Genomic DNA, 57,671 nt, shown 5'->3' on the forward strand with positions numbered 1-57,671 from the left:
CTTTTTCCGAAATGGTATAATTCACCTTCAATTGGCTCAAAGTAATCAGAACAAAAAACGTCATTCTAAAAGAGTCTAAGCGATATTCAGAACCTCCAACCGACTACAGAGGAAGTTCATAATTTGCCCCAAATTGGCTCATAATTCCAAAACAAAAAACGTCATTCCCTAGCTTGTAAAATTAGTTTGTAGCCAAGGTTTCTGTAATTTGATACAAATATAAATATTGTTAAAAAGAGGAAAGTTTCCTCTGATTAAACTGTTAGCAAGTCAAAGGAAGGGCTAGGATCCTTGTTTAAACAAGGAATGTGTTCTGCTCAAATCAAAGCAATATTTCGACACTTCCTAGTTTGCACCAAATCCCGATAACGTTCGTAAAGTATTTAAGTAGTGTGGTAGTTTGGCTACTCACATTTTATGTTTTGAAAAAGTGTGGTTTATCTGAGAAAGTTGAACCATGAATTATTAATTAAAAATTGTCTCACAGCGGAATTCTGTTTTGGCTTGGATTAGTCGGTAACTTAAGGTGGCAGCAGTAAATTGCACACTCTGAAGGTTGCCAGCTAACAAGTCACTAAAGAAAGACAAAACAGAGTTGTACCGGTTTTTGCAAACGACGCAACAACCGGCCCAGCAAACTGTTTTGCTTCTTAGTGAGGCGTTATGCGTATAGGCAAGTTAGGCATTCAATCATGAAAATGACTAAATTTGATAGGTTAATGAAAGTCTACCGTGAATTAAGTGAGGAGTTTCAAGTACTGGAAGATGAATTGGCTAAAACTATATTAAATAGTTGGGCGTCTTCCTTTAAACAAATGGATACCTTTCTTGAAGCTAAAGAGGTGCGTAGATCTCAAATGAATTCAGGTCTAGAGCAAGGATTGCGTGAATTACCTGAGTTGTTATCGGATTTACCAAAAGAAGAACGAGAGTTAGCTTTATCAATTCTGTACAGGGTAATGGATAATAACATTCCTGAGTTTTATTAAATATACGCATAACAACACGCCCTGAGGTGGACAGCAAGTATTAATACTCACTTTCCACCGCATATTTCAGAAGGGCTGAGCCCTTACGTTTTAGGTGTTCAAGGTACGTTGTTTCAACGTATGCCGTCTTTGTTTTCCAACATCTACACAGTATCCTTATCCACTTATATTCCCGCTACAGAAGCAATGCATGCGAAAACGACCAAAGGATAAAGGAAGACGAGTTCAATTCAAACGTAATGAGTCACGGAAAAGCTAAGTTATGGCGACAAAATGAAAGTTAAGATAAACAGCTCAATCGGGCGGCGACGATAGAGCAAACGGTTAGGGGCAATAGAACCGGTATTTGGCAACATATGTGTTAATAAAGGCATGGATAAATTCACCCTACGAGGGCAGGAAAAGGTAAATGCCCAATGGCAAATGTATTGTCTGGTTCATAATATAGAGAAGCTAAAGGACAGACTGCATTAATCCAAAGCCTATGGGCTTATAGACCCCGTCAATCACTCATCCCATCCCCAAAAAAGGCTTTAAAGTCGATAATCCCCGAAATCGCACAGTAAATTAGAATTTAAAATTGAAAGCTCAATAAAACTCAGATAACGTTTATGCTAAAAAAATTAATAGAAAAACGAGTTAATCTACAGGCTCGTTAGGTAACTAGGAAAGTTCGTGGAATATTTTAAGAGATTGGTAAATGGAGTTCTTTTAGGGTTGGGGTTTATGCTAGTCGTCATTCCAGGCACTGAAATCCATTCCAGTTGGGAATCGCATAACCGTAATGAGTCGTATCTAGTTTACGATGAATCTAAGGTGAACGACTTTAAATTAGAGAATACTAGGTTCAATAAATATGGACCTTACCTTGGAATATCAGGAGAAATACAGGGTAACGACTTTACTAACGTAGTTGGCTTTAGATTTAAAGCTTTAGTGTTTGATGGTGAACAACTCATAGAAGATTGCTACATGGAAGATCATAAATCTGACAAGAATAATAAGTGGTACTTTGAAGGAACTTGCTCAAATATATTGTACGAAGCTTTCGAAGTAAATTTCAGGCATGAAGTGGTTTTAAGGGCTGTTTCAATTAAAGATCCTGTGTAGTCGTTACCTAACAAGTCTTTGAAGATCACTTGTCACCGCTTTCCCGAGTTCCATCGTCACCAACGTTTAGCAAGCCTAAACTTGTTTCTTAATGAGGCCGTAGAATAACTCTTTTTTAAGAAAAACGGCCCATTTTGTGAGTTCCAAATGCATTATCTAGTGCGATAAAAACGCTTTTAATTTGTGGCAGGAACTTTATTTTTCATCAATTTGGGCTGTTGGAGTAATTCTACAGCCTCGTTAGGTTTCTAATTTTCCAAGTTGTAAACTGAGTAATAAAGGTATACTTTTAACTCAAGTATGATTTCGAATTTAATATACAAAAAAGTACGCTGAATTTTGAGAAGCATGGAATCGACTTTGTTGATGCTCAAGAGTTATGGTCTGATCCTAATTTAATCGAAATCCCAGCAAATACTTCTGACGAACCGAGGTTTCTTGTTATTGGTACTATTGAAAACAAACATTGGTCTGCGGTAATTACTTATCGGAAAAAGAACATCCGCATAATATCGGTTCGAAGATCTAGAAAGAATGAGGTGAACTTTTATGAAAGCTAACAAATTTGATGAAGCTTTTGACGAGAATCAAGATGACATCCTAGAGCACTTGGACCTATCTAAAGCTAAACGTCCATTACAAACTCAGCGAAGAGTTAATGTTGATTTTCCTTCATGGATGATCGATTCACTTGACAGAGAAGCAAGTCGAATAGGCGTAACAAGGCAATCTATTATTAAAGTTTGGCTAGCTGAACGATTGGAAAGCCAGGAAAAGAATCATCACCACGAAAGCTAACAAGACTAAAGAAAGACAAAACAGAGTTGTACCGGCCCTTGCAAACGACGAAAAAACCGGCCCAACAAATTGTTTTGCTTCTTATTGAGGCACTAGGCATACAAGGAGATCGTGTGGAAAATTTGAAAAGTGGATTCTTATGGGGATTGGGTTTTGGCCTATCAATTACTATCATCGTCCTAATTTCTCAATATTTAAACCCCAATGAATTTGAGAAAATGAAAGACTATACCCCTACAAAAATTGGAAGCTTCGAAGTCATAAGTAAAGTTGGTCGTGTCGAAGGTTCTAACTTTATTATCGCTGGTGAGTACAAAGTAACTGGTAGCCAAGAATTTGAAAGGTATAGAGTTGATGCTGTCATTCGCAACGTAAAAGGTATTTTCCTACAACAATGTAGTTCTGATATTGATACTCATAGTGTCGAAGTAGAAAAAAACTTTACAAAAGTAATTGTGTGTCGTGACTTTTCAGATGTTGAATCAGCTTCATCAGTAGAAATAAATTTGGTTGGTTTTAAGTAATGCCTTACAAGTCATTAAACAGGGACAAAAAGCTGTTGGTTGTAGCCCTATACCTATAATTTTAAACAACTATTTTTATCCCGTTAATTGGGCGTTAGGTGAACTTAATGAATGCCTCTGCAGTAAATAAAAAACTATTAGCAGAAGGGTGTGTTCCAAATAGCTTTGCAGTACTTAGCCGAGAAAGTGACGCTCTTTGTTTGCTGAAAAATGGAGTCGAATGGATAGTTGTTTATAGTGAACGAGGCAACGACTCAAAGCCATACTTTAGAAGCTTTTCAGAGGAAGATGCTTGCGAATTCTTTTATGATTTGGTTATGAAAGAACCTCACCTCCATATGGTTTTCTTTTCACGATCCATTGATGAAGCAGAACAATTCCAAACTAAAGTCAAAAATGTGGGTATCGAGACTATTCGCAACGATATCCCTCACTATATGAATGAAAATGACACTAGAGCTAGAGTCTTTGTAAAAGGTAAAGATATCTTCCGATTCGAACAAGAATTTGGGAAGCCTGAGTTTCCGTTCACCTAACAAATCTATGAAGAAAGGGACATAAAATTTTTGACTTGTCGCTCGTGCCTCGCTAATTTTAACCAGCTATTTTATTGCCTCTTATCGAGGCGTAAGGTGTAATTGTGATCAAAGTTATCATTTTATTATTGGTTAGTTTTTTAAGTTCATCATGTGTTCATTTGTTTATGTCGTTTTAATACTTTGCGACAAAATCATCAAAATGTTGTTTGAATACCTGTTTTAAATTTTTATTAACGAACATAATGTGGGCGTCGTAGTACTTTTTATTTTTGTATAGTTGCACTAAAGAGGCATTTACTGCGTTAATAAAAATCTTATTTTCTTCGGTCTTTTTACATGCGATATGGCCTGTAACAAAGTCATCAGCACCAATAACAGAGAAACTTAGGATCTGATTATCCCCTAAATACTGTTCTTTGTAGACTTCCATGACAGTTTGATATTCGAGCCAGACGTCAATTCTATTGGAAAACAACATTTGAGCCATGCGTTCTTCACTTTCACGTCCCCCCTTTACATATCTATTTTGTTTAGGGATTCTAAATATTTGAGCATTGATTTTTGAATTATATGAACGTTCTTTATCAACTCCGAGAATGAAATTATTTTGGGTAATAAACTCATAAATATCGGTGGGTTCATTAATGCTTCCTGTGAATAATGATGAAGCCCTCGGGCTTAGATAAGCTTTTAATCCAAGGAAGATGGTTTGAGGATGGGAAAAAAGTAACAAGGACTCTCGTCGATGGTTTTTTCTTAAATTTCGAATGCAGGAATTTTCATTTTTTTGCTCAATGAACTTAAGGCTACGATGTAGGCTTGCATTTAACTTTTTAAACTTATACTCAGGCAACTCATTTATTAATAAGTCTAAGGTCATTTCTTCGGTTGTGATAGCTTCTTCTGCAGATGATGAATATAACGTAATTAAGTTCTCAGTTGCAGAAGCATTGCTATAGACAATTAATGAAAAAATAAAGATTAAAAATTTCATATAAACTTAAAAAATTCCAAATTATTGTGACAACTATTTCATATATAGCATTAAAACTATAGGAGTAATTCCTTAATAAATAAATGGGATCTTTTTATTAAGTAGATAGCATACGTTTATAAAGCAAATAGGGACAAAGTAATAAACTTGATGAACGCGCTAGATTTTTTATTAACTTTGGCTTTTGTTAACCTGCGACGTTATAGAACATCCGATTTGTATTTTCCAAATTTGAGTTACAACAAATTTGTATAAATGGATTACACACTAAAACAAGCATAATATCAGTTTGCTCGGTTCAGCTTCGCTACAGACTTTAGCCAAGCAGTATTCACTTATTATGCGGGAGTAGGGCATACAATCAAAATTGTACACCCAAAACATTAAGCAAGAGAATATGAGTAAAAAAGACCAATTAGCGCCTACAAAATCCGACCTAAGTATGTATGTAACTTGGGGGATCATTATCGGGTCTATTGTCGGTTTGTTTGCGGGAATATTTTGGTTCGAAATGGGCTTGTCTATCTTATTTGGAACAGTGGCGGGCTTGATCATTGGTACCGCTCTTGGTTCTATTTTTGGAAATAAAACCAAATAAGGTAGTTTAACAAATTGCTTAAATGGGCAGATGCTAGAGGGCGTTAAAAATTCTGCGTCACTTATTTTAAACAGCTATACTTTGCCTATTATTAGGGCATTTGCACGACAGAAATGGAGTTGTTATGAATTTAGTAATTAACGAACGGAAAGTTGAAAATCCGTTGGTAGCGTTGGCATTGGTTCTGTTTGCATTATCAATTGTTGGTGGTGTAATTGCTTTTGTGTTGTTTGTAATACTTCCTTTAATTGGAATTTTCATTTCAGGTTTGTTTGCTTTAATTTTTGCATTTATTTCGTCAATTATTCTTTGGCTTGTCCTGCCCGTTTTATTCCTCTCAATAATTGGTTGGTTTTTTGGGAAGTTATTAAAGTAAATCACATTTTTGGTTAGGTAGTTAAACGTCGTGGGCAATTTAGCTGGTTTGTATTTTATAATTTTTGAATCAGTGTTTCTGACCCTTTGCTGGCAGTGACGTTAGCGTTACATATGCGTTTTTTTTACATGGAGTTGGTATTTTGTTTTTAATTTTTACACTTCCTTTATTCCTGCTCGTCGTTGGTTTTTCACTTTATAAAATAGCGAAGGGCTTTATTACAAAAGATATTTCCCATCTAAAGCCCGTCTTTTGGATCTGGGTTCTGCCTGTTTTTTCAATTTGTTTTACTATGTTAAACGGTCTTAAATCTATAGATAAAAGTGATATTGTTGGGACATATGAGGTCGATAAAGAATTTTATCCAGGGACTAATGCGGACTGGCAAAACAACCATTTTAGCTTTGTTATAAATGAGAACAACGAGTTTTTCTTTTATGAAAAACTCGCAGATGGCAGTTTTAAAGTTGTTGAGTCTAAGGTTGAGTATTATCGCGATCACAATCCAGCTTTGTTTCGATTAATTGTTCCTGAACCCCATAAGCTCATTGACAGTAATCCCACGTTATATCGACAAAAATTTGATTTCTACTATGTATTTGACTCAGCGTTCGGCAGTATGTTTTATCGTAAAGTTTCTGACAGTACAGCGAACAAACAAACGAACAAGGGCACGTAATTCGCCCCTCGGATTTGTTATTTAAAGATTGTTGACATGTGTGACTCTAACTCGCGCAATAGGGCGTTTTAATTTGGGTGATGAAATACTCAAATAATTTCAAAAGAAACAGGTAGTTCCTAGAGGCAGATTAAAACGTGTTCAACTTTGTTAGGGGATTTAAAGCTGGATGACGTTGGGTAAATATTCGAGTATTGTCGCCGTTAGTCATGGTTTAACAAATGGAAAGCGATCCGTCATTGAAGTCTTAGACGATTATCAATGATCTACGTCTTCCTTTGATTCTGAGTGCACCCGTCGACACTTGAAGTATTTGAAAAGTGCCATACCGCTATCATACTTAGGGGGATATGTGGACATAGCACCTTAAACCATTTCGTAAATACTGTTATATAAACTGAATTTATTAGTAAAAATTTATAGTAGATTTAATATGTTCATGCGTCTATTCATTGAGGGTATATAAAACTTGATGACTGTTTGCAGTATCATATAGCAAGTTATTGTTTTCTATACTGTTTTAAGTATGGGTTTTTATGTTTAGAATTTTTATAGAAATACAATGGATAATAATGTGATATCAAAAAACAACCCACAAGAAAACACAAAAACAGACAGTTCATCTGAAAGTATTTTGGATGTTTTCACCCGCTATAAGTCTTCACTTAAATATTTTATTTCTAGCTATGTAATAAACTCTCAAGATGTTGACGATGTTTGCCAGGAGACTTTTCTACGGACATACAAAACATCTCTAGAAAATGAAGTAAAAACACCAAAATCCTTTATGTTTAAAGTCGCTAAAAATTTGATACTTTCTGACTTTAGAAGGGCATCAACACAGTTAAATGAGTATGTTGAAGATATCGATTTAGTAGAAAATCAATTAGAAATAAATGACCTTGAAAGTAATAGTTTAGCTCAAGAGAAGCTCGGCGTTATGTGTGAGGCTATTGCGAGCTTGCCTAATAAATGCCGTCAAGTGGTTGTTATGAGAAAAGTGTATGGCATGAAAACCAGAGATATCGCAAAACGTATGAATATATCTACTATTACCGTGAGTAATTATATTACTAAAGGAATGTGCGCCTACAATGACGCAAGAGCAAAATATACCGATGAACACAATGAAGAACCAAGCGCAAAGCCAGTTAATACCTCCATTAAAACGGGGAGAGTATCATGAAAAATAATGTCGAAGGCTTTACCAATAGAAGCAAAATTAATGAAGAAGCTGCGCAATGGGTATTATTATTAGAGGATACATCAAAGCTTTCCAACAAGCAGATTGAAGAGCTTAATAATTGGGTAGCAACCAGTGATATTCATCGAGAATGCATTGAATCTATGGCGAGTTCATGGGGAGAAATGGACTTACTTGCACAAGTGATGGTGCCACAAGAAATACATAAGCCATCAGTTTTTTTGACGATGTTAACAAAATTACTGTTACCGGTTATAGCGATGCTTTCACTATTAACGGTTGCTATGAATCAAAGTAAAAATTTACTTCGGCCAATTGTACTTGCACCGGTTTTACTGTGTGCAATCGTGTTTTTTAGCGTAATTAATATTCAACAGGCAAACAATCCTGTAAACACAGTGATTAGTACTAAGGTAGGCGAGAGTATTCATCATCAATTACCTGATGGATCAAGTTTATGGCTAAATAGCTCTAGTAAAGTACAAATTAATTACAGTGAAAATTTTCGAAGGATTAATTTATTCGCTGGAGAAGCGCATTTTGAAGTGGCTAAAGATCCGATGCGACCTTTTGAAGTATACGCGGACGATCGATTAGTTCGAGCCATTGGAACAGCTTTTACCGTTCATAAATTGGCGGAAAGAATCGAAGTACTCGTGAGTGAAGGGACCGTTGAATTAGCTATTATTGATAATACCTTAGTGGTGATTCCTGATGATTATAAGGCTATTAAAATCGCACGAAATTTTGAGGATAAAAACCTTAAAAGCAGTTCGGGTTTAGCTATAAAAGACGAAACTAATCAGCCTGTTACTTTGAAAAAAAAGTTAGGAAAGCTAACTGCCGGGCAACGTATTAGTATTCCAGTTAAGAATGATAATTTAAGTGCTATTGATGAACTAGATACCAGTGAAGTTGCTCGTTTTCTTTCTTGGAAAGAAGGTAAGTTAGTCTTTGCGGGTGAATCATTAGAAGAGGTTATTAAAGAAATTACTCGTCATACGGAAGTTAAAATAGACGTCCTTGACCCACAACTTAAATCAATGCGTATTGGTGGGCAATTTCAAGTAGGCGAAACCGACACTTTATTTTATGTGTTAGAGTCAGGTTTTGGTATTAGTGTAAACAAATTAGACGCAAATCATGTACAATTAAATATAAAAAAACAAATAAAATAAAAAATGTATAGTAGATTAAGTTTTCTCAAGCATCTTACTAGTAGGCAGGTTTATAGGGTGCTAATAGTTTTTGGCTTATTAAGTTTCTGTTGCTTAACATGTATAGTTAATGCAAAAGAACGTCCAAAGGTTAACGGAAAATATGAATTTAATATTCCCGCACAATCTTTAGATAAATCACTTAATACTCTATCGGATATCAGTAAGATATCGTTTCTATTCCCTTATGACCTTGTCGAAAACAAACAGGGTAACCCTGTTCAAGGTCATTATGACGTGCAACAAGCACTTAATTTGTTACTTAAAGGTAGCGGTCTTGAAGGGGAACTCTCAAACAAAAAAGCTTTTTTAATTAAACCTTTAAGGATTGAAGAAGCTAATAACAATAGTTTGAGGAAACAAAATATGAAATCACAAAAAACTATATTAGCATCCATTTTTGCAATGATGTTCTCTACGGCACCAAGTGCGCAAGAAGCAAATACAAAGATAGATACAGCAAAAGATAGCGATATTGAACAAATTACAGTCACAGGCATTAGAGGAAGTTTAGCCAAAGCTACCGAAGTTAAACGTTCGTTAGATGTTGTCGCTGATGTTATTTCTGCGGAAGATATTGGCAAGTTTCCTGATCAAAATTTAGCTGAATCTTTGCAGCGTATCAGTGGCGTACAGATTTCTAGAAATAGAGGTGAAGGTGACGATGTAAGTATTAGGGGGTTAAGCCCAGCATTTACACGTATTCAATTTAATGGCAGAACTTTACCTTCAGCTACAGGTGGCCGTAGTTTTGATTTTACTATATTGCCTTCAGATTTTGTAAGTGCATTAGAAGTTTATAAAACACCTTCTGCAGATATGGAAGAAGGTGCACTATCAGGAACAGTAAATATAAAAACGCCCCGCCCTCTTAATATAGGTAAAAATTCGCTTATAACGAGTGTTAAAGGTATTTATGAAGAAAATTCAGGCAAAACAACACCTGATTTATCTGTTCTATATACCAATGTTAATGATGATAATAGTTTTGGTATAACACTCGGCGCGCATTACGACAAACGTACTTTAGAATCCCATTTTTATGAAGCCTTTGGATTGGAACCTGCCACTGAATCAGCGAAAGGTTTAGATTATGATTTAAACGGCACAATTGATGGTTCACGTTATCAATTTGATCACGCTACAAACTTTGCTCAAGCAAAAGAAGATCGCGAACGAACTACATTTTTAGCCACGGCTCAGTGGCGTCCTTCTAATAAAGTTGATATTTGGTTAGAAGGCCTATATTCAGAATTTGATATTGTTGGCGCAAAAGCGTTAAATTCCTTCAGATGGACTAACGTTGTTGCTGGTGGTTCAGTATACGATAGCCAAATTTCAGGTGATTTGATTGAGAGTTTAGGCGTTGTTGGTGTTGATAACCGTAACAACGCCAGAACTTCTGATTCAAATGATACTTTAACCTCTGTGTCTTTAGGCTCTGACTATCAGTTTAGTGATGATTGGTTAATTTCGGGGGAAATTGCTTATGCTAAATCTGAAAGTGTGAGTTCGTCACTTTCACATGAAGTGATAGGACGTGCTAATGCAGCTTATGACTTTAGTAATGACTACGCAGGAATTCCAACATTAACCTATGCTCCAGGTTACGATCCTTTAGATGGTAATAGCTTTCGCTCACTTGGTTTTAATGGTGCTCTTGACCAACCAATAAGTGATGAGAATATTGATCTTAAAATTGACGTGAAACACAATATCGAATGGAAAATGGGGGATAGTATTTCCTTTTATAATTTAGAGTTCGGTACCAAATTTAGCTCCAGAGAGAAGTTTAATGGTTTTCGCAATATTGGTGTAAATTCAGAGGCACTTGCTGGCCTTTTAGGTGAAACATATGACCCAAGTATTGAAGGTGGTAGCTTTAATGCTGCTGATTATATGTCTGTGTATAGTCCAAGTAACTTCTTTGACGGTTATGATGGTTCTGCCACTTACCCTTCGCAATGGCTATCTGCTGATGTAGATATATTGTTATCACATGTTTCATTAGCTGAATTAATTGCAGTAGGCACGCTTACAGAAGGTGGCTCAAGCGTAATCGATGTTAAAGAAAATGTATTTTCTGGCTATGCAAAACTTAGCTTTACTAACGCTGATGATCGACTTAATGGTAATTTGGGTATTCGTATAGTTTCAACTGATCAAGAGTCAAGTGGCAATATTCCTGACTTTTCAACAGTTAAGTTTGACCAGGGGGGGGCTCAAACTTTTGTAGACACTTCTGAAAGTTCAGTTAGTCGTTCATATACTGAAGTACTGCCAAGCTTTAACTTAGCTTATGACGTTTCTGACGATGTAATCGTTCGATTTGGCGCGGCACGTGTTATGTCTAGACCTGACCTATCGGTATTGTCTCCCGCGACAACAATCAATGTAAACATTAAATCAATTAACTCAAGTAACCCAAATGTGGATGCCTACTTAGCCGATCAATTCGATTTGTCTTTTGAATGGTATTTTGAGGAAGCCGGTATGCTTTCTGTTTCACCATTTGTTAAGTTTATTGACTCATTCGTTGTATCTTCAACTAACCAAGAAGAGGTAACTTATACAGATTTAGATGGCAGTAATTCAAAAACAGAAACATTTACACGATTCTTACCAGATAACGGTAAAGGCTCAGACATGTATGGTTTTGAAGTGAACTGGCAACAACCCCTTGACATTATTGTTGAAGGGCTGGGTTTTATGGCCAACTTTACCGTAGTTCATGCTGATGAGATTCAAACAGCAGAAAATGGCCCATTGTTGACCTTAGATGGTTTATCTGAAACAAGTTATAACATGGTTGCGTTTTATGAGAATGAAGCGTTTGGCGCAAGACTCGCTTATAACTACCGCGACAAATTTGTGAATAACGGCACTAACTATTTTGGTGACGGCTCATTTACTAATGAATATAAACAGTTGGATTTCTCAGCGAGTTACAATGTCACGGAAAACGTTTCTATTGATTTTGAAGCATTAAATCTAACGAACGAAGTTCAAATCCAAACCAATGCCTTAGGCATAAACAGAGGTTTGGAAGATGTTGGAAGTCGTTTCACTCTTGGTGTTAGAGCCGCATTTTAAGGGATATCTTACCTTTAATTTTAGCTCGGGAGATAGTCTAGAACTATCTCCTCTTTTCCTAAACCTATTTAATAATATTTAAAATCATTACAGGTGTAACCGATGCATATTTTTATATTGCTCATCAGTATCTTTTTATTTTCGTGCGCTGATCATAATGACAATCTAGAATCAAACCTAACCACTGCTTCTAATAATACTGAATTACTCATTGTTTATCCTAAAGGGCAGTTAAAACAAAATGGCTTCAGTTTGGATGATGCTCTTTCATTCGCTAAGGAGCTTTTAGCGTTAGAAAAAAATGTTGAAATAATATTAACTTCAGGGACCTATTACTTAGAAAAACCTATTATTTTAGGGCCTGAATTCTCAGGGACAAAAGAGAGGCCTTTTACTATTCGCGCACAAGAAAATGCGAATGTTATTTTGAGCGGTGCGAAATTAGTAAGGTTAAACTGGGAAGGTAATAACCAGCTGATGAAAGCTCAACTCCCCGTGGATAACGTGGACCAATTATACATTAATGGTCGTAAACAAATTAATGCGCGCTTCCCTAATTTTAATTCATCGGTACAAGTTTTTAATGGTTATGCTGCAGATGCCATTTCACCTGAACGTGTTGCTACATGGAAAAATCCTAAAGGTGGTTTTGTTCATGCTCTACACGAAGGACGATGGGGTGGAATGCATTACTTAATCAAAGGGGTTACTAATCAAGGTGAGCTGACCCTTGAAGGTGGTTTCCAAAATAATCGTCAATCGCCAATGCATGAAAAATATCGATATGTTGAAAATATCTTTGAAGAGTTAGATGCCCCTAACGAATGGTATTTTGATCAAACGTTGTCTGTTCTATATTTTTATCCTCCAGCTGATTTAGATCTAAGCATTGCTAAAGTTGAAATATCGCAACTTGATAATTTGATAGAACTACGCGGTAGCTCAAAAGCGCCGGTCAAACATATTAATATTCATGGCCTAACGTTTACCCAAACTAATCAAACGTTTATGAAAACTAAAGAGCCGCTATTACGCAGTGATTGGGCAATTTATCGAGGTGGAGCCATCTTTTTAGACGGCACAGATAATATTCATATTGCCAATAATGAATTCTACAATTTAGGCGGAAATGCCATTTTCGTTAGCAACTATAATCGCAATGCAAATGTTTCAGGTAATGAAATATTTGATATCGGCGCAAGTGCCATTAGTTTTGTTGGCAATCCCTCTGCTGTAAGGTCTCCAAGCTTCGAATACCATGAGTTTGTTGATATTGCTAAAATGGATATGAAGCAAGGTCCTAAGAATGAAAATTATCCCTCAAAATCAATTGCTACTGATAATTTAATTTATGATATTGGTTTAGTTGAAAAGCAAGTTGCCGGTGTTCAGTTATCTATGTCATCAGATATTACTGTGAGCCATAACTCTATTTATCGAGTGCCTCGTTCTGGAATTAATGTCAGTGAAGGAACATGGGGTGGTCATATTATTGAATATAATGATGTGTTCGACACAGTGTTAGAAACTGGTGATCATGGTGCATTTAACTCTTGGGGTAGAGATCGTTTTTGGCACCCAGATCGTGCTGAAATGGTTAAATTAGCTAAAGAGCATCCTGGGATGTACAAAGTTGATGTACTAAGTCCAATTATAATAAGAAATAACCGCTTTCAGTGTGATCACGGTTGGGATATAGACTTAGATGACGGTTCTTCCAATTACAAAATTTATAATAATGTGGCGTTAAGTGGCGGATTAAAATTACGTGAAGGTTTTAATCGCACCGTTGAAAACAATATTATTTTAAATAATTCTTTTCATCCTCATGTATGGTTTGAAAACAGTGACGATACTTTCCGCTACAACATAGTTTTGGCAAGTCACAAGCCAATATTAAATAACCATTGGGGTAATGAAGTAGATAAAAACTTTTTTACCACCGAACAAGCCTTATTAAAAGCTCAAAAATTAGGATTAGACTCGCATTCAAAATTTGGGAACCCACAATTCGTCGCACCTGAAAAAGGTAATTATCAAGTCAGTAATAATTCTTTGGCACTGACGGTTGGTTTCACTAACTTTCCTATGGATGAGTTTGGTGTAATAAGTGAAGAGTTAAAAGCAAAAGCAGAAAGACCTGATTTCCCTAATTTATATCTCAATAATAATGACGCCTCTAATTCAACCGAATTGGAGTTATTCGATGCTACTTTTAAGTCAGTAACGACACTTGGTGAGCAGTCAGCTTTAGGTATTCCTGAAATTGCAGGAGCGCTTGTTTTAGATATTGTCCCTAGTGGTAAGGCTAATTTAGGCGGATTGAAAAAAGGTGATGTTATTTTAAGGGTCATTGATAGTGAGTTTGGTGGCGAAGATAAAATCATAACGACAAAAGATTTACTGACTTCATACCGTTCTCGAAAGTGGCGCGGTACTTTAGAGATGGTGATCATGAGAAATCAACAAGAACAACATTTGGTAATAAATTTACTCGATTGATATTTTTTGAAATTGTTGTTAACCGTTATTTAGAGGCAAATATGATAATAAATAAAATGATAGTGATAATTATTGGCGCGTTATTACTGACTATTTATAGTACTTCAAGTGTTTACGCTCAAAAAAGTAAGCCCAATATATTATTTATTTTAACAGACGATCAAAGCTTTGATGCTTTAGGAAGTGTAGGTAACTCATTAATAAAAACGCCGAATTTAGATAAGTTAGCCGCCAAAGGTATGACATTATCTCACGTTTATAACCAAGGATCTTGGTCGCCAGCGGTATGTGCTCCGAGTAGAGCCATGATTAATACGGGTCGAAATTTATTTGAAACAGGTATGCAAAATAAGCAAGTGCCATTGGATGCAAGACCTAATTACCCATTGTGGGGGGAAACTTTTAAAAACGCTGGTTACGAAACCTTTATGACGGGTAAGTGGCATGTATCACGACAAGCATTATTGCGAAGCTTCAATGTAGGTAAAGCAGTCCATGAAAGCGGTATGACATATGATCATTATAACGCTGTGATGTTAGATATTAACGACTCTGAAAATGGTGTGTCTGAGACCTATTCTTCTAAAAAGCATACGAGTGAATTAATTGCTGATGAGGCGGTAAATTTCTTGCAAAAAAATAACGCCATTCAGGATAAACCATTCCTAATGTATGTTGCTTTTTTAGCGCCACATGATACGCGTCAGTCACCAAACAATTTTGTAGAGATGTATCCTGAAGAGTCTATTTCTTTGCCAACCTCATTCAAACAACAGCACCATTTAGACCAAGGTGACTTTTGGATTCGTGATGAGAAGTTACTCAGTATTCCGAGAAAAGAAAATGAAACGAAAAAATTCATCGGCGAGTACTATGCAATGATCACTCATTTGGATGAGCAAATTGGTCGGATACTAGATTCGCTTGACTCATCACCTTATGCAGATAATACCCTTATTATTTTTACTTCTGACCATGGTTTAGCGGTAGGTCGTCATGGATTATTAGGTAAACAAAATCAGTATGACCATAGTGTTCGAGCGCCGTTTATTATTGCTGGAAAAGATATCCCTAAAGGAAAAACCGTTAAAGGCAATATTTATTTAAATAGTATTTTCCCAACAACTGCTGAATTAGCTGGTATTGAAATTCCTAACACGGTACAAGCACAAAGTTTTGCGCCTCTATTAACAGGTGAACGAGATTCAATGAATAAATATATTTATGGTGCGTACCGTCATTTTCAACGCATGGTGAGAACGGATGATTTTAAATATATTTACTATCCAATGATAAATGAAACTCAGCTTTTTGATTTACAAAATGATCCTGAAGAATTAGTCAATGTCGCCACGAATCCAAAGTATACTAAGCAGTTAGTAGAGATGCAGAGTAAGCTTAAGGAATTAATGACAAAATATAATGATCCTGTCGTTCTCGATAGCCCAAAGCGCTCATACAGTGAAGCTGGCTTTAATACCGATGCTTGGTCACCGAAATATACGGAATATCATTAAATTTTAACTTTTATATTCTGAATTACCTTTGTTTATTTTACGAGGAAGTTCTAATTTAAACGTCAATTATTTTTAGGGGGTATTACCGGAACAAAGGAGTAAACTTAATGAACGCGCTAGATTTTTTATTAGTTTCGGTTTTTGTTAACCTTGCGACGTTATAGAACATCCGATTTGTATTTTCCAAATTTGAGTTACAACAAATTTGTATAAATGGATTACACTCTTAAACATTCAAATGTTATGAAATAACGGAATTAAAAATGAAACAACTAGTTGTATTGGCATTATTATTAGGGGTGACGGCGTGTACCGAAGATGCGGGAAAAGTCAGTTTAGGGCTATTTACCACTAAAGATGTTGTGATTAAAGCGGAGCAAGACCCTAAGATCCCTGGTGTTACCTGTCATATCAGTCATGTTGAAGCGGATTTGGACTTTTCAGATCCTTCTGATATGTCGATTGCTTGCCGCCAAACAGGACCAATTTTGGAACAACATTTGACTCAAATTGATCTGTCAAAAAATGGTGAAGTGATTTTTCGCGAGTCTAAAAGTATTCTTCTGAAAAGCCTGAAAGTACGCAGAATATACGACAAAAAAAGCAATACATTGATGTACTTATCCTATTCAACAAAAGAAACGAATGGCAGTCATCACCATGCATTGTCGACGGTTCCATTGTATAAAACCCAAGCGTGGGATTGGGCGCAAAGGCAAAAGGCTAACTAAATAATTGGTTTAGAACCGATCTTGAACGTTGAATGCGCTCAAAGTTCAAGGTCGTGTTTGCGACATTAGATAACTTGCTTGAGTCTAGATTACCGCCCCTGAAATTCAACCTGTCGATTGATCTATTGATATTGGTATTATGTGGTCTTTTTATCTAAACATCGTTTAAATTAGAATATGGTCGCAACAGCAAACGTCTTAAAACGTCGCGATAACTTTTACATCAGAGGTAATTGATCCCGACGAGACATAGCCAATTAAACTTGGGTTGGCTTTGATTAATTCTAACATCTCCGTATCATTGCTGACTTCTCTTGGCGGCGAACCTTTCCCTGTAAAAACCAATTTTGACCAATAGGCTTTTATTTGGCTAGAAGATTTTTTCAATACGGTTTTGTCAAAAGCTTTTCTTGGTGCAGTGCCTTCTGCTAAGTTAATCGGCAATACAATCCCTCCGTTGGGGAATGATTTCATTTTCCCTAGGAACATTCGCGCGATGTCAGTCGACTCTATTTTAGCTTGATTTGAGGGATGAACAATCACTGATATTTCTGCCATTGAGGGCAGAGATAAAAGTAGCGCTGCAACCAAAAATAGATGCTTCATTTTTTCTCCTAAAAAAACAAACCAAGATGAGCGAAACGAACACGATTGTCACCGACGGGCGGTAATTTATTGTCAACTTTAAAATAATCTAAGTTGAAGATCGCTAATTGTGCAATTTTTAATTAAACAAAAAACACAGTGTTTTTAATTTTCTGATAACTACCAATGCTTTAAGCTACTTTCCAGTAATGACAATAACACCATTTTATCTGGCCCGTTTGTGTGTTGTAATGAATTGTATAGACCTAATTCAGCATTATTATAACTATTGTTTGGTGACTGAATCGCATTCAAACTGACTAAATTAAACAACAACTGATGGTAAATGAGCAAAGCATTTATCCCCAAGGATGATTTATATGACTTATCTTAGATTTATATTGTTAAGTTTGTGTTTAGCAATTTGCTATTACGCATTGGCAATATCGACAATCGGGATCGCTACGGGCAATCAAGCATGGTGGGAACAGTGGCAAGATGACGGGGCGTTTTATCATATTGCCCAAAATGTTATTGGCGTCGCAGTCGCTGCATTTGTTCCAGCATTTTTGGTAAATAGTTACGAAAAAAGTAAAAAATGGCTGAGTATTAGTATCATTATTGCGTTTTCTATGGTGTTGCATGGTAACGTCAATTACCCGCCTTGGGAATTAGAAGGACTAATTCGATTTTTTAATGAGTCCGTTTTAAATGGGGACGCGGTATCACAGGGGATTTTTGCTGCAATTCTACTTATGCCATTGGTTTGGTTGACGATTTTAAAGCGCTTTGAGCAAACCGAGCACAATATATTTAGCTAATACGGTATTCCTATTTAGCGGTGTTGGCCTTGGCCAGTTCCCACAATGCATCTAACTCTTCAAGGGTCATATTGGTCATGTTTTTGTTCGCAGCGGTCACTTGTCGTTCTACGTCGCGAAAACGACGGTCAAACTTATTGTTTGCTAAACGCACGACATCTTCTGGCTTAAATCCTAAATGCCTTGTAACGTTTGTAAGGGCAAAATAGAGATCACCCAATTCATCTGCAAGTTTGTCTTTATCTACCTTACCTTGTTTGATTTCGTGCTGAACTTCGTCTATTTCTTCAAATACTTTATCAATAGCCCCATTAACATCTGGCCAGTCAAAACCGACGCTTGATGCGCGTTTTTGAATTTTATAGGCGCGGGATAACGCAGGAAGTGCGATTGGAATGTCATCTAATGCACTGACGTTTTTGGGGTCTGTTGCTGTGCGTTCTTCTGACTTGGTTTTTTCCCAGTTGGCATTAATTTCATCGTCGCTGGCAAAAGAAGTATTAGCAAATACATGGGGATGACGACTGATTATTTTGTCACTCATCGAGTCGGCAATTTGGCTGATCCCAAACATTTCTTGTTCAGTGCCAAGTTGGCCATAAAAGACAACTTGAAATAGCAGGTCGCCGAGCTCTTTTTTAACTTCGTTAAAGTCTTGTTTTTCAATGGCATCAGCGACTTCGTAGGCTTCTTCAATGGTATAAGGCACAATTGATTTAAAGGTCTGTTTAAGGTCCCACGGACAACCGTTTTCAGGGTCCCGTAACATCGCCATTATTTCAACAAGTTTGTCTATGCCGTCAAGATTATCGATCGCATTTATTCGGTCTTGCCACTGCATATTTATACTCGTTTAACTTCTATTATTTCGTCTAGTTGGCCAATTTTAGAAACAACTCGGTTAAATGCACCAACATTATAAACCTCAAGTTTAATGTCCATCCAAACCAGTTGTTTGGCCACTTCAGATTGGGTGTTCATGCCTAAAACATTGACTTTTTCGTTGGCTAAAATACTGGTGACATCACGCAATAAACCACTGCGGTCATTCGCCAATATTTTTATCTGTGTTAGATACCCGCCAGAATATTGCTCAGCCCAAGTTGCGTCGATAAAGCGTTCTGGGTGGTCATCCATTACAACCTTAAACTGTTCACAGTCACTCCGATGGATAACTACGCCGCGACCTTGTGTGATATAACCAGATATTTCATCGCCTGGTATTGGATTGCAGCACCCGGCAAGTTGGTTCATCAAGTTACCAACGCCTTGTAGAATTACGCCATTTTGAAATGTTTTCGTTTTTCGCGGTTTTTGAATTAACCGAGGATCAACTTCCGGTGGCGATTCTTTTAGATTTTTCGATTGGATGTAATTTACAACTTGATTGAGTTTAACGTCGCCGCCGCCAATTGCAGCCAATAAGTCGTCTAATGTCACCATGTTGAAGCGTTCTTTCGCTAACTCGGCTTCATCCCAGTGGATGTTTAATCGAGACAATTCCTGTTCGAGTAGATGTTTACCTTCAATTACGTTTTTGTCTTTGTCTTGTTGTTTAAACCACGTTTGTACTTTAGCCCGCGCGCGCGAAGAGTGAACATAGTCCAGATTTGGATTTAACCAATCCCGTTTCGGGTTTAGCTCTTTACCCGTAATGATTTCAATTTGATCACCAGTTTTCAGTTGGTAGGTAAACGGTACAATACGATTAAATACTTTAGCGCCTATACACCGGTGACCCACATTTGTATGTACGTAATAGGCGAAATCGAGTGGCGTTGAACCATTTGGCAAGTCTACAACGTCACCTTGTGGGGTGAAAACGTAAACTCGGTCTTCAACCACTTGGTTACGCAATTCCTCAGCAAAATCATTACTGTCGGCCATTTCTTCCTGCCACTGCAACAGTTTGCGTAACCAGGCTATTTTGTCTTCGTAGCTCGACCCTTTACCGGTTTTAGTCGGTACGGCGCCTTCTTTGTATTGCCAGTGCGCAGCAACACCTAGCTCGGCGTCTTCGTGCATTTGTTGAGTACGGATCTGAATTTCGATTGGTTTACCTTCAGGGCCCAGCACAACGGTATGAATTGATTGGTAGCCATTAGGTTTTGGTGTGGCGACATAATCGTCGAACTCACTAGGAATGTGACGCCAATTGGTGTGAATAACACCTAGCGCACTATAACAGTCTTGTAACCGTTCAGTCACAACTCTAACCGCGCGGATGTCATAAAGCTGGCTGAACTCGTAACCTTTTTTCAGCATCTTTTTCCAGATACTGTAAATGTGCTTTGGCCGGCCATAAACCATGGCGTCGATTTGGTTACTGGTCATTTTTGATGTTAAAGACTCAACAAAGTCTTCAAGATATTGCTGTCGTTCGGTACGTTTTTCTTCCAAACTTGACGCGATGTCTTTATACATTTGAGGTTGAAGGTAGCGAAATGCGTAGTCTTCAAGTTCCCATTTTAATTGGCCAATTCCCAATCTATTGGCGAGCGGCGCATAGATGTTTTGAGTTTCTTTGGCGGCTAAAACGCGGGTTTCTTCGTCGCTATTTTTAATTTCTCTTAACAGAACAATTTGTTGGCTAAGTTTGAGGACTACGGCTCGAACATCTTCAATCATCGCTGTTAACATTCTACGGATGTTTTCAGCTTGTTCTGGCGAATGTTTCATTCTTGATGAGAGCAACCCCATGCTCGCCATTTTTTTCACGCCCATTAACAAATTGAGGACGCTAACTTTAAAGTTTTTCTTTATTTTTTCTTTAAGCTTATTGTCGGTCGATTGGTGTTCAAAAAATGGGTAAAGCAGGGCGGCAACAAGGCTGTCATCGTCCATGTTTAACTCAAGTAATATTTCAACTATGAGTAACCCTTGGCGAACAAAGTCACTGTCGATAGGTGATAATAGTTCGGATTGTTTTGGTTGCTCTGACAACCACTGGAACGCATTATCAAGCGCAGTAACAGTATGATCGGCAAGCCCTAACTCTTGCAACCACCCCTTAGCTTCTCGATTTGCTAATACTTCTTCTAGACTGTGAACTCGAGTTACTGAAACCAAACCTTATCCCTTTAAGCTTTTTTATGCTCAAGTAGAGCCATTGCCTCTACATGATGAGTATGTGGAAACATGTTAATTAATCCTATTTTCGTCAGATGATAATCTGCTGACTGCAAAATTTCCAGATCCCTTAACATAGTTGCTGGATTACATGAGACATATAAAATCTGATTTGGTTTCAAAAGAGGTATCTTTTTCACCACATCCATTGCACCGTCTCGAGCTGGGTCCAACAATAATTTATCAATCGGCTTTAACCATTTTGGCTTTTTACGGTCATTGATTTCCGACAAGTCAGCTTGGTAAGCGTGGATATTAGTGAGTTTGTTTAGTTCCGCATTGGTTTTTATCCGGCGAACCATGTCGCTCACACCTTCTACAGCAAACACTTCTTTGGCACGTTTTGCCAAAGGTAGCGTAAAGTTACCAACACCACTAAATAAATCCAGTATTGTATCGTGTTGCTCGACTTGCAACCAAGCAATCGCCTGCGCAACCATTTGTTGGTTCACTTCATCGTTAATTTGGATAAAGTCTTTTGGTTGAAATTGCAGCTGCATATCGTCGATGGCATAACTAAGCAAAAAGTCGGCCGACTTATCTGCACTGACTAAATCAATAAATTCTGTTTTATCGGTTTGCAATATCACTCTAACGTTATTGGCCGCTGCATAGTCTGACAAACGAGTCATATCAGCATCTGTCATTGCTTTTAGAGTGCGGATGACCAGCACATCCTGTGGCGCTAAACTAAACAGTTGCAAGTGCGTAACGTGTCTTCTTGCATTTAGTTTGTCCAATACTGGGCGAAACGCTTGCACTGTTTTGGTCAGGCTAGGTGCTAGTATTAAACAATGATCAACATCAATTATGCGCTTTGCATGTTGCTCCCGAAACCCGATAGATATTGCGCCATTGGTTTCATGCCAAACAGCTAACCTTGCTGTTCTTCGGTAACCTGCGCTGCTGCCGGTAATTGCAGGTTGCCATGGTAAGGTGTCGAGTTTTAATTTTTTCTTGATCAATCCGTCTAACGCATGTTGCTTTTCTACCAACTGCGTCGCAGGAGCAATATATTGCAATTGGCAACCGCCACACTTTGCAAAGTGTTCGCACGGCGGTTCGACACGGTCGGCACTCGCTGTTATGACTTCGATCGTGTCTGCGTGGATCAAGTTTTTAGTGTATTGAATAGGACGTACTTTAACTTCTTCGCCTTTCATCGCGCCGGTTATAAATGTGATCCGGCCATCATTTGCTTTTGTTATTGCTTTGAGTTCGTGGTCATATTTTTCAATATGCGCTGTGAAGTCGGGCAACTGTTTTGCATGCGATAAATGTTTTTTGTTTTTAGCTTTTGTTGTCGGTCTAAATATCTTTGCCATAAGTGTTTTTTCGTCTTGTCGCGGCTTTTTATTGTGTGGCCTGACTGATTGCGATAAGTTAGTCAGATCAATATTATTTGCCAAGTATATTCCAATTTAGATGAAAGAACTTCTGTCTTTACGACATTGGGCCGTAATGGTCATCGTTTTACCCTCGTTACTCGTCGGGCTTTGTTTAGGTGGATACCTTACCTACCAACGGTTTAACGAGTTAGATCAGAACTTAACCGAGCGCGGGATTTATTTATCAGAGCCGCTTTCTTTGTTGTGTGCTCACTCCATAAGATTAAATCAGCAAGAAAGCTTGGCAACGGCACTCGACATGGCTCATCGCCGTGCCAGTCCTATTGTGCGCTCGATTTCGGTGTTTTTACCAGACCACCAACTCTATATTTCATCTAACTACCATAACGACTTTGATAAAATAAAATTACAACCTGGCCGACTCATTCCAAATAACACCCAAGTTGAATATGGCGAAAGTCATATTTATGTTCGCACTCCAATTTATGGTCAACCGGCGTCAGAAGAATCGTTTTTGTTTGTGACAAAAAATGGCCGTACGTTATACGGGTACTTGGTCGTTGAGTTATCACGTGATAAAGCGTTGTTAGAGCAACAGTCGTCATTGTTTTTCCTCATTAGTTTACTTGTTATTTCGGTCCTGTTTACGCTGTTATTCGCATTTCGTTTTATCGAACGTATTGTTGACCCAATCCGCACATTAATCGACGCATTAGCGGATATTATTGCCGGTAAAACAAAGACTAAAGTTAAAGAGCCAATGTTGGGGGAGATCGATACCCTGCGAATGTCGGTCAATAACATAGGTAAAGAAATTTATTACGCCAATGAACGGGCCGAACACAACATCAGTGAATACACCCAAGAATTACAACAAACTGTTGAACAGCTTGAAGTGCAAAATATTCAGTTGAGTATGGCAAGGCGCGATGCGCAAAATGCCAACGATGTTAAATCTCAGTTTTTAGCTAACATGAGTCATGAGTTACGGACGCCCTTAAATGGCGTATTAGGCTTTACTCGACAGTTAAAAAAGACATCTTTAAATGTAAACCAACGAGACTTTTTAGAAACAATCGAAACGTCAGCGGTGAATCTGCTTCGAATTATTAACGATATCCTCGATTTCTCAAAACTCGATGCAAGTAAAATGGAACTCGAAGATATACCGTTTGCCCTGCGGGATACCGTTAATGATGTGATGACCTTGTTAGCGCCAAATGTGTTTGATAAAGGGTTGAATATCTATCTTAATATCGATGAAAAAGTGCCTGACGAACTGCGCGGGGACCCAGATAGATTAAAGCAGATAATCATTAATCTGCTTGGTAATGCCATCAAATTTACCTTATCTGGCTATGTGAGATTGGATATCCGATATTTGAGTGTTAACGAAACCGGCCATCAATTGCGGTTTACAGTGACAGACACTGGAGTTGGGATTGATAACGTAGGCAAAGAAAAGTTATTTGCGGCATTTGGCCAAGCTGACAGTTCAGTGACACGTAAGTTTGGTGGAACGGGGCTAGGCTTGATTATTTGTAAAAAATTAATTGAAGCGATGGATGGTGACATTCATTTTAAAAGCGAAACCGATAAAGGCAGTCAGTTCTTTTTTGATGTCTATATTAAAGATAATCATTTAAATGTTGCAGAACCATTGCCAATTAAAGTCCTCACCGATAAACACTTGTTATATATGGACTCGGACGAACAATCATTGAATGACGGGTTGTCGTTACTGAAACACTTTACCGAATTAAAGATCACCCATTGTTCCACTGAGAAAGAGTTTGTTGGCTTAATAAGTGACAAGAAATTTGATCTGGTGTTAATTAGTCATCATGTTTCGCCAAGCACGGTAGGCGAAATGAAGCACCTGATCTCAATTGCGCGTCAATATTGTGAACACGTATTCACAGTTATCAACAGTATTTCACCTAATCTTAAAGAAGCCTTTATTGGTTCCGGTGCGACGGCATGTTTGAGTTTGCCAATCAACCATCGCAAACTCATCGGGTCAATGGCTGCGCCTTATTTGGAAACGACAGAGCCTGATGAAAACCAAGGCATGTCGTTTAGAGGCATGAAAGTATTAGCGGTGGACGATCACGACCCTAACCTTAAGTTACTAAAAGCTCTATTATCAGAAATGTCCGTGCAAGTTGATACGGAACGTGATGGTCAAGCAGCTTGGAATTTAGCGCAAAAGTATAAATACGATGCCATCTTCCTCGATATTCAAATGCCGATAATGGATGGTATTACGGCGTGTCAAAAAATCAGAGAAAGTTCTCTTAATGAGACGACCCCAATAATTTCAGTTACGGCACATGCCGCACCAGAAGAGCAGGCGAAGATTTTAGCGTCAGGCTTTGACGCATTTTTATCGAAACCCATAGATGAGGAAATGTTAAAACAGATCTTGTTTGAACATTGTCCATTTAATGAAAGTGGCGGAACTAAAAACGGCGACCAAATTCAAAGTGCTAATGACACGAGTCAGGGTTTGTTACCATTTGAAGTTGGGGAGGCACCGGAGTTTGCGAAATACCCTCAAGTTGACTGGAGTCTTGCCATGCAACGTTCAGCCGGTAAGTATGACTTAGCAATTGAGATGTTTACTATGTTAATGAGAACGGTACCTGAAACGCTCACTGACGTTAAAACGCATATTGAAACAAATGACGTAGAACAATTATTGCCAGTAATCCATAAATTCCACGGTGCTTGTTGTTACACCGGTGTGCCAAATATAAAATTGCTAGCGGAAACTATTGAGTCGGGATTAAAGCGAAGCGCCGATATAGCGACAGTTGAGCCTGAATTGTATGAACTAATAGATGAGTTAGAGAAACTGTTGGCCCAAGCGGAAGGTTGGTCAATAGCCGTTTAAATTAACCCGTTCGATTTTGAGTGCGATTAATTAAGGTGTTTTGCGATGACTTGCGAGACGGGCAAATGTTTCTTTTAGCGACCCCGTGGCATTTTTGGCTAAGTCGTCAAACATATTTGCCGCATTGTCCGGAATGTGGGTTACTTTGGCCGGAGCCGGTTCATTTATATTGGATTGTGAAGTGAGTGATTTTGCATATTTTACTGACATTGATTTTGGACTAACTTTAACGTTAATTGTCACTGTTGCGGGATTAAAACGCTGACGGATCATAGACAAAGTTTCAGATTGACGCATTTTAATATGGGTTGCTACGGCAGCAGAGGTCGTTTCAATTTGTAAAATACAGTCATTAAAGTTGCTTACAATGATGTTTTGCGCGATATTGTCCCCTAAAAGTTCACTGAGCAATTGATGAATTTGTCTAAATTCGCGTGTTTTTTGCTGATAGACCGACAAATTGTTATTCTTTGTGTTCGAAACAAAAAGATCATTGAGAGACTTTGGTGACTTTGCCATAATTTAAAACGCGCAATTAGTTTAGGTAGCGATTAATGAGTTTAACACTTATTTATAAAGGAAAGAATGTAAGTTTCCGCATGCGGATGCAAAAAGCACAATGGTTGCCTATTGCTTCTGTAGTGTTACTTGGCGCCGTTTGGTTAATTTCTTCTGCTGTCTCAGATAGTGGCGAAACCGACCATGTAAGGCAACAATTGCTTGCATCAAAAGATGAATACAGCGCTGAAAAAGAGCGCTTAATGAGAATTAAACAAACCACAGAACATCAACTTTCTGCGTTAACGTTAAAGTTAGGTGAGATAAAAGGCCAAGTAAACCGTTTAGACGCATTTGCGTCAAGGGTTGCTGAGCAGGCCTCAATCCCAAATGACGAATTTAATTTCGACTTAGTTACCGGCACCGGTGGTCCGTCAACAGAAGATGTTGGCGACGTATATCAAAGGACTGACGAGCTATTTACCGAAATGGACGAGATGCTAGTAAAGCTTGATGGTCAAGAAAGAAAAATGGCAGTACTTGAATCCATTCTTCTAAATACCCATATAGAACAAGAGATATTTATTTCTGGACGTCCAATTCGTTCTGGTTGGTTGTCTTCTTACTACGGTGTGCGTAAAGACCCATTTACTAAAATGCCTGCAAAGCATAAAGGTTTGGATTTTGCCGGTGAAGAAGGCGCTGACGTGATAGCGACGGGAGCTGGTGTTGTTACATGGGCTGACAGTCGTTACGGTTATGGCAACTTGGTTGAGATAGACCATGGCGACGGTGTTATTACTCGTTATGGCCATAACAAAGAATTGTTAGTCAATGTTGGTGACTTAGTTGCCAAAGGACAGAATATCGGACGTATGGGCAGTACTGGTCGCTCAACCGGTCCCCATGTCCATTATGAGGTTTTAAAACGAGGGAAGCAGATAGACCCGCTCCCATACGTTTATCGAAAAGCCGAATAAACTGCACGATAATAAGAACAAAAACTATACAATCGGCAATTGCCGATTGTTTTTATTTTAAAGAACAGTCAGAAGTACAAGCTGAATAAATATGATTTCATCGATATTAACGAAAATTTTTGGTAGTCGTAACCAACGTACAATTAAGCAATTAAACAAATCTGTTGCCGCAATTAACGCCTTAGAACCTCAATTTGAAAGCCTTTCTGATGAAGAACTGCGTGCAAAAACAGCAGAGTTCAAAGCACGTCTTGAAGCCAACGAAACCTTAGACGATTTACTCCCAGAAGCCTTTGCAACGGTACGTGAAGCCAGTAAGCGTTTATACGGCATGCGTCACTTTGACATGCAGCTTGTGGGTGGCATGGTTCTTAATTCTGGCTCAATCGCCGAAATGAGAACGGGTGAAGGTAAAACGCTAACGGCAACGTTACCAGCATACCTTAATGCGCTTACCGACAACGGTGTGCACGTTATTACCGTAAATGACTACTTGGCTCAACGTGATGCTGAGACTAACCGTGAGTTATTTGAATTTTTAGGAATGACGGTTGGTTGTAATATTCCTGGTATGTCCCACGATGCAAAACAAAAAGCATATGTGGCCGACATTACATATGGAACTAATAACGAATTTGGCTTTGACTACTTGCGCGACAATATGGCATTTAATGCCAAAGAACGTGTTCAACGCTCATTACCATTTGCGATTGTCGATGAAGTTGACTCGATACTAATTGATGAAGCCCGTACACCGCTTATTATTTCTGGTCCTGCCGAAGACAATTCGGAAATTTATCTTCAAATTAATGGTGTTGTACCACTGTTAGAGCGTCAAGAAAAAGACGACGAAGAAGGGGTGGAAAGCACAGGCGATTACACTGCTGATGAAAAATCAAAACAAGTTTACCTAACCGAACGCGGCCAAATCAGAGTGGAAGAAATTCTGCGTGAACGTGGCGTGATTGGTAAAGAAGATTCGCTTTATAGTGCAACAAACATTCCGTTGTTACACAACGTATATGCTGCCCTTCGCGCTCATATCATGTATCAAAAAGACATTGATTATATTGTCCAAGATGACCAAATTGTCATCATTGATGAGCATACAGGTCGTACTATGGAAGGTCGCCGTTGGTCTGAAGGCTTACACCAAGCTGTTGAAGCGAAAGAAGGCGTGGCGATTCAAAACGAAAACCAAACGCTTGCATCAATTACCTTCCAGAACTATTTCCGTATGTACGACAAATTGTCGGGCATGACAGGTACGGCAGATACAGAAGCATTTGAATTCCAACAAATTTATGGTTTGGATACGGTTGTCGTTCCAACCAATAAACCTATGGTTCGTAAAGACAAAACTGATTTGGTTTATCTTACGCAACTTGAAAAATACAAAGCTATTGTTGAAGATATTAAAGATTGTGAAAAACGTGGTCAGCCAGCATTGGTGGGTACAGTTTCAATCGAATCGTCAGAGTTGTTGTCTAAATTCCTTAAAAAAGAAGGTATTAAACACAACGTACTGAATGCAAAACAACACGAAAAAGAAGCACAAATTGTTGAAGATGCAGGTTTACCGGGCGCAGTAACAATTGCGACTAATATGGCCGGTCGTGGTACCGATATCGTATTAGGTGGTAACTGGCAAGCTGAAGCGTCGCGTTTGAAAAATCCGACTGAACAGCAAGTCGCCCACATCAAAGCGGAATGGCAAAAACGTCACGATGCGGTACTGGCCTCTGGTGGTCTGCATATTATCGGTACTGAACGTCATGAGTCACGCCGTATCGATAATCAGTTACGTGGTCGTTCTGGTCGTCAAGGTGATGCGGGTTCTTCTCGTTTTTATCTGTCGATGGAAGACACATTAATGCGTTTGTTTGCGTCTGAAAAAGTCACAAACATGATGCGTCGTTTAGGTATGGAAGAAGGCGAAGCAATCGAACATCCTTGGGTGAATAAAGCGATTGAAAATGCACAACGTAAAGTTGAGGCTCGTAACTTTGATATCCGTAAGCAATTACTTGAATACGACGATGTAGCAAATGATCAACGTAAAGTAATCTACTCACAACGAAATGAATTATTGGAAGGCGGCGATATTGGCGAAGTAATTGACGGTATCCGTCAGGAAGTTGTCGCTAATATTCTAGATACTTATATACCACAGCAGTCACTTGACGAAATGTGGGATTTGGAAGGTCTAGAAGAACGTTTAAAATCAGATCTAGCTGTCGACTTGCCTATTCGTAGCTGGTTGGACGAAGATCAAAAACTGCATGAAGAAACATTAAAACAACGTGTTTCTGAAACAATTGACGAAATGTATCACGCGAAAGAAGAAATGGTTGGTAAAGAGGTTTTACGTCATTTCGAAAAAGCGGTTATGTTGCAAACGCTTGACCAATATTGGAAAGAGCATTTAGCGGCGATGGACCATTTGCGTCAAGGTATTCATTTACGTGGTTACGCCCAGAAAAATCCAAAACAAGAATACAAACGTGAGTCGTTTGAATTGTTTGGCGATATGTTAGAAATGTTAAAAGCGGAAGTAACTAAAATGTTATGCCGTGTTCAAGTTAAGGCGGAAGAAGACGTTGAGGCTGTTGAAGAGCAGCGTCGTAAACAAGCTGAAAACACGCCAAAAGAATACCAACATGAAACATCGAGCCAGCTTTCTAATGAAGAAAGACAAGCGCCTCAAATTAGAGACCAAGCAAAAGTTGGCCGTAATGAACCTTGCCCTTGTGGGTCTGGTAAAAAGTACAAACAATGTCACGGTAAATTGTCTTAATAGACAGCCTTTGATATGAAAAGAAAGCGGGCTTGCCCGCTTTTTTTAGTTTAGAGCATAGCGGTTTAAACGTTGGCTAAAGGAAATTAAATGAATAAACAAATTCATGTCGCAGCCGCGATAATTTATCGCAACGGTCAGTTTTTACTGAGCAAACGCCAGTCTCATCAGCACCAAGGTGGTAAGTGGGAATTTCCCGGTGGTAAAGTTGAGTCGGGGGAAACTGTTCAGCAAGCCCTTATAAGAGAGCTTAAAGAAGAAATTAATATCGAAGTGACAACAACGTCACCGTTCCATTCTTTGAAGTTCGACTATCCTGAAAAAACCGTTAAATTGGATTTTTTGCTGGTGAGTGAATTTGACGGAGAAGAAGCCGGGTTAGAAGGGCAAGAGGTCAGTTGGTTTGATAAATCAGAATTACTTGCACTGACTTTTCCTGATGCAAATGTACCGGTATTAGCCAAAATTCGTGTTGAACTAAAATAATCGTCATTTATTTGAATTTTTAACGCCGTTGCCTGCTGACTTTATTATTGCAAATTTGGTACACTCCGCCCTCGTTTATTTTGGATCAATTTAGGTTTTTTAATACATATGTTTGAAGTCAATCCAGTACAGAATCAACTTACCGACATCCGCACACGCACGGATGTATTACGGGGGTATCTTTGACTACGATGCTAAGAAAGAGCAATTAGAAGAAGTCGTTGGTCAATTAGAAGATTCCGCAGTTTGGAATGATCCAGAAAAAGCTCAAAATTTAGGTAAAGAACGTTCAAATTTGGAAGCCGTTGTAAATACTATCGACGAACTTGATCAAGGTTGTGATGACGTTGAAGGGTTAATCGAATTAGCGGTTGAAGCTGAAGACGAAGAAACGTTCGAAGAAGCACAAACAGAATTAAACGACCTTGAAGCAAAATTAGATGTCCTTGAATTTCGTCGTATGTTCGCCGGTCCTCAGGACGCAAACGATGCTTACATCGATTTGCAGTCAGGCTCTGGCGGTACAGAAGCGCAGGACTGGTGCAATATTTTGTTGCGTATGTATTTACGTTGGGGGGAAGCTAAGGGGTTTAAAACTGAACTTATCGAAGTAACTCCTGGTGATGTTGCTGGCATCAAAGGCGCGACAATTCGCGTGTCAGGTGAATATGCATTTGGTTGGTGTCGTACCGAAACCGGTGTGCATCGTTTGGTTCGTAAATCACCATTTGATTCAAACAGTCGTCGTCACACGTCATTTGCTTCGGCATTTGTCTATCCAGAAGTGGACGACAACATCGCAATTGATATTAATACCACTGATCTAAAAATTGATACTTACCGCGCCTCAGGGGCCGGTGGTCAGCACGTTAATACCACAGACTCTGCGGTACGTATCACTCACTTACCAACTAATACGGTTGTACAGTGTCAGAACGAACGTTCGCAACACAAAAATAAAGACCAAGCAATGAAGCAATTAAAAGCCAAATTGTTTGAGCTTGAAATGTTGAAACAGAATGAAGAAAAACAAGCCGCCGAAGATGCCAAATCAGACATTGGTTGGGGCAGTCAAATTCGTTCCTACGTGTTAGACGATTCTCGTATAAAAGATTTAAGAACGGGGATCGAAAGCCGAAATACTCAAGTGGTATTAGACGGTGATTTAGACAAATTTATTGAGGCAAGCTTAAAAGCGGGCCTTTAAGTATTCGTTGGCGATAACTATCGCAATACAGATTAATTAGATGAGAACAAACATGACTGAGCAAATTCAAGACGAAAACAAATTGATTGCCGAACGTCGCGCGAAATTAGAAACAATTCGCGAGAACTGTGATGCAAATGGTCACCCAAATACGTTCCGTCGTGAACATTACAGTGACGACTTACAACAAGAATTTGGCGAAAAGTCGAAAGAAGAATTAGTTGCGCTAAATCATAAGGTCAGTATTGCTGGACGTATTATGGCTAAACGCGGCCCGTTTTTGTTATTACAAGACATGAAAGGTCGCATTCAGTCTTATGCATCAAAAGATGTTCAAAAAGATTTAAAAGCCAAATATGGCGTATTGGACATTGGCGACATCATTGGTGTGTCTGGGCCGTTAAATAAGTCGGGTAAAGGTGACTTATACGTTGATATGCAAAGTTATGAATTATTAACGAAGTCACTGCGTCCATTACCAGAAAAGTTCCATGGTTTGACTGACCAAGAAGCTAAGTATCGTCAACGTTATGTTGATTTGATCACAAACGAAGAGACACGTAAAACGTTTGTAGTGCGCTCTAAAGTCGTTGAAGGCATTCGTCGTTTCTTAGCTGACCGTGACTTTATGGAAGTTGAAACACCTATGTTGCAGGTTATTCCGGGTGGCGCTTCAGCACGTCCATTCATCACACATCACAATGCCATGTCTCGTGACATGTATTTACGTATTGCTCCGGAGTTATACCTAAAACGTTTGGTTGTTGGTGGTTTTGAACGTGTATTCGAAATCAACCGTAACTTCCGTAACGAAGGTTTGTCGACCCGTCATAATCCAGAATTTACTATGATTGAGTTTTACCAAGCGTATGCAGATTACAACGACTTGATGGACTTAACTGAAGAAATGCTTCGCAGTGTTTCTCAAAGCGTCTTAGGTACTGCGGTTGTTAAAAACACAGTGAAAAATGCCGAAGGTGAAGTGCTCGAAACTAAAGAATATGACTTTGGTAAACCCTTTACGCGTTTGACTATGGCTGATGCAGTTTTAAAATATTATGACGACGCAGCAAATAACCCTCAATGGGCGGCTGCGATTGCTGATCCGGTTAATAACTTAGAAACATTAAAAGTAATCGCTAAGGCATTGCACATCAAAGAACCTGAAGTTGAAGGTATCTGGGGTGCAGGTAAATACCTTTGTGAAATATTTGAAGCGACAGCGGAAGAGCAACTAGACCAACCTACGTTTATCACAGGTTACCCGTGGGAAGTGTCACCATTAGCACGCCGTAACGATAACGATTCGTTTATTACTGACCGCTTTGAGTTTTTTGTTGGCGGTAGAGAATTAGCTAATGGTTTCTCTGAGTTGAATGATGCAGCTGACCAAGCCGCGCGTTTCCAAAAACAAGTTGAAGAAAAAGACGCTGGTGACATTGAAGCAATGCACTTTGATGAAGACTATATCCAAGCCTTAGAGTACGGTTTACCGCCGACGGCTGGTGAAGGTATCGGTATTGACCGCTTAGTGATGTTGTTGACTGATTCGCCAACGATCAAAGATGTAATTTTGTTCCCACACATGAAGCCAATCGCAACAGGCGAAGATGCAGAATAAGTTTAATGCATAAGTGAGCAATGAGAAAAAACCGACATTAGTCGGTTTTTTTATGTCTGAAATTTGCCCTATATTTAATGTTAATACCAAGCCGCACAGGTTTAGAGTTTTAGCAGCGTTGCTATATCCGTCGCCCAGTCGATTGTAGGGAATTCTAATATGCGGCCAACTTCCGCGCCATCTTGTAAAACGATTACGGTCGGGGTGCGTTTAATATCGTTTAATTTGGCTTTTCCTGCCGGGTCTGACTTGTCTGTATCTAAACCATAATAAACAACCGATAGATTTTGATTACCGAGTTGCTCAAATAACTTTATCAGTCTTGGCACTTCACGTTGGCTATCGTGACACCATTGTCCAAAAAAGACCCTGATCTCAGTAGGAGTTGTATACTGACTCAATGCGGATAGTTGTTCATCGGTGAAAGTGACGTCATTTTGATGTGGTGCAAATGTTTCAAAATTCAGCAGGATATCTTCGCTACTGATAACGCCTACGTGATAATCGTTGTGAGCTGTCGAGCTAAAACTCAACAACAGAAGACACAAACTCGCTAATTTTATACGCATATTAAGGTTCTGTTTTTCCAATTGATAAGATTGTTCAGTATGCGTTAATGCAATGAAATAATGAATGTTTTGACCGAAAAAAGTTTATCTGGCACTCTGCAATAAGTGTAAACATTTTGGAGGCCGAAACATGGAACATTCTCCAGGCTTTCTGCGCGTTGTTAACGATATAAAACCGTTAATTACGGAAATTAATATCGATCAATATTTGTTGATAAATTCTGAACAAACCCCTTTCATCCTTATTGATGTAAGAGAAGATAACGAATGGGTTAAAGGGCATTTGCCTAATGCTATTCATATTGGAAGGGGCGTTCTAGAACGCGATATAGAACGTCAGATCCCTAACTATCAAACCCATATTGTACTGTACTGCGGTGGCGGATTTAGATCAGCGCTCGCCGCGGATATGCTCCAAAAACTTGGCTATACTCAAGTGAAGTCTCTCGATGGCGGTTTTAGAGCCTGGTGTGAGCGTTTATTACCTATTGACCATGGCGACACTGATTAATGCGACTAATACTACTTTGTCTTTTACTGTGCTTAAGTTTGCCCTTGTTGGCCGCTAAAACATTTATCACTAAGGCTGAAATCGATGTTTTTGATTTGCCTAACGGGGTAATTATAGAAAGCTGGCCAGACCGCACTTTGTTTACGTCAAGTGAACAAGATGAAGAATGGATAGAAGTCACTGGGCATTTCCCCGAAGGCGAATGGCAACCCCTTGAACCTCATTTATACGTTTCAATAAAGGCTGCGTTAGAGGAGCGCACAGTGGTTTCCCATTCTGCGCCTCCTATGATAATTCATAAAGCACTAAAGTCTCGAAATACAAAGGCTAAGGCATATAAATTATTAGAGTCGACGTTATGGTACCCAGATCAACAAAGTGCATTGTCGGCGGCGCTTAAACAAAAAAATAAAACCGAACTTGAACCAGACAGTGCAACCGATGCTGATTTCGAGGATAGCGTGAATAATTACGAAAGCTCAACACAAACAGGTGGTGAGATTTTATTGGCGGATTCGGTTTTCACTACAAATGAAGAAGACCATCACACAATTCGGATCACCGGGCATTTCCCTGATGGGGATTGGCAACCAGTTTCAGAGCCGATGTGGTTAGCTAAACCAGTCAAAGTCCAAAATCGAACGCGTCCTAAAATGTATGAAAGGGATGCAAAAGCAAAACGTGTCGCGGTAATTGATAAAACCTCATTTAATGTATCTGTATTTGAAATCATCGACGGGCAAAGTACCAAGTTAGTAACAGCGCCGGTTGCACTTGGTTATGACCGATGTTTATCTGCCGCTAAAGGCGGTAAGTGTTATTACACCCCTGAAGGGCAGTTTGAAATTGAATTTAAGTTATTTGATCCCGACGGCATCAATTGGTGTGTGCCGAAAAAAATGGAAGGCGAGTTTAGGCAAAAACTGGCAAAAGGCGAACGTTGTTGGCGCGGCATCATGGGTAACCATGCCATGCACTTTGGCAACTCATTGTTTTTACACGGGACATCTAACCCTCGTTCGATAGGAAGCCGCACGACTCACGGTTGTGTCAGGTTGCGAAATTCAGACATTGAAGTGTTTTTTAGACTGTTACAAAACGGCGACAAGGTCATTGTTAGTGCAACACCTGAGGAACTTGATTTGGTTGCGTTAACCAAAACTCAGTCCGATATAGAAAACAAGCCCCTTGCTGATAATAAGGTAAGCGAGAGTGGCATTGAAAACCTAACTGAGCAAGATCGTAATACTGTGAGCAATGGTGAACTAACAGGGCAAGAAGATGATACTTATGGTGATGAAACGACATCTAGCGACAACACATCAATCACCGGCAGCAAAGTGACAGAGCAGCCAGAAATAAATCCATTTGATATTGATATACAAGAGGTAAAACAACCTTCTGTCGAAAGCTCCGAAGATGAAAAGCGCCAAATAGGCATTGCTGAAATAGAAGCTGATCCTGCTTTATAAAAAATATTTTTACGAGTTTCTGCAAACTTTATTGTTAATAAAGCGTTAAGTTTGTAACGAATGGGGCTCGATCAAACGAGGGAGTTTCCTCAGATTAAATTGTTTAACAAGGAGAGTTACATTTGAAGTTCGGTTACATACTCTTAATGATTGCTTCAGTTTTTTCAATTAAAAGCTATGCATTTACGCAGGACGAAATTAATCATTTATTAACTTTTGTTAGCACAACATCTTGTACGTATGAGCGCAATGGTACTCGCCATAATGGGCAAGCGGCGGTGGCGCATATTAAGAAAAAATATGAGTATTATGCTGATGATATTCATTCGACAGAGGATTTTATAAAGTACTCAGCCACTAAAAGTAAAATGTCAGGTAAGCATTATAAAATCCACTGTGAAGGTAAGCCTGAGATTAAAAGTAAACAATGGCTGTTAGCCGAATTAGCCGCTTTTAGAGCATCTAAGAAGTAATCTAGATTAAGTTGTCAGCAAGGCTGCTTGCTGTATGTTTCGGATTTCTATTGTTTTCTTGCTATGACTTAAGGCCTAGATGAATTTACTATTTGTATGCAGTCAAAATAAGTTACGAAGTCCTACCGCTGAATCGGTGTTTTCAGATATCGCGAATATTAGCGTCCGCTCTGCAGGGTTAAATAACCATGCAGAAATTCCATTAGGGGTTGAAGATGTGATTTGGGCTTTCCTGACAATTATGAGTACATGGAACCTGCGCTAGTTGACTTATTTAAACAAAAAGTTGCTCAGTATGTCGATGTTTAGCATCTCTGATTGACCAATCAACATGAGCGAAATTTCGCTTTGTTATCACTCATTTTTAAAAAACAGGAAGTTAGGTAATGGAAAAATCAGGAAAAGAAATAGTAAAGTATGGGATTACATTTGGCACGGCACTTTCAATTGTGATTTCTTGGAGTGTTAATCAGTCAGTATTATGGGCAATATTTCATGGTTTTTTGTCATGGATTTATGTTTTGTGGCACGTGTTTACACGCTAAAACGAATTTTCAGCTTGATGGGAGCTGACTTTGTTTGGGCCTCGTTATGTAAAACGAGTACGAAGTCCAGGTCCTATTTTTATTAAATTTTTAACCAACAATTTTAGGCCTCTAGCGAGGCGCCTTGTTTACTGAAAGGCCATTTATGAGAACCACATTTGTTCGTTTGTTACTGTTGAGCCTAGTTACTTTGTTTGCGCAAAATGCATATAGCCAAGAAAACCTAGCCAGTAGCAATGAATTGTATACTGGCAAAGAGTTTAAAAAAGCGTTCTCAAATCCGAAGGATAACCCTAATTTGCCAAATGTTTTGCTTATTGGAGACTCTATTTCCATTGGTTATACGGTGCATGTTAGAAAGTTGCTGAAAGGTAAGGCGGATGTTTTTCGGATCCCGACAAATGGTCGATATTCTTCTTATGGATTAGAGCATATCGATGACTGGCTTGGGACGCGTAATTGGGATGTGATCAGTTTTAACTGGGGCTTGTGGGATATTTGTTATCGTCATCCTGAATCAAAAAATACTGGCCATAGAGACAAAATAAACGGGTCGTTGACGACAACGCCGACTCAGTACAAACAAAATATGACTCAGTTGATACATAGGCTAAAGGCTACTAAAGCTAAGCTTATTTGGTCTGCTACCACGCCTGTGCCAGAGGGTGAGGTTGGCAGAAAAGTTGGCGATGAAATTATTTATAACGATATCGTGAAGCAACTCGCGATGAAGAACAACGTAGTGATCAATGATTTACATTCACATGCCTTGTTAAAAATACCAGCGATTCAAAAGAAACAAGGGGATGTTCATTTTACTTCCGCTGGTTATAAGTATTTAGCAAAACAGGTGTTTGAGGTAATAGCTCCACTACTTCCTAAACCATAGTCATTAAGCGGAGCATGAGCAGAGTCGGTTTGATTACTTTGAAACTTATTTATACCGAATAACGGTTACATCAAAAGTAAGCTTCGTAATGAAAAACACGTAATGAAAAACAATGAATGAGCTAGTCTTTAACAATCGGTTGTTTGTTGTCTTGCCAGCCGTCAAAGTCGCCATCTAGATGCACCATATTTGTTATCTTGTTAGAGGTAAGTACTGATTCTGCCTTACCTGCTCGATAACCACTTTTGCAGTGCACCACGATAGTTTTATCCTGCCAAGTTTTAATCGTTTCTATATGTTCGCTAATGTTTTTGTGCGGAATGTTTACTGCACCAGCAATGTGACCAGCTTTAAATTCCTCAGCGGTTCTAACATCTAATACAATGTATTTTTCCCGTTCTTTATTAAGTTGCTCAGCATCAATTAGCTCCAAAGAACCAAAGTAGGCTGCACCTGATGAAAAACTAAAAAAGGTTAGCAGTGACAAAAAAAGTGAAGTTAATTTCATTTATTTTAATCCAATAATAAGAAGAACCGTTACCAATAACGTTAGCGTAAATATCTTAAAGCGCACGATCCAATTTAATAATTGGGTTATATGTTCGGGGCCAATAGCTTTAGCGAAGTTTATTCTTGGTCTAGGGACTTTATGGTCGTTTAACATCAGCGGTCCCGCTAATTCACATTTGCAACCAGCAGAAACAATTGCGAGCCATAATAAGTGCGTTAGCGAGCCTCTATTTTCTGTCCATTGTTTTTTTGTATTTGAAAAAGTGTTTAACCATCCAGGACTAGAACAAAATACTGAAAACATAGGGGCTAAAAATAGAGAAGGAATAAAGCTTAAAGTGTCTAGCATTCGAGTTGAAAATTGACCAAAGTCGCTTATCTTTTTGTCGTAGGACAACCATGCAAATTGTGTGGCGACGATGGCAATATAAAGCAGGCTACCTGCTGCGCCGAACAAACCGAACGCAATCAGAGGGAACAGCCATCCATGCACAAAACGAAAGATCAAAAGTTCGAGAATCAGTTTATTCATACCAAGTAAACTCAGTTTGGTGGTGTCCCAAATAGTGATGGTTGCTAATAAGGTTCGTGCCGCACTTTTTTGGTTGTTTTCTAAAAGTGGTCGAAGTTGCTGAAATACGCGGGTATGAGTCGACAGGCTCAAGCTAAGGTAAAGTAAAAAACCTTGAGTCCAGACATCGTTTTCAAAGGCGAACAAAACGGCAAACAGTACTATAGCGATAAATACAAGATAGAACACAAGGGCTAACACACCATTTAATGTGTGATTAATGTTGGTTCTTTGAAGTCGCAGTTTGACACGAATTGCATTGGCCAGACCGATGAACAGATTTTCAATATGAAAGCGATTGCCAAGTGGCAGCAACCATTCGATAACAATCACCAGAATGACCATTGCCAATTCTGGTGATTGTTGTAGCACAGGCCAACCTTCCAAAAGGTTCAAATTTGGCAGGCCAGTTATGCGCTAATTTTTGAGATGAGGTTCAAAACTAATTGGGAAGAATTTTTAGAGGCAATTTCCAAATAGGCTTCAAACGATACCGGAGATTCTTGACCGGCAATATCAGATAATGAACGGATAACGACAAATGGGGTGTTTAATTGATGACATACTTGAGCAATAGCCGCGCCTTCCATCTCAACTGCTAACATATCTGGAAAACGAACGCGGGTTTCTTCGATCCGAGCTGGGTCACACATAAAACTGTCGCCAGTGGCTACAAGCCCAACTTTACAATTTATGTCGGTTAGTTCGGCAATTGATTCTTGGGTTAACGCTATTAATGTTGGATCTGCAACAAAACGAGCCGGCATGTTTGGCACTTGGCCATAAACATAATCAAATGCTGTTACGTCAACATCATGATGGACAAGTTCGTTCCCTACCGCAATATCACCTACTTTAAGACTTGAGTCAAAACCACCTGCAGAGCCGGTATTTATAACATAGTCAGGTTTGAATAATTGAATCACGAGTGTTGTTGCAACGGCAGAAGCAACCTTACCTATACCCGATTGAACCAATACAACGGACTTATTATCAATCGTTCCTTGGTAAAAACAAAAATCAGCCACGTTTGTGGACTTTATATTTTGTAGTTGGTCTTTTAAAATAGCGACTTCTGGTGCCATAGCGCCAATGATTGCGATTGTCATGAGTAGGTAAATCCCTAATTGCAATTTGGATATAAAGGTTAATTAAAACCGTAATATACATAATAAAAAATACATTATAAGTTAACTTGGTGGGGTTTTCTATTTGCTATTTTTTATTCTATACTTGCCAAGAATTATAAAAACACCAAACATGGAAAGAAGATGTCGATTCGTAGTATTGCAACGTGTATAAGCTTGGTTTTAGTCAGCATGAATTGTAGCGCTGAAGATAAAAATTACCCCGGTTTGAATTCTACGCAAGTCGGTATGCAAACAATTCGTTATCAAGAATCACTGAAAGATTTTGCTGGCATTGGCGACTTAGCGACGGATATCAGTGTCACAAATACTGTTCTTTATGCAAGCTCCTATACCAGTCTCACCGGCAAATGGGGCTTTTTACTCAATACTAAATCCGATGTTACCAAAGAATATACCAAAGACACTTGGTCGGTTGGCGAGTACGGCATTGTTCAACAAAATACCAGTAAATTAAGTTTAGCCGATATGGTCGCTCAGGGCGTTTATCATGTAGATGATGAATTTTATGTCGCATTTGGTGGCCAATTAAAAACCATAGGTTTTGTGCGTTCAAATTTTGAAGCAATAGGCCGTGCAGCTGAACTAAATAACGAAATTAGAGAAAGTGATAAATATTTCACTGATCCTAACCCACCTCAAATTTTGACATCACCACTCGCCATAGAAGAAGATCTAACATATTTTAATGCGATTGCAGGCATTCACTACAATACGGCTTTTTCCAATGCTAGAAAGCGATTGACTTGGCATGTCGGGGCAAACTTGGCGTTGCCAGTATTAGCGACGGCGAAAAATTCACAACTAGAGCAGCAATATGGAATTGAATCGATAGATGAATCTTTTAATGGGTTTGAGGCAAGGTTAAATGCTGGCGTAAGTTATGAAATTAAAAAGGGCATTGCACTCACATTTAATGCGGATTTTATGATGGCTCAATTTAGTGAAATGAGCACCACATTTAAAGATGAAAATAGCGGTGGAATTGAACGAACGGCCTCTATTCCAGACATTGATATGTCTGGGACGCAGTTTAGTTTTGGAATACTTTGGATCAATTAAAATTATACGGCATGTAAGACAAGGAAATAAAAATGACAAATTGGCTTAAAACAACGGGGGTAGTTTTTTGCTCCGTTTTGCTTTTTGGTTGTCTGGATAAAGATGACGAAGTTCAAGTTACTCAAGGAGCAATAATCGACCGTCAGACCGAAGCTTCACTTTCAATTGTGGCTGCTCAAATGGTTGAGATTCAAGAGCAAACAGCTTGGTCGATTCGAGCTGATGTAACCGCAACAAACGGCATTGAAGAGTTACCGAGCCAAGTGCGTTGGGAAGTTGTGGACGCGCCGTCTGGTTTTACAATGCCATTGGTTTGGACCGACGTAGTTGATGGTTCATCTATAGTTGATTTCACAACCCCTGACATCAGCGAAGACCAACAAGTTACGTTAAGAGTTTACGCCGAAGTCGTTGAGTCTGACACGATAGCCGCAGCCCAGATATTTCATGATATTACGCTAGAGCTTTATGCTAATGGCGAAATTGTCATTTCAGGTGCTGTTGTTGATGATCCAATCCCTAACGCGATAGTGACAATTCGTGTCGGTGAAGAAACCTTTGAAGTTGTTGCAGATGAAAATGGCCTTTACCGTATCCCAATTGAATTTGTTGATGAAGACGCCGTATTTGAAGTAACTGCTGTAGGTCAGCCTGGTAGCGGCTTTGAATCTGTCGAATTTAAATCTTATTTAGGCGATGGTAAATCGCTTCTTGAAGATGCCGGCAGTGACGGAGAATTAACTGCCTCTGAAAATATCAATATTAATGTATCTAACGTCACCACGGCGATTTACGTTCTTGTTCAAGATATCATTGAAGAGCAAAGTGGCGAAACAGCCCCTGTAGAAGGTGCCGTATTAAATCAAGGCGAGTACGACGCATTAGTTGAACAAGTTGACAATGAAGAGGTTATTCAAGTTGCAGCGGTCATTCAGTTAGTTGTCGATTACGGCGCGGATTTACCTGAAAATACCAACACAGTTTTAGAACTGGTTGAGGACCTAATAAAAGATGAGCAGGCCAAAGATCTGTTTGTTCAAGAAAGTATCGAACAAGTTGTTGCCGAAAACAATGACATTGACACTCTGACCCTCGAAGACCTTGTAGAAGATATAATTGAAGACGAAAACTTGGTTCCAAGTGCCGATGAGCAAGAGTTTATTGGCAACTATGTGGTCGCAAACACCGTTCGTTCATTTAGTAGTTTATTTAAAAATTCTAAATTGTTATTTGGCGGTGTATCGTTAAACGCAAATAATGTCGGTACTGTCAGTCAATTTCTAACCGCTGGCGATCGTTCTTTCAGTTGGGCGGTTTCAGGTACTCAAGTAATTGCGACATTTGATTCATCGTTTACTTTGTCTGAGCCTCTTTATCCTGCAAAGGACGACAATACATTATTCATTAACGGTTTTTCAATTAACCAGTTAGCTAATAACGCCAATGGCCGCAGTTGGTTGGTGAGAGTGAGAGGAGAGTACCGTAATAATTCAAGTGGCGAAACAACGTCATTTCAATCAGAAAGTGTATCTATTACGTCAATTAATCAGTCTGACTTAATCGCGTACAATACATCATCGTTGCTGAACAAAGAATTGTTCCTTACTGTTGTTGATAATTCGTCAGCACCAACGGACAACGCACTGCTAAATGCCTCATCACAAATGTTGATGTTTGGTGAAGATTCTCAAGGCAGTTTCACTAATTCTAATGGTAATTTGGTCAATTTTAATTGGACTATCGATGCTTTAGGTAGCTTAAATGTTGCTATCGTAGGTAGTGCTGGAACCCCTTCTCAAAATATTACTTACCGACGGGTTCGTAAAGTAACAGACTCTATTGCTTACAATGTTTCGACTGTTGTGAATATAGATAATAATACCTATGCGTTTTCTGACTTAGCTTACAACTTAAGTAACAGCGCGTTACCAAGCGACTTTAGTTTTAACAAAACCTATAAAACTGTGGGCTCGGACGACACCTTTACGTTATTGCCTGACAATACAGGGTTCTACTATTACCCTGCTAACGCAACTAAGTTTGAACATTTTTCATATTCGGTTTCATCAAATACCGTGAATATTTCAAGTTATGGTACGCAAGGCCGTAAATGTGTTGTTGGTACACCGTGTGCCCTCTCAAAAAGTGTTGAGATTGAGTTTGATAGTTTTGTTAATAGTCGATTAACCTTCCATTCGGTGGAAAGTAAATCAGGCATGAACGAAGGTAGCGTGGCGATTGCAAAATCTATTCGTGACGCCGTTCTAACTAAATCTTCTATTCCTGCAACGCTTAGTTTGTATTTTGCAGAGTCAGATTCAGTTTATAGTTATTTCTTAAATCAAGATGGTTCTGGGCAAGTAAATGCAGGCAGTGAGACTGGAGTTTGTAGTGCTGTATCATGGGATGTTTCAGATGAGGGACGATTGGTCGTCACTGAAAATAGTACCGATACAACATTTAGATTATTGGCAGGGTCAGTTAAACAGGGGGTTTTCTGGGCAACAACTGGCGCGACTTCAAAACTCTTCTCAACAACTTCAAAAGTTAATGCCTGTGCCGATGTTGCAGAAACATTTATACCGCTTATCGATGAGAACATCACTTTAGGAAACTATCGTTTAGATGATACTGAAACGGGCAATCAGGTCGTCATTCGTTTCAATGAAGATAAAACTGGTTACTTAATTAACGGCGCGGAATATTACAATGCGGAATTAGCCGATTCGATGAGTAATTACCTCGCTCCTTTAACGTGGGCTATTAATTCCGAAGGACGGTTAAATCTTAGCGTCAGTGGCTCTTCTTCTATTGAATTACTATTAAAACAAAATACGTTTACTTCTGGAACCGTGCAACTTTCTCGAGATACAACCAATAATAACGAATTTGACGAGGTGACGTCATTTGCCATTAGTTATATTAAAGGCTGTAATCAAGATTTTGATGGCGATGGAATTAGCAACTGTTTTGATAAAGATGACGACAACGATGGTGCAGAAGACTCAGTTGATGCTTTCCCATTAAATTCAGCAGAAACCTCCGACTTTGATAAAGATGGTATTGGCGACAATGCCGACTTAGATGATGATAATGACGGTGTAGCCGATGAAATTGACGCCGATCCATTTGATCCATTAGTCGGTGAACGTAAAGAGTTTACAACGGCTATGGTAGACGGCAAAGTCTTCGTAAGCACTGGTGTTTGGCAAAATGGCATTTTACCGCAAAGTGCTGAAACCTTTACGTTTGGCAGCAGTAAAACATTGATCGCAGATCACGGTTTACAAAATGGGATAACTCAAGCTGAGTTTGACTGGCGTATAAGTGATGATGCTGTGGTGTTGGAAAATGGCACAACTGTAAACAGTGAAACAATTTATTACCCATTTGATCAAATTTTAGAGCGCTTTGCATTCACTCAAGAAGTTGTTGATGAATTAAATAGCGCCTATGAAAATGGCCAGTTAGGCCAGAATTGGATTATAGTGTCATCGGGTGTCGTAAATAAATCAATTGTTTTGGTTGATGACAGCGTACCTGGTGAACTGGAAGTAAATGTTGAAGACACCTACGCCTTTGAAATTGAACCAATTACTGACTATGTCTTTATTAATGATCCTCGTAAAGAAGAAATGTTGGGTAGTTACAGCGCTAAATTGTTTGATGTTAGCGCCAATATATCGTTAGGTTCGAGTGTGTCAGACGTCGTTGGGCGTTGGATTTTAAATTATGATTACACCTTAACCAGCGAACTAGCGTTTTCTCAAAATTACGCTTTATTAAGTGATTTATTCACAATCACAAATGACAATATTGCGTTTACCGAAATTGCTCAGGACAACTTCAATGTGTCAATGAATAATGGCGCACTAGTCTTAACAAGCGGTGAGGTTAGTTATACTTATACAGCGGTACAGCAAGAAGGTAATCTGTATTTAGCTACGGTTGATAAGCAAGTAAATGGTGTAAGTGAATATGTGCTTGCAGTGCTAATAGCGTCATTCGACGACTCCGCGTCAACCTTCATTGGTGGTTTAGGTAAAGAGTTCCCAAATGTTCATATAGCACACATAAACAGTGGTTATGCAGATCAGTGGGACGGCGATAAACTTAAAATTGAAAATGTTTGGGGTTATCGTTTTGGACCAAATGGCGTATTAAATAGAGGGATTACAGGCAAAAAAGGGACCATGTATAACGAAGGTGTCGACTTCTTTACTTTAGGCACTGAATGGACTTGGGATGCTAATGACAGTCAGGTATTTCTTGAAATATTGTATGACGAAAACACAGCTTACGAAAATCACTATCTAAGAACATGGGATGTCATCGCTACGAATAGCTCGGGTTTCACCGCGGTATTTGAACGTGAAAGACGAACTCAAGATTGGAACTACGACGGAACGATTACCGCTGATGAGGAAAATCGCTGGTATATTTTACCTCGTATTAACTTCATTGCACCTGACGATTTAAGCCGTTATCAGCCTGCTTGGGACAATACGGTAGCAATAGGAAGTTTTTCTGATGACGACACCGACGGCGATAATATTCCTAATAATTCTGATAACGATGACGATAATGACGGTTACTCAGATTTAGTTGAATTGCAACTTGGTACTGATCCTTTGGATCCGGCGAGCAATGGTGACGATTTTGACGGCGACGGTATTATCGACGCAAACGATGATGACGACGACAACGACGGGGTACTAGATGCCGATGACATAGCACCAACTGATCCTCGTGTTGGCGCTAAACTGACCATCGACTCGTCAGTTATTGATAACACTTACTTAGAAATCACAAATTCTCCTTTGGCTAAACCGAGCTTCTCCATTGAAGAAAGTGGGGCGTTAGTATCGTTTGATCATTCTACTGGTGTGTTTGTTTATGCAGACGACCAAACTTATGAAGTTGGTACGTTCGCAATTGTTGATGATGTTTTAATCATTGATTCAGAATCTGACGTGGATACCTATATTGAAGATGTTTTCTATCTCGCTGAAATGGGGATAATTGATTATCAAACGGCGGAATCCTATTACAACATAATAGGCTCATCTGACGTTGTTGTTAGAGAGCAAAGCATTGGCAATGATCTTTATCTCATTAAACAAGATGGCTTAGTCGATACATTTTATACAATTGAGAAAGAACAGATCTTATTTGTTAATGACTGGCAAAGAGAGTTGTTAACAGGGTCAACATCGTTAACCCCACTATTAGTCGAAAACGCAGAAATTGTGGAGTTAACAAGGCTAAGTGACTCAACATCTATTCCTTTTGTTGATTCTGAAATTGTAGACAAAACATGGGCGATGCCAGTCCTAATCGATACTCGTTCAGACGACTCGATGATTAAAGATGTTGCCGTTGAGTTCTCGTCGACAACATTTGAGTCTAAAGTTTTGGATATTCAAGGTTCGTGGGCAATAGATATAGATGGTAAATTGCACCTAACGACAGAGGATGGTGATTTAATTGTTCTCACTCGTTATGACGAATTTGATGGGATGTCATCTGTTCATTCATTAGTTACGACTCAGCTTAAAGAGCAAATAGAGGGCGCGTGGATTGATGGTACCGGTGGGTACGATATGCCAACACCAGTTGCGACTGCAACACAAAATCAAGCCGTAATTTATTATAATCGTGAAGATAAAAACTTCACCGGTTGGACATTACATGTATGGTCCGGTGGAGAATGTACAGGCTCATTGGTAACTGATACTGAATGGAATGATGGCTTAGAACCCGATGGCATAGATCCAGAATTTGGTGCCTATTGGACAGTTGACACAGTTGATGACAATAGTTGTATTAACTTTATTCCACACAACGTCAATGAAGGCATTCAGACTCAGGACTTTAAAGCTTATCTCGCTGAGAGTGATACCAATCAGTTCTTTGTATTGTCTTTAGATGACAGGGATGGTTGGGACACCACTGATGTTTTAACGAACCCACGTACATATGCTTCGTTGGATATCTACAATATGGTTGACGCTGTATTAAGCGATTATAGGTACATCGGTGCTCAAGATTCAGCTGCGAGCTTTGCAGGTATCGCAGATCATCTTGTAAACTTTAGTTGGGACCTACTAGACCCTGATAACTACGATGAAAGCGGTAATCCATACCCTCATAATTTTGACTTCTTAGTTACTTTGAATTCAGGTCACTTTATTTGGGAAACCGGCGGTTTTGATTACAACTCAGTCGTGGAAAATCAGCGTTGGGAGATTGACCCAATCGATGGCTCGTTTGTCGAACGTTATATTGTTAACCGCAGCGACATGGCGGAAAATTCTGACTGTACAGTTAATGATATCGACTGTGTTATTCACTATGAATATCGATTCACTCCACTTTCAACAGTAGGTAATCGCACTTACTTTGTTGGTTCATATTTCTATAACCCTACCGCTTGGGCTGGGCAATATGATCCCATGGACATTAATGCAGATACGTTTAATGTTGGTTTCTTAGAGACTTCGGAATTTAGCGATTTTGATTTTGACTTAGACGGTATTTCAGATACTTGGGATAACGATGACGACAATGATGGAGTAAACGACAATGACGATAGTTTCCCATTTGATCCTAATGAGTCGCACGATACAGACCAAGACGGGATAGGTAATAACGCCGACTTAGACGATGATAATGACGGTGTTGACGATGAAAACGATGTCGATCCTCTCGATCCAGAATATGGTGTAAAGGTTGAGATTAATGCCAATTCATTTACTAACGAATACATTCTGATCTCTTCTGGTCGTGGATCAAATCCAGACTTTAACTTGTTTACCGCAAATGGCATTCGCTTGTCTTATGCGGCAAATGGTGAATACCGTGCTTCTAATTTTAATGGTGATATTTCAGGAACTTGGAGCGTAGTTAATAATACTGCGATTGCCGACTTGAACGGTGACACTGAAGTTGTATGGTTTACGGCTTGGGATCTTCTTGATGTTGGTGTTGTCGACTTCGATACTGCGTTGCGTTTTGTTGATGAATTTGGTGAAAACAGCTTTGAAGTTGAAGTTAGGAGTACGAAAGAAGAGCTGTCGTTAATTGAAGAAAGCCAGTTGGAACGCCACTTTAGGATAGTAACCACAGCTTCGTATTTACCTGTTGATGAAAACTACCGAGAAGCGTTATATGGTTCTGTTGGTGCGGCGGCAAAATTAGCGATAAGAAACCAATATAATGCGACTTATCGTGTTGAATCTGAAATGCAATTTGACACTTTATCAACGGCCAATTTTAACGGTGTCTACACGTTCCCAGGTTTACCATATGACTCAGACGACGATGGTGAAATCGATTCTACCATCACTGATATAGTTGATATGAACAACAATGTATCGATAACCGGTTTGACTCCTGACTTTACCTGGCAGGTTGTAAATGGCGAGTTGGTACTTACTTATCCTGGAGTAGGATTAGTTAAAGTTAAAAAGCATAAAACATTTGCCCAGTCATACTCTGCACTTGTGTCGTCTGAATTTAACGGCGAACATTATAGTGATTACGACTTGGTTGTTGAACATGAACTCAGCGTCGATAGCTCGTTTATTGTCGATCAAGCGGTGCTAAGTGCCTGGTCAATGACAAACCCTGATTCATTTGATGAACATGGCGTTAAGCCAGATTGGGTTTATGGCTACCGTTTGGAAAATGGTGGTGCAAGTCGAACCATCTTTGGTAACGATATAGATCTTAGTTATCCAAATGGGGGTTGGATAGCCAATAACTGGCAGTTAAAAGATGGCACCATTACGATAGAAACAGGCATTGATGAGCAATACAACAATGTAAATTGTGCTGATTCAGATCTGATCTGTAATCCACAATACAAACGTCATTGGGTGCCGGTAGCGCAAGAAGGCCAACGACTCTATGTCCTTGAGTGGGAAATGGAAAATAGCAACTACTGGGACTTCAATAACAAGGTTGAAAACTGGTATATGCGGATCCTGCCACGATTGAATTTTTACGAAGTTTACCCGCTCAATATTGACACCGATGGTGACGGAGTAAACGACGCGATTGACGATGATGCGGATTCCGATGGTGTATTAAATATTAATGATGCCTTCCAATTTGATACGAACGAACAAGTCGATAGCGACGGAGATGGTGTCGGTGATAATGGTGATGTATTCCCAAATAATCCGGCAGAACAATTTGACAATGATATGGATGGAATTGGCGATAATGAAGATTTAGATGACGACAATGACGGTATTAATGACGTTGACGACCCAACGCCTTATGAAGATACCCGAACGGTTTCTATGTTGAATTTCAACGATGCCGAATTATCGGCATGTTTAAACGATAATTATGCCGATGAATTAATCTACTCTGTCACCAATGTTGTCTGTAACGGCTACCAAGTAACTGATTTATCAGGTATCCATCAGCTGCCAAATATTGCTGATTTTGCTATTTACGACAATGAATTCGTTACTGACTTTTCCCCGTTAACGGCACTTTCTTATTTACGTAGGTTTGCTATTTCGAGCCCTATTTTTAACAATAGTGATTTAGCTGATTTAGCGTCAATCGACTCGCTAGAATCCCTTTGGATTAACGCGGGTAATGTTACTTCGATAGAATCGTTGCGTAATCATCCATCAATGAATGCAATACATATTTGGGGGTTACAAGACACTACGCAAATTGAAATGGACGTGATTCTAACGTGGAGTGAAGTTCTGGAGCTGGCACTTGACGCACATACAGTGAGCGATTTTGCAGTACTTGGACAATTAACTAGCTTAAGAACTTTATACATTCATGGTGAGGTTTCTGATGCGGAAGCAGTTGAAATTGGCAAACTCGTAAATCTTGAAAACTTTAGCTTTGGTTGGGGGCCTCAATGGTCTCAACAAGCGATAAATGACTCGGTTGGTCAGTTTACAAAACTAAGAGAGCTATTTATTAATGACATGATTGTTGAAGACATGAGTTTCTTACTTAGTTTTGATGATCTTGAAAGGGTAGAGTTAGCTAATTCATCACCGGTCATTATTAGCCAAATGAGTGACCTCGAAGCTCGTGGGGTTTATGTTGAACAGTATATTAATCATCATAGTATGTTCAGTAATTTGCTTATCGGCAAACATACTCTGACCGATGTACTAAATGACCAAGGTCAATTGATTGATGTTGGTGTTACATTTGAAACAGATCATTCCGGTGTTATTGACTGGGGATTTGGTGAAGAATTGTTCTATTGGTCTATAACGGATGAAGGTCGCGTTATTGTAGATTATGACGCAAGTAACGAAGTTGAGCGTTGGTATTGGCGCACGTTTTTTGAGCAAGAGTATGGCTACAGTGAAGGCATAGTTGGTATTGAAGTTGACTTCAATAATGACGGTATTTACGAGAAACATTTAGAACAACGTTTTAGTGCTTCTAAATCTACTCTTGCCTATGTAGGTTTAACAGATGTTGCTGGTAGACATACATTTACCAATCCGAGTGATAATACGGAGCAAGAAATCGTATTTAATGAAGATGGTACTGGCGTCGTAACATGGGATGTAAACCCAGAAACGTTTACCTGGTCGTTTGATGCAGAAGGTCGAGTTGTTGTAGTTTATGACGATATTAATACGATTGAGACAGATCGTTGGACATGGCATTACACTGATAGAAATGACCAAGTCTATTTCTCAGGCAGTGTCACATTAGAAGTTTCAGAATATGGCGATGGTAACTACAACCTTACGGAGTTTTCTTACGCCTTACTGACTAAGGAAGTTTATTCACAATCTTTAATTGGCGCTTGGTATTTAGGCAATGAACTCGATAACTCAGATTATAATGTCTTAATCTTTATTAACGACCATCAATATATCCTAGGTCACACCAAAAATATGGAAAATAGCAACTTAGTTTCTGGTGAGTTTGGAAACTATAGTTGGAACGAATCGACTGGTGAATTCCAAGCTTATTTGATTGGTGAGAGCGACGGAGATGCGGGCCTTACGACTGAACCTTCACTGCTCTCATATAATGGAGACATGCTGACATTATATGAAAATGGTGGCGAAACGTTTGAGTTACATCGTATTGTTGGCGAAAATGAAATTGCGGGTTCTTGGATTACACCAAGTTCAGGAGGCTTTGCGGGCCATAGCGTACTAACGATTATCGACGCAAATAGATATTTCTATATTCATACCACTGAGGATTCAAATACTCAGCAAGTGACCGGTGAATATGGAACCTACACTTGGGATAAAGATACTTTCATTATGACGTCAGTTGTTGTTGACGAAAGTGACAGTAATCACGGGTTGAATGGCCTAGATAAAGAAGTGACCGTTGCCAACGGAATATTATCTATTATTGACGTAAACACATCACAATTAGACGCTGAAGCCACAATGATTGACGCAAATGCGTATCGCCCAGATTATGTGGCCATCGAAGACATTGACGGCGCATTTAATTTATATGTCATCGACGAACACGCCCGCTACCAACAGAACTTCCAAACTAATGGAACCGGCTATGCGATCTGGGATGAAATGGACGGCATAGAGACGTTTAATTGGCAGTTTGATCCTAATTTAATGGAAATTAATGTTGATTACGGGAGCGGTGGACTTCCTGATATATACCGATTCAAAAATCATAAACGTGATGAAAACGGCGCGCTAGCCGGACTTGAAGTTGTTCTAACGATAGATGATGACCTAGATGGCAATTATGATAGCGAAACTGTTGATGCTGTTTTGATCCCACTTGATCAGGTTATTGCAATGGGATTGGACGACGTTGTGGGGAGTCATCTTTTATATGAATATGTCGATGAAATATTGGTAGAGCGCTCTATTATCCTTAATCAGGACGGTACAGGTGTTATGGAGTGGGATGGTATTCATAACTTTACGTGGCACCTCGATACTGAAGGGGCGGTAGTAATTGATTATAACAGTGAGACATTTACTGACCGATTGGTTTGGCAAGTCGCTTTTGATGACTCGATAGGTGACTATCTAAACGGTGTTGTCGAGCTGCAAGTTGATAACGACGGTGACGGTATATTTGAAGAAGTGGACCTTACTTGGTATCCAGTCGAAAAATATGACTAAGTCGCCATTTTAATATTAAAGCCACAACGTGTTGTGGCTTTTTTATTTTTAACATATTGCAAAGAGATGGCGTGGTAATTGCTTTAAACAATACATCAGAAATATAACGTTTTGTTTGGAGACAGTTATGGAGTGGGCACTAGTCTTACTTATCGGTTTAGTTATTACAATTGGAGTCGTTGCCAGTCATTTTATTGACACGAGCAACCCTTATCCGTTTAAGAAGAAGGCACAATTATTTACTAATATTGAGCGTGGATTTTATGCTTTATTAGACCGTGCTGTTGGACAAGACTTTAAAATTGTTAATCGCGTTCGACTCAATGACATCATTCAGCCTAAAGATTCAGTGGGGGGGCGAGCAAAACGTTCCGCCGCATTAAAAGCTGGAAGTCGCGTTATTGACTACGTTTTATGCGACCCAAAAGATTTTAGGATCATTGCGGCTGTTGACTTAGTTAACCAAACACAAGGTGGGCATAAGTCTAAGGCGGATTGGTTTGTAACAGGTGCTTTAGAAGCCGCTGGCATTCCTCACATCAGAATTAAAGTTAAGAAAGGCTATCAGGTTGAAGAAATTAGAAATGGTATCTTATACAAAATAGGCAAAAAAGAACGTGCTCATCCTCCCGAGCCGATCATCAAAGGCAATATTCCGCGTCGTCCTGTTGGAGCGCTATCAGCAAGCCAAGTTAAAGCTCAACTAACAAGCGTACCATTTGCCAAAGCATCTTAACACGCTTTGGATATTGCTTAATTATCTCAATAACAGGGTATTGTTTACAATATCCTGTTTAGCCTTTCAACATTGAGTTTACCTAATTCACACATCTCAATAATTTAGTAACTTCCTCATGAGTAAAAACCACGCTTAGTTTCGATAAAACGGCAATTTAAATAACCCTAAATAAAACTTTTAGACTAATTAGGTATTTCGATTGTAATAACTCACTTTTTAACCAGAAATAACTTTTCTAATCCACCAAATTCGGCTAATTTGTTGGTATGTGTGCCAATTAGATAATGAAATAGATTAACTGTTGAACTATAATTTGGCGATAGAGATAAATTGTAGTGTGTAGTTTAGGGAAAATCATGAAATTGCGTAATTTGACGATGACCATTGTGCTTTTAGCAATTGGTCTATTTGCCATGCAGGCGAATGCGGCATCAGTTGCTGAACTGAAGAGCAAAAAAAGGGAAGTGGCAAATTTATTTGCGAATTATCAAAAATACGCTGCAGACTATGAAGATGTTCAATCTAAACAGATGTTTATTCAGAATAATCTTGGTGCAATCGAAAAAGAAGTCGACAAGTTAAAGACCGATCAAAATGGCTTTAAAAATGCGCCGATGAACTCAACCATAATCAAAGCACTACTCGAAGTCACTCAACAAATTGAACAAAAAGACGCAGAATATAAAGCTAAAGAGAACGAGCTAATTGCCGTTGAAAATCGTGCTAAAAATATATTGGTTCAAGTTGATTCCGCAGAAAGTCGCTACAAAAAATCTAATCGCAGTTTAAACCAATTGATCGATCAAACTATCGATTTAAAAGTCGCGGATGAAATTACTAAATTTGAAAGCCCAGTTCGCGCAAGTGAACGTGAACAAGTTTCTTGTTCGCGTAACGAGTCTGTAGATGATTGCGAAAACCGCGGCTACGATAAAGCAACGAATAAAATTCAAGACAGCAAACAACTGATCACCAGTAAAAGTGTTGTGCAAGATTTCGAATTGGAATCGGACTACGTAGAAAAATTCAGTAAAAATCGACTTAGTGATGTTAAAAAAGTCGTTGTAAGTGAAGACTATAATCCACAATCTCGTTCAATTATTCTAGTGGTTGAAGTTACCGCTTCAGTTTCTGCTGCTGCAGACCAGGCGCTAATAGAAAAGTTTAGAGAAAAAGTGTCACTAGAGTATTCGGTATATCGATTTGTAGAAGGTGCGGCCGTATTGGATGTGGATGTCAATAATTCGCTAAATCAGAATTCCCCGCAACCGTTAAATAGCACACCTGTTCAACCAAATATGAACGTCGTTTTAGACACGTTGTTCACCCAAGGTTTAAAACATATCAATTTAGAAAACTTTGAAGGCCCAAGTCAAAGTGCCTTTGCCATTGCACGTGAGATGGCAGGCATTAATATTGGACATGAACGAACTCAAATGTTGTTAACTATGTTAGACGGTGGCGTTAGCATCAAGGCTAAAGAGTACGCCGTGTCGAACAAAATGACTAACGGCAACAGTTTGGTATTAAATTACCAAAAGTTACAAGCAGATATTGGTGTTACTGCAAGTCACTGGATCCCAGAATACTTGAATGCGTACAATGTGTCGCAAAAACCAGTAGTTAAATCTGAAAGTAAGAAGATCCAACAATTCGCAGAAGAGAAAGCTCGAAAATTGTCGAGTAAAGAAATTAAGTCTCTGCTGACATCTGCACGTTACTTAATCCGTAAAGATAAATACTTTAGCCCATCATCATCAAATGCCTTTGATAAAGTTAAGTTGGTTTTAGATTACGAACCAAGTAATAGCAAAGCAAAAGAGTATTACCAGAAGATATTTGAAGATGCTGCAGAAGATGCCGTGGATCTTGCAGAAGACGGTGATTTTGATGAAGCTCGTGAATTAGTAAACTCTGGATTAGCTAAAGTTGCTGGCGAGTCTCGATTAAAAGCTGCATTGGACAAAATATTAGAACTAGAAAGCCAACCGAAAAAAACCATTAGACGCGCGGTTGGTGGATTCTAATTATGTTTTTTCGCCAATGCTTAATTGCAATCGTTATCCTGTTTTGTGGTTCAACTTATGCGGTTAACCCTTCAGCGCCTAGTTGGGCTGTCGACAGCTATGTGGAAGGTTATGTAACTGGACTAGGCATAGGTAAATTAAAACCAAATAAAAAACACGCAGAACGATTTAGAGATAAAGCGGCGGAAATGATGGCTAAGGCCAATTTGGCTAAACAATTTGAAATCCATATAGACAGTAAAACCTACGCATCTCGCGGTAAAAATGTAGATCCTAAGATTAGGGTTGATACGATTCAAACGTCAATCACATCAGTACTTAGCGAAAAAACCGTTGAGGAACTCAAACGATGGGTCGATCCTAAAACCGGTACTCTCTATTTGTTGATTGGTATAAAACACGCTGAATAGCGCTTTACGCTTCTATTTGTAATTAAAGGCGTAACGAATTCAAGTTTAATAGTGACTTTCTATGATTACTTACTATTTTTAAGAGTAGGTTAATGAAGTAAGCGTGATTTTAGTATGAGTCTAATTGTCGTTTAGGTTTTATAATAATACGCACCCATCGGGCGATAAACGACGTTGCTATTTTATAAGTGGTCTAAAATGAGTGTTTGAATTCAACGGAAATTCAAAGTAATAGCGATTTGAAACCGTTGTTGTTAAAACGTAAATCAAGCTTAAGATTATTGAAAATATTGTTAAAAAGGGAAATATAATGAAAAATTCATTGAGAGTTGCTTTGTTTGGTATTACGTCCCTGGCGTCGACACAAGTGTTTGCAGATGTTTGGTTTGCACCGCGTGTAGAGTATAGTTTTACTCAGTATCAACAGTCTCTGGCCACTCAGTCTAGCGACGATATAGAAAATGGAAACTCATCTTCTAGTGGTGCCGATACTGTCGTTGACTTAAACTTAATTACGATTGGTGGTGGAGCAACTTTCGGCATCAATGCGTTTTATGTTGATATCGATGTAAAGGCAACCCAGGATTCTGAATTACACGGATTTTATAATGACCAATATCAAGTGAATGATATTGACCTAAAAGACAATGGCGGCGTTGACCGAAGTGAAGTGAGCTTAACAACTGGTTTTGGTTTTGAGCACTTTTCACTTTTTGGTGGGGTAAAAATCACTTCTACAGAATTTCAACATGACATTTATTATGATTACCAAAATCCAGAAGATTCAACGCAAGATTATCCAGCATTTTTGATTAGCACCGAAAGTGGCAATAAACCATTAGTAACAAATACAACGTTTGACTCAACCGGTATCTTTGGCGGTATTTCAGTGCAATTTACGTTTGGCGAAAGCGGAGCATTAGCATTAAGTGCCGCTTACTCTAAGATTATTGATGCTGATTTAATAGACGACTGGCACAACGAAAGTTCTCAATATAATCTAAATGGTACAGGACAAGGTTTGTCCGCCAATGCAAAATTATCCTATGGTTGGTTATATGCTAAAGCAGAATACGCGAAATATGACTACACAGGTTATGAGCCACAAGATGAGAGCACAGCCGAATTTAATGATGATGTAACCGAAGAGTTTCTTCGTTTAGGTGGCGGTATTTCTATACTGTTTTAACCAATTAATGTATTTTGATTTAGAGAAAAACCAGTAGCTTAGGCTACTGGTTTTTTTGTCGCTATCGCAAAAATCTAACGTATTTGCAAAGTGCTATAAGGCCTGTTTCTAATTAGATTAATTCCAATTAAAGCAAAGAATTGTTATAAGTAACTTTGCTCCGTATTTAATCGACAACATAATGAATGTTGTGTTTCTATAGGAAAATTAAATTGTTAGAAGTCGCTATCATTTTTATCGGATTTGCATTTTTCATTTCTATGTTTTTGAACATAAAACATGTAAATAACTTGGTAAATGGCAAACTAATTTACACCTTAATTATCATCAGTTTTGTTAGTGGTTCATCTATTTTGTATTTTGATATCATAATGACAAAAAGTGAGATAGCGCGTACGACCCATCAATTGGCTAATATCAATTACTTAGCAACTAGCCTTACGCCAAGTAAAAAGGTTGTCGAACATTCCAAAATAACTAAACCAGAAAAGCCTCCGAATAAAACAAATACGCATTTTACAGCCGAGAGTAGGGGCACAACTAATAGTGTTCAAACTATGCTTCATTTAAACCCAGGGCGTACTTCAACATTTAATGTCCCGGTTGGCAAAGCCGTGAATATACATAACGTCTCCTGCGACGTTAACTTAAAATACCAAAGCGCACATTTTCAAGTTAAACGGGGTGAAGGCATTATTTTGGATACAGCGGAACACAAGATCGAACCGTTGAAACTGAGTATTATTGAAACAAGACCGATTGATACTGACAAACCCCGTGGTTCACCAGGGCAAAAAATAAGTTCGGATAATAGACCGATAAATAAGCCGTTTACCAATAATGGGCTTTCAGGTAATCAACGTTCTGTTTTATACGGCCGACCGAGTTGTACGGCAGCTATATCGTTAATTTAATATTTCGCAGTTCTTTGCTTTAATGAATCAAGGATTACTGCTAGTTTTATAACTTCGAAAGAAAGAAAAATATTTAGAGTCGAATGGAAATAGAATTAAAATTTTTATTGCACGAAAACAAGATTGATCAGTTTAAAAAGTTGATTGAGAACGACATGTTTCGTGCAGTTCGTAAACCAACCTTAGTATTAAGTAACGCCTATTTTGACACACCGGACAATGACCTAAGAGCCTTTGATATGGGACTTAGAACTCGTTGTAGTGAAGATAAAAACG

General features: G+C 38.9%; 46 protein-coding genes (1 of these 46 running past the window's edge). 36 read left to right on the forward strand and 10 right to left on the reverse strand.

What is annotated here, in order from left to right:
* Positions 1-692 precede the first annotated feature (692 nt).
* From KO525_RS08860 to KO525_RS08890, 7 genes are all read left to right on the forward strand, one after another.
* Positions 693-989 carry a hypothetical protein gene (locus KO525_RS08860; RefSeq protein WP_215963449.1) on the forward strand — a complete coding sequence of 99 codons (297 nt, stop codon included), beginning with the start codon at positions 693-695 and terminating at the stop codon, positions 987-989.
* Between the two features lie 372 nt (positions 990-1,361).
* Positions 1,362-1,463: a transposase gene (locus KO525_RS19695; RefSeq protein ID WP_252736632.1), complete on the forward strand. Its 102-nt coding sequence runs from the start codon at positions 1,362-1,364 to the stop codon at positions 1,461-1,463.
* A 201-nt stretch (positions 1,464-1,664) separates the two neighbouring features.
* Positions 1,665-2,099: a hypothetical protein gene (locus KO525_RS08870; protein ID WP_215963450.1), complete on the forward strand. Its 435-nt coding sequence runs from the start codon at positions 1,665-1,667 to the stop codon at positions 2,097-2,099.
* 317 nt (positions 2,100-2,416) lie between these two features.
* On the forward strand, positions 2,417-2,659 hold the full coding sequence (locus KO525_RS08875) for a BrnT family toxin (RefSeq protein ID WP_215963593.1): 243 nt from the start codon (positions 2,417-2,419) through the stop codon (positions 2,657-2,659).
* Positions 2,649-2,897, forward strand: coding sequence for a type II toxin-antitoxin system BrnA family antitoxin (brnA, locus tag KO525_RS08880; protein WP_215963451.1), 249 nt, complete (start codon positions 2,649-2,651; stop codon positions 2,895-2,897). Before KO525_RS08875 ends, brnA begins: the two co-directional genes overlap by 11 nt.
* Before the next feature lie 113 nt (positions 2,898-3,010).
* Entirely contained in the window at positions 3,011-3,421 is a 411-nt protein-coding gene (locus KO525_RS08885) for a hypothetical protein (protein WP_215963452.1), read from the forward strand.
* Positions 3,422-3,528: 107 nt separating this feature from the next.
* Positions 3,529-3,957 carry an SPOR domain-containing protein gene (locus tag KO525_RS08890; protein ID WP_215963453.1) on the forward strand — a complete coding sequence of 143 codons (429 nt, stop codon included), beginning with the start codon at positions 3,529-3,531 and terminating at the stop codon, positions 3,955-3,957.
* Positions 3,958-4,132: 175 nt separating this feature from the next.
* Here the strand turns inward: KO525_RS08890 and KO525_RS08895 are convergent, their stop codons facing one another.
* Positions 4,133-4,954 carry a hypothetical protein gene (locus KO525_RS08895; RefSeq protein ID WP_215963454.1) on the reverse strand — a complete coding sequence of 274 codons (822 nt, stop codon included), beginning with the start codon at positions 4,952-4,954 and terminating at the stop codon, positions 4,133-4,135.
* A gap of 397 nt (positions 4,955-5,351) precedes the next feature.
* Between KO525_RS08895 and KO525_RS08900 the strand changes: the two genes are divergently transcribed.
* From KO525_RS08900 to KO525_RS08940, 9 genes are all read left to right on the forward strand, one after another.
* The gene (locus KO525_RS08900; protein ID WP_215963455.1) at positions 5,352-5,552 is read left to right on the forward strand and encodes a hypothetical protein; all 201 of its coding nucleotides are present in this window, start codon (positions 5,352-5,354) and stop codon (positions 5,550-5,552) included.
* 124 nt (positions 5,553-5,676) lie between these two features.
* Positions 5,677-5,928: a hypothetical protein gene (locus KO525_RS08905; protein ID WP_215963456.1), complete on the forward strand. Its 252-nt coding sequence runs from the start codon at positions 5,677-5,679 to the stop codon at positions 5,926-5,928.
* 142 nt (positions 5,929-6,070) lie between these two features.
* Positions 6,071-6,607: a hypothetical protein gene (locus KO525_RS08910; RefSeq protein ID WP_215963457.1), complete on the forward strand. Its 537-nt coding sequence runs from the start codon at positions 6,071-6,073 to the stop codon at positions 6,605-6,607.
* Between the two features lie 562 nt (positions 6,608-7,169).
* Positions 7,170-7,793, forward strand: coding sequence for an RNA polymerase sigma factor (locus KO525_RS08915; RefSeq protein WP_215963458.1), 624 nt, complete (start codon positions 7,170-7,172; stop codon positions 7,791-7,793).
* Positions 7,790-8,989, forward strand: coding sequence for a FecR family protein (locus KO525_RS08920; RefSeq protein ID WP_215963459.1), 1,200 nt, complete (start codon positions 7,790-7,792; stop codon positions 8,987-8,989). The genes KO525_RS08915 and KO525_RS08920 overlap by 4 nt, the downstream gene beginning before the upstream one ends.
* A gap of 57 nt (positions 8,990-9,046) precedes the next feature.
* Positions 9,047-12,121 carry a TonB-dependent receptor gene (locus tag KO525_RS08925; RefSeq protein WP_215963460.1) on the forward strand — a complete coding sequence of 1,025 codons (3,075 nt, stop codon included), beginning with the start codon at positions 9,047-9,049 and terminating at the stop codon, positions 12,119-12,121.
* 102 nt (positions 12,122-12,223) lie between these two features.
* On the forward strand, positions 12,224-14,623 hold the full coding sequence (locus KO525_RS08930) for a PDZ domain-containing protein (protein ID WP_215963461.1): 2,400 nt from the start codon (positions 12,224-12,226) through the stop codon (positions 14,621-14,623).
* A 41-nt stretch (positions 14,624-14,664) separates the two neighbouring features.
* The gene (locus KO525_RS08935; protein WP_215963462.1) at positions 14,665-16,140 is read left to right on the forward strand and encodes a sulfatase-like hydrolase/transferase; all 1,476 of its coding nucleotides are present in this window, start codon (positions 14,665-14,667) and stop codon (positions 16,138-16,140) included.
* A 263-nt stretch (positions 16,141-16,403) separates the two neighbouring features.
* A complete protein-coding gene (locus tag KO525_RS08940) occupies positions 16,404-16,871 on the forward strand; it encodes a CreA family protein (protein WP_215963463.1) in 468 nt (155 codons plus the stop codon).
* 198 nt (positions 16,872-17,069) lie between these two features.
* Here the strand turns inward: KO525_RS08940 and KO525_RS08945 are convergent, their stop codons facing one another.
* Complete coding sequence (locus tag KO525_RS08945; RefSeq protein ID WP_215963464.1) at positions 17,070-17,477, reverse strand: phosphate ABC transporter substrate-binding protein; 408 nt, start codon at positions 17,475-17,477, stop codon at positions 17,070-17,072.
* A gap of 359 nt (positions 17,478-17,836) precedes the next feature.
* On the opposite strand from KO525_RS08945, the gene KO525_RS08950 reads away from it, so the two are divergent.
* Positions 17,837-18,277 (forward strand): hypothetical protein, encoded by a 441-nt coding sequence (locus KO525_RS08950; protein WP_215963465.1) that lies wholly within the window; start codon positions 17,837-17,839, stop codon positions 18,275-18,277.
* Between the two features lie 10 nt (positions 18,278-18,287).
* Here the strand turns inward: KO525_RS08950 and mazG are convergent, their stop codons facing one another.
* The 3 genes from mazG to rlmD are packed head-to-tail and all read right to left on the reverse strand — an operon-like array spanning position 18,288 to position 22,815.
* The gene (mazG, locus tag KO525_RS08955; protein WP_215963466.1) at positions 18,288-19,118 is read right to left on the reverse strand and encodes a nucleoside triphosphate pyrophosphohydrolase; all 831 of its coding nucleotides are present in this window, start codon (positions 19,116-19,118) and stop codon (positions 18,288-18,290) included.
* A 2-nt stretch (positions 19,119-19,120) separates the two neighbouring features.
* Positions 19,121-21,346: a GTP diphosphokinase gene (gene relA / locus KO525_RS08960; RefSeq protein ID WP_215963467.1), complete on the reverse strand. Its 2,226-nt coding sequence runs from the start codon at positions 21,344-21,346 to the stop codon at positions 19,121-19,123.
* A gap of 11 nt (positions 21,347-21,357) precedes the next feature.
* Positions 21,358-22,815 carry a 23S rRNA (uracil(1939)-C(5))-methyltransferase RlmD gene (gene rlmD, locus KO525_RS08965; protein WP_215963468.1) on the reverse strand — a complete coding sequence of 486 codons (1,458 nt, stop codon included), beginning with the start codon at positions 22,813-22,815 and terminating at the stop codon, positions 21,358-21,360.
* A 16-nt stretch (positions 22,816-22,831) separates the two neighbouring features.
* Between rlmD and barA the strand changes: the two genes are divergently transcribed.
* Positions 22,832-25,651: a two-component sensor histidine kinase BarA gene (gene barA / locus KO525_RS08970; RefSeq protein ID WP_215963469.1), complete on the forward strand. Its 2,820-nt coding sequence runs from the start codon at positions 22,832-22,834 to the stop codon at positions 25,649-25,651.
* Positions 25,652-25,681: 30 nt separating this feature from the next.
* Here the strand turns inward: barA and KO525_RS08975 are convergent, their stop codons facing one another.
* Entirely contained in the window at positions 25,682-26,170 is a 489-nt protein-coding gene (locus KO525_RS08975) for a DUF721 domain-containing protein (protein WP_215963470.1), read from the reverse strand.
* 35 nt (positions 26,171-26,205) lie between these two features.
* Here KO525_RS08975 and KO525_RS08980 point away from each other — a divergent pair, with 35 nt between their 5' ends.
* The 5 genes from KO525_RS08980 (at position 26,206) to lysS (ending at position 33,240) form a co-directional block, all read left to right on the forward strand.
* On the forward strand, positions 26,206-27,129 hold the full coding sequence (locus KO525_RS08980) for a M23 family metallopeptidase (RefSeq protein WP_215963471.1): 924 nt from the start codon (positions 26,206-26,208) through the stop codon (positions 27,127-27,129).
* A 91-nt stretch (positions 27,130-27,220) separates the two neighbouring features.
* On the forward strand, positions 27,221-29,926 hold the full coding sequence (secA, locus tag KO525_RS08985; RefSeq protein ID WP_215963472.1) for a preprotein translocase subunit SecA: 2,706 nt from the start codon (positions 27,221-27,223) through the stop codon (positions 29,924-29,926).
* 90 nt (positions 29,927-30,016) lie between these two features.
* The gene (gene mutT / locus KO525_RS08990; protein ID WP_215963473.1) at positions 30,017-30,412 is read left to right on the forward strand and encodes an 8-oxo-dGTP diphosphatase MutT; all 396 of its coding nucleotides are present in this window, start codon (positions 30,017-30,019) and stop codon (positions 30,410-30,412) included.
* A 108-nt stretch (positions 30,413-30,520) separates the two neighbouring features.
* Positions 30,521-31,619, forward strand: a protein-coding gene (gene prfB / locus KO525_RS08995; protein ID WP_215963474.1) for a peptide chain release factor 2 whose coding sequence is annotated in 2 segments (ribosomal slippage) — positions 30,521-30,595 and positions 30,597-31,619 — 1,098 coding nt in all. Because the reading frame shifts where the segments join, the coding sequence is not laid out codon by codon here.
* Positions 31,620-31,671: 52 nt separating this feature from the next.
* Positions 31,672-33,240: a lysine--tRNA ligase gene (gene lysS / locus KO525_RS09000; protein WP_215963475.1), complete on the forward strand. Its 1,569-nt coding sequence runs from the start codon at positions 31,672-31,674 to the stop codon at positions 33,238-33,240.
* Between the two features lie 101 nt (positions 33,241-33,341).
* Here lysS and KO525_RS09005 read toward each other — a convergent pair whose 3' ends face one another.
* On the reverse strand, positions 33,342-33,809 hold the full coding sequence (locus KO525_RS09005; protein WP_215963476.1) for a thioredoxin family protein: 468 nt from the start codon (positions 33,807-33,809) through the stop codon (positions 33,342-33,344).
* A gap of 130 nt (positions 33,810-33,939) precedes the next feature.
* Between KO525_RS09005 and KO525_RS09010 the strand changes: the two genes are divergently transcribed.
* The 5 genes from KO525_RS09010 to KO525_RS09030 all read left to right on the forward strand — a co-directional run bounded on the left by KO525_RS09010 (position 33,940) and on the right by KO525_RS09030 (position 37,699).
* The gene (locus KO525_RS09010) at positions 33,940-34,320 is read left to right on the forward strand and encodes a rhodanese-like domain-containing protein (protein WP_215963477.1); all 381 of its coding nucleotides are present in this window, start codon (positions 33,940-33,942) and stop codon (positions 34,318-34,320) included.
* A complete protein-coding gene (locus KO525_RS09015; RefSeq protein WP_215963478.1) occupies positions 34,320-35,792 on the forward strand; it encodes a L,D-transpeptidase in 1,473 nt (490 codons plus the stop codon). The genes KO525_RS09010 and KO525_RS09015 overlap by 1 nt, the downstream gene beginning before the upstream one ends.
* Before the next feature lie 146 nt (positions 35,793-35,938).
* Positions 35,939-36,265 carry a DUF5329 family protein gene (locus KO525_RS09020; RefSeq protein WP_215963479.1) on the forward strand — a complete coding sequence of 109 codons (327 nt, stop codon included), beginning with the start codon at positions 35,939-35,941 and terminating at the stop codon, positions 36,263-36,265.
* 79 nt (positions 36,266-36,344) lie between these two features.
* Positions 36,345-36,530, forward strand: coding sequence for a hypothetical protein (locus KO525_RS09025; RefSeq protein WP_252736623.1), 186 nt, complete (start codon positions 36,345-36,347; stop codon positions 36,528-36,530).
* A 425-nt stretch (positions 36,531-36,955) separates the two neighbouring features.
* A complete protein-coding gene (locus KO525_RS09030) occupies positions 36,956-37,699 on the forward strand; it encodes an SGNH/GDSL hydrolase family protein (protein WP_215963480.1) in 744 nt (247 codons plus the stop codon).
* A 121-nt stretch (positions 37,700-37,820) separates the two neighbouring features.
* Here KO525_RS09030 and KO525_RS09035 read toward each other — a convergent pair whose 3' ends face one another.
* The 3 genes from KO525_RS09035 to mtnN are packed head-to-tail and all read right to left on the reverse strand — an operon-like array spanning position 37,821 to position 39,889.
* Positions 37,821-38,207: a rhodanese-like domain-containing protein gene (locus tag KO525_RS09035; protein ID WP_215963481.1), complete on the reverse strand. Its 387-nt coding sequence runs from the start codon at positions 38,205-38,207 to the stop codon at positions 37,821-37,823.
* On the reverse strand, positions 38,208-39,152 hold the full coding sequence (locus KO525_RS09040) for a cobalamin biosynthesis protein (protein ID WP_215963482.1): 945 nt from the start codon (positions 39,150-39,152) through the stop codon (positions 38,208-38,210). It abuts the gene before it with no gap.
* A 38-nt stretch (positions 39,153-39,190) separates the two neighbouring features.
* Positions 39,191-39,889 (reverse strand): 5'-methylthioadenosine/S-adenosylhomocysteine nucleosidase, encoded by a 699-nt coding sequence (mtnN, locus tag KO525_RS09045; protein WP_215963483.1) that lies wholly within the window; start codon positions 39,887-39,889, stop codon positions 39,191-39,193.
* 162 nt (positions 39,890-40,051) lie between these two features.
* Here mtnN and KO525_RS09050 point away from each other — a divergent pair, with 162 nt between their 5' ends.
* The 8 genes from KO525_RS09050 to KO525_RS09085 form a co-directional block, all read left to right on the forward strand.
* On the forward strand, positions 40,052-40,990 hold the full coding sequence (locus KO525_RS09050; RefSeq protein ID WP_215963484.1) for a hypothetical protein: 939 nt from the start codon (positions 40,052-40,054) through the stop codon (positions 40,988-40,990).
* Positions 40,991-41,022: 32 nt separating this feature from the next.
* Positions 41,023-52,116, forward strand: a complete 11,094-nt coding sequence (locus KO525_RS09055) for a pullulanase-associated domain-containing protein (protein ID WP_215963485.1) — start codon at positions 41,023-41,025, stop codon at positions 52,114-52,116.
* 127 nt (positions 52,117-52,243) lie between these two features.
* Positions 52,244-52,852 carry a DUF2726 domain-containing protein gene (locus tag KO525_RS09060; RefSeq protein ID WP_215963486.1) on the forward strand — a complete coding sequence of 203 codons (609 nt, stop codon included), beginning with the start codon at positions 52,244-52,246 and terminating at the stop codon, positions 52,850-52,852.
* A gap of 359 nt (positions 52,853-53,211) precedes the next feature.
* Positions 53,212-54,882, forward strand: coding sequence for a hypothetical protein (locus KO525_RS09065; RefSeq protein WP_215963487.1), 1,671 nt, complete (start codon positions 53,212-53,214; stop codon positions 54,880-54,882).
* A 2-nt stretch (positions 54,883-54,884) separates the two neighbouring features.
* Positions 54,885-55,292 carry a hypothetical protein gene (locus tag KO525_RS09070; RefSeq protein ID WP_215963488.1) on the forward strand — a complete coding sequence of 136 codons (408 nt, stop codon included), beginning with the start codon at positions 54,885-54,887 and terminating at the stop codon, positions 55,290-55,292.
* A gap of 310 nt (positions 55,293-55,602) precedes the next feature.
* Complete coding sequence (locus KO525_RS09075; protein WP_215963489.1) at positions 55,603-56,481, forward strand: hypothetical protein; 879 nt, start codon at positions 55,603-55,605, stop codon at positions 56,479-56,481.
* A 212-nt stretch (positions 56,482-56,693) separates the two neighbouring features.
* On the forward strand, positions 56,694-57,395 hold the full coding sequence (locus KO525_RS09080) for a hypothetical protein (RefSeq protein WP_215963490.1): 702 nt from the start codon (positions 56,694-56,696) through the stop codon (positions 57,393-57,395).
* 83 nt (positions 57,396-57,478) lie between these two features.
* Positions 57,479-57,671, forward strand: partial view of an inorganic triphosphatase gene (locus tag KO525_RS09085; RefSeq protein WP_215963491.1) — the 5' end (the start) only. Its footprint extends 1,355 nt past the window's final position; the window shows 193 of its 1,548 coding nt (coding positions 1-193); it begins with the start codon at positions 57,479-57,481; the stop codon falls past the right edge of the window.

The sequence above is a fragment of the Psychrosphaera sp. B3R10 genome, assembly GCF_018861025.1.
Taxonomy (GTDB): domain Bacteria; phylum Pseudomonadota; class Gammaproteobacteria; order Enterobacterales; family Alteromonadaceae; genus Psychrosphaera; species Psychrosphaera algicola.

Bases quoted from the DNA above. Each gene is read 5' to 3' on its own strand.
- KO525_RS08900 (WP_215963455.1), top strand. From the start codon at position 5,352: ATGAGTAAAAAAGACCAATTAGCGCCTACAAAATCCGACCTAAGTATG.
- KO525_RS08860 (WP_215963449.1), top strand. From the start codon at position 693: ATGAAAATGACTAAATTTGATAGGTTAATGAAAGTCTACCGTGAATTA.
- brnA (WP_215963451.1), top strand. From the start codon at position 2,649: ATGAAAGCTAACAAATTTGATGAAGCTTTTGACGAGAATCAAGATGAC.
- KO525_RS08920 (WP_215963459.1), top strand. From the start codon at position 7,790: ATGAAAAATAATGTCGAAGGCTTTACCAATAGAAGCAAAATTAATGAA.
- KO525_RS08895 (WP_215963454.1), bottom strand. From the start codon at position 4,954: ATGAAATTTTTAATCTTTATTTTTTCATTAATTGTCTATAGCAATGCT.
- lysS (WP_215963475.1), top strand. From the start codon at position 31,672: ATGACTGAGCAAATTCAAGACGAAAACAAATTGATTGCCGAACGTCGC.
- barA (WP_215963469.1), top strand. From the start codon at position 22,832: ATGAAAGAACTTCTGTCTTTACGACATTGGGCCGTAATGGTCATCGTT.
- KO525_RS08940 (WP_215963463.1), top strand. From the start codon at position 16,404: ATGAAACAACTAGTTGTATTGGCATTATTATTAGGGGTGACGGCGTGT.
- KO525_RS09025 (WP_252736623.1), top strand. From the start codon at position 36,345: ATGAATTTACTATTTGTATGCAGTCAAAATAAGTTACGAAGTCCTACC.
- KO525_RS08915 (WP_215963458.1), top strand. From the start codon at position 7,170: ATGGATAATAATGTGATATCAAAAAACAACCCACAAGAAAACACAAAA.
- KO525_RS08930 (WP_215963461.1), top strand. From the start codon at position 12,224: ATGCATATTTTTATATTGCTCATCAGTATCTTTTTATTTTCGTGCGCT.
- KO525_RS09035 (WP_215963481.1), bottom strand. From the start codon at position 38,207: ATGAAATTAACTTCACTTTTTTTGTCACTGCTAACCTTTTTTAGTTTT.
- KO525_RS09060 (WP_215963486.1), top strand. From the start codon at position 52,244: ATGGAGTGGGCACTAGTCTTACTTATCGGTTTAGTTATTACAATTGGA.
- KO525_RS08945 (WP_215963464.1), bottom strand. From the start codon at position 17,477: ATGAAGCATCTATTTTTGGTTGCAGCGCTACTTTTATCTCTGCCCTCA.
- KO525_RS09030 (WP_215963480.1), top strand. From the start codon at position 36,956: ATGAGAACCACATTTGTTCGTTTGTTACTGTTGAGCCTAGTTACTTTG.
- KO525_RS09005 (WP_215963476.1), bottom strand. From the start codon at position 33,809: ATGCGTATAAAATTAGCGAGTTTGTGTCTTCTGTTGTTGAGTTTTAGC.
- KO525_RS19695 (WP_252736632.1), top strand. From the start codon at position 1,362: ATGGATAAATTCACCCTACGAGGGCAGGAAAAGGTAAATGCCCAATGG.
- mazG (WP_215963466.1), bottom strand. From the start codon at position 19,118: ATGCAGTGGCAAGACCGAATAAATGCGATCGATAATCTTGACGGCATA.
- mtnN (WP_215963483.1), bottom strand. From the start codon at position 39,889: ATGACAATCGCAATCATTGGCGCTATGGCACCAGAAGTCGCTATTTTA.
- KO525_RS09010 (WP_215963477.1), top strand. From the start codon at position 33,940: ATGGAACATTCTCCAGGCTTTCTGCGCGTTGTTAACGATATAAAACCG.
- KO525_RS09050 (WP_215963484.1), top strand. From the start codon at position 40,052: ATGTCGATTCGTAGTATTGCAACGTGTATAAGCTTGGTTTTAGTCAGC.
- KO525_RS08950 (WP_215963465.1), top strand. From the start codon at position 17,837: ATGACTTATCTTAGATTTATATTGTTAAGTTTGTGTTTAGCAATTTGC.
- KO525_RS09075 (WP_215963489.1), top strand. From the start codon at position 55,603: ATGAAAAATTCATTGAGAGTTGCTTTGTTTGGTATTACGTCCCTGGCG.
- KO525_RS09020 (WP_215963479.1), top strand. From the start codon at position 35,939: ATGATTGCTTCAGTTTTTTCAATTAAAAGCTATGCATTTACGCAGGAC.
- KO525_RS08980 (WP_215963471.1), top strand. From the start codon at position 26,206: ATGAGTTTAACACTTATTTATAAAGGAAAGAATGTAAGTTTCCGCATG.
- mutT (WP_215963473.1), top strand. From the start codon at position 30,017: ATGAATAAACAAATTCATGTCGCAGCCGCGATAATTTATCGCAACGGT.
- KO525_RS08975 (WP_215963470.1), bottom strand. From the start codon at position 26,170: ATGGCAAAGTCACCAAAGTCTCTCAATGATCTTTTTGTTTCGAACACA.
- KO525_RS09015 (WP_215963478.1), top strand. From the start codon at position 34,320: ATGCGACTAATACTACTTTGTCTTTTACTGTGCTTAAGTTTGCCCTTG.
- KO525_RS09065 (WP_215963487.1), top strand. From the start codon at position 53,212: ATGAAATTGCGTAATTTGACGATGACCATTGTGCTTTTAGCAATTGGT.
- secA (WP_215963472.1), top strand. From the start codon at position 27,221: ATGATTTCATCGATATTAACGAAAATTTTTGGTAGTCGTAACCAACGT.
- KO525_RS08905 (WP_215963456.1), top strand. From the start codon at position 5,677: ATGAATTTAGTAATTAACGAACGGAAAGTTGAAAATCCGTTGGTAGCG.
- KO525_RS09055 (WP_215963485.1), top strand. From the start codon at position 41,023: ATGACAAATTGGCTTAAAACAACGGGGGTAGTTTTTTGCTCCGTTTTG.
- KO525_RS08935 (WP_215963462.1), top strand. From the start codon at position 14,665: ATGATAATAAATAAAATGATAGTGATAATTATTGGCGCGTTATTACTG.
- KO525_RS08890 (WP_215963453.1), top strand. From the start codon at position 3,529: ATGAATGCCTCTGCAGTAAATAAAAAACTATTAGCAGAAGGGTGTGTT.
- KO525_RS09070 (WP_215963488.1), top strand. From the start codon at position 54,885: ATGTTTTTTCGCCAATGCTTAATTGCAATCGTTATCCTGTTTTGTGGT.